A 57671-nucleotide genomic window follows, 5' to 3' on the forward strand; every position below is an offset into this window, starting at 1 on the left:
TAAATGCTATCAAAGGAGCGGCATCAAACCGCGACACGTCCAAACAGCACTAAGCAATCTGTTCACTGTGGTACTGTCTTTAGTAAGTAAAGAAATCGGAGGCGTAGTTCAATTGAGCAATCGCCACGCTCAATGAATGACCGGATCGACGAGCCGCAGTGCTGAATTGTCGATCAAGACCGTATGTCGGCTTTGGGCCGTTCGTGTCGGTGGAAATCAACTTCCGCTTGTTCCGCTTTCAAACTGGCCCCCTGATCTCCAACCAAGAATTTTGCTTGATAACTGCTTCCCGGTGGATATTTGGATAAGAACTCACAGCACCGAGAGGCACGCCATTACTACTATCCAAGCCAGAACAAGAGAGACCATCGCCTCGTTCGTATCCCGAACGGCAGCTTACTTTCACGTGAACGCTGCTGCATTCTCGATGGACAAAAACACGTCGTTTCAATCCCTGATTTCCGGGAAAGCGGAAGCGGTCGCCGCTCTTGAAGATTTCAAGGTCAGGATCTCTAATAACGTTACGGCATGGTCTCCGACTTCTACCGCGGCGGCAAAAGGCAGGCGACTTTTTCGCGGGCACACATTCCCGGCCAAAGTTCTGCAAGGGTCAACCATGCGCGGGTGCCCACACTGCCTGCGAGGTGACCTCAAGGGACAGGACAATCCTGCTGTCAGCATGGCGATGCGAGGCCATTGGCTGGTTCCCCATGTGACCCTTTGCCTGAAGCATCAACATCCTATGGTCACACTTTGGAAAGAGAGCCACCTGATAGAGAGGTTTGATTCAGCAGCTCATCTTGCCCTAATCGCGCCAAACATCATTGCTGGTCATTTTGATGAAGAAATTCGTGATGAAACCGACTTCGACATCTGGCTTGATAATCGCTTGGAGGGGCACGATGAGGGCAACTGGTTGGAACAATTTCCCCTGCACGCCGCCTGTAACTTCTGCCTGATGCTCGGGACGTCTCTATTGCGTCATGAGATGAGTGCGCCATCGTCAGTTCAGCCTGAGGATTACTGGGGCGTCTATCAGATGGGCTTTGAAGTCGCAAAGAACGGAGAGAAGGCCATCCAAGACGCCCTCATGGGTCTTCAAACGCTGCCAGGCGGACCACACGACGGACCAAAGAAAATCTTTCCAAAGATGTACGAGCGCCTTGCCTACGATTATGTTGATGACCCAGATTACAGTACGTTCAGAAACATCCTCAGGACCCACATGTGTGAAACGTGGCCGCTTGGAGTAGGTGACGAGCTGTTGGGTGAACCCGTAACAGAACGGAGACTACATTCCGTACGAACAGCAGCTCAAGCAACGGGTATTGATCAACGGCGTTTAAGAAAGATCCTTATTGCCAAGGGTGTCATCTCGGAAACAGGGCTTTCATACGCCTGGGAAATCTTCGATGCTCAAAAGGCGGAAGAGGCTTTGCGGTCCGCAACTACGCTTATCACAGCTAAAGCTTTCGCCGAGGGGATTGGCGCCACCCGTTCCCAGTTTGATCTACTTGTTTCAGGCGGGGTATTATCGCCCAAGCTCAGCTCCTTGGATGAGGTCGGTACAAAAGCCATCTGGGATCCAGCCGAGGGTGTGGACTTTCTTGAGAGCGTGTTTCTGGGAGCAGCTCCACTCAGGAGCGCACAGCATGGATGGGAACATATTGCGAAGTCTGCCATGCGCCTTAAAATCGGCCCTGAAGAAATCATTCGCGCCATTCAAAGCAAGCGGATTGTTCGGATTGGAAATCACGCGGACTACGATGGCTACTCCGCCCTTTATGTCTATCATGATGAAGTCTGCTCAATCTTGTCGCCAGAACCAACCATGGGCCAAAACATTGAGCTTTTCTCGAAAGCTGTCGGCATCGGTCAACCGCGCCGCATGCAACGCCTGATCTCGAATGGACACACCCCCGCGACAGAACTGGAGAACCCGAAACTCAAAACCCGACAACGATATGTCACGCGCGAAGATGCTGATGCGTTCCACAAGAAATTCTACACGCCACGCACAATGGCGCAAGCTTATGGACGGAGCTGGCAAGCCATGATGGCAACCCTACGGGCGGATGGAATTTCTCCATTTTCACCGGACGGCGAGGACTACGGGAGCCTCTTCGAACGAACGCTGATCGACGCAAAATTCAAATAACTTCCTGATTTTTAAAACTAAAAAATGAGGGCGGCGCTGAAGCGCCGCCCTTCTTTTTTTCCAAATTGGCACATTCAACATCGCTTCCGGAAATCAGATAAGGTGATTTCCGGAAACAGGATGGTGTAATTCACATAAGATTAATGGGTCCAGAGCCTAGCCGCATTTGGAATGGCCGCAGGAGGCGCAGGTCATGCAGCCTTCGATCATGCGCATGTCGAACTGCCCGCAGGACGGGCAGGCCTTGCCACGGGGGGCGTCGAGGCCGACGACGCGGGCCTGGGGATCGGTTTTCAGGCCCAGCCCCTCGCCCGCGATGAACCCTGTCGCGATCATGTGCTGTTCGATCACGCCGCCGATGGCCGCCAGGATCGAAGGGATGTACTTGCCCTTCATCCAGGCCCCGCCGCGCGGGTCAAAGACGGCCTTGAGCTCTTCCACCACAAAGGACACGTCGCCGCCGCGCCGGAACACCGCTGAAATCATCCGCGTCAGCGCCACGGTCCAGGCGAAATGTTCCATGTTCTTGGAGTTGATGAACACCTCGAAGGGGCGGCGATGGCCGTTCAGCACGATGTCATTGATGGTGATATAAAGCGCGTGCTCAGAGTCGGGCCACTTGACCTTGTAGGTGTTGCCCTCCAGCTCGCTCGGCCGGTCGAGCGGTTCGGACATATAGACAACCTCGCCGCCCTCCACGACCGGCAGGGGGCTGTCTTCGGACTTGGTGTCGCTGACTGACAGAACAGAGCCCGTCACATCATTGGGCCGGTATGTCGTGCACCCCTTGCAGCCCTGGTCCCAGGCGGCCATGTAGACATCCTTGAAGGCGTCAAAGCTGATGTCCTCGGGGCAGTTGATGGTCTTGGAGATCGAGCTGTCCACCCATTTCTGCGCCGCCGCCTGCATCTTGACGTGATCCAGCGGGGCCAGTGTCTGGGCGTTGACGAAATAATCGGGCAGGTCCGCGTCGCCCTTCAACTCGCGCCACATCTGCACGGCGTAATCGACAACCTCTTCCTCGGTCCGGCTGCCGTCCTTTTGCAGCACCTTGCGGGTGTAGGCATAGGCAAAGACCGGTTCGATCCCTGAACTGACGTTCCCGGCATACAGGCTGATCGTCCCGGTGGGCGCGACGGAGGTCAGCAGCGCGTTGCGGATGCCGTGGGTACGGATCGCCTCGCGCACGTCCTCGTCCATCATCTGCATGGTGCCCGAGGCGAGGTAGGCCTCGGCGTCGAACAGAGGAAACGGGCCTTTTTCCTTGGCCAGATCGACACTGGCGAGATAGGCGGCGCGGGCGATCTGCTTCATCCATTCTTCGGTCTGTGCCGCGGCCTCGTCAGAGCCATAGCGCAGGCCGGTCATCAGAAGGGCATCAGCCAGACCGGTGACGCCCAGGCCGATGCGCCGTTTGGCCTGCGCCTCGCGCGCCTGTGCCTCCAGCGGGAACTTGGAGGCATCGACAACGTTGTCCATCATCCGCACCGCTGTCGCCACCAGTTCACCCAGCGCATCCAGGTCCAGACCGGCGTCCGGCTCAAAAGGGTTGCTGACCAGCCGCGCCAGGTTGATCGACCCCAGCAGGCATGCGCCATAGGGCGGCAGGGGTTGTTCGCCGCAGGGATTCGTTGCCGCGATGGTCTCGCAATAGCTGAGGTTGTTGGCCTGGTTGATCCGGTCGATAAAGATCACCCCCGGCTCGGCGAAATCATAGGTCGCGCGCATGATGCGGTTCCACAGGTCGCGGGCCTGCAGGGTGCGATAGACCTTGTTGTCAAAGGTCAGCTCCCAGGGGCCGTCAGCCTTGACCGCATCCATGAAAGCATCGGTGATCAGCACTGACATGTTGAACATGCGCAGGCGCGCGGGGTCGGATTTGGCGGCGATGAAATCCTCAACATCCGGGTGGTCGCAGCGCATGGTGGCCATCATCGCACCGCGGCGCGAACCCGCCGACATGATGGTGCGGCACATCGCGTCCCAGACATCCATGAAAGACAGCGGCCCGGAGGCATCCGCAGACACGCCTTTGACATCCGCGCCCCTGGGCCGGATGGTCGAGAAGTCATAGCCGATGCCGCCGCCCTGCTGCATGGTCAGCGCGGCCTCTTTCAGCATGTCGAAAATGCCGCCCATGCTGTCGGGCACCGTGCCCATGACAAAGCAGTTGAACAGCGTCACCCGGCGCGCGGTGCCCGCCCCAGCGGTGATGCGGCCTGCGGGCAGGTATTTGAAATCCTCCAGCGCGGCGTAGAACGGCTTTTCCCATTCTTCGGGATTTTTCTCTACCTGCGCGAGGTTGCGGGCGATGCGCAGCCAGGTGTCCTCCACCGTCACATCGCGCGGCGTGCCATCGGCATCCTTGAAGCGGTACTTCATGTCCCAAATCTGTTCGGCGATGGGGGCGGCAAATCGGGACATGTCGAATCTTTCGGCTGGATCAGGAAGGTGATCAAGATAACCCATCCTGCGCCAAACCACCACACTTTGAATGCGCCGTCCGATGTACTACCTTATGTCGTGGCTCAGGGGTGAGTCTGGGGAAAAGCCTGTGGATAAATACGTGAACCTGATCAAGCTGAGTGTCGGGACCGAAAGCGTCGAGGGTCTGGAAGACTGGCAGCGCGAACGGTCCAGGCAGATCAAGGGCGGCAAATATTACCACATCACCCGGATGTGGCCCAAGCGCGAGGCCGAAATCCTGAACGGCGGGTCGATCTATTGGGTGATCAAGGGCGAAGTGCTGGCACGTCAGCGCATCCTGGGCTTCGATGAAAAGATCGGCAATGACGGCATTCGCCGCTGCGGCATCGTGCTGGACCCCGAAATCATCCGCGTCTCACCGGCGCTGCGCCGCCCGTTCCAGGGCTGGCGCTATCTGGACCCCGCCGATGCGCCGCCGGACCTGCGCAAGGGACAGGAAGGTGACACGGCCCTGCCCAGCGAGCTGAACCGCGCGCTGGCCGAAATCGGGGTGATCTGAAGGGCGTAACAGCCAGGTCCAGAGGCGTGATCCGGGTCGGGTGCCTTCGGTCGAGAACGCGCGCGCCGCAGCAGGTTCGCAGAGCTGACGCAGTTCCCGCCGCTCCCTTACCCCAGTCGCGCTTCCAGTTCTTTCAGCGTCTTGCGGACCCGATCATCCACCGGCGCGGTGCGGCTGCGCCAAAGCGTCGCCTGAGAGCGCAACACCATCGCATCGCCCAGGATCTTGAGGTGGTTGGCGCGCAGGGTTTCGCCGCTGGATGTGATATCGGCAATCGCCTCGGCGGTTTCATTGGCCACCGTGCCTTCGGTCGCGCCCTGGCTGTCGACCAGCGCATAATCGGCCACGCCGCTGTCGCGCAGGAAGTTGCGGACCAGCCGGTGATATTTCGTGGCGATCCGCAGCCGGAACCCATGCGCCGCGCGAAAGGCGGCGGCGGCGGCATCCAGATCGTCCAGCGTGTCCACGTCGATCCAGGCTTTCGGCACCGCGATGATCAGGTCGGCATGACCAAACCCCAATTCCTCCACCGGCTCGACCAATTGCTCCCAAAGCGCCAGCTTTTCCTGCACCAGATCGGTGCCGGTGACACCCATGTGGATGCGCCCGGCGGCCAGTTCGCGGGGGATTTCACCAGCAGACAGCAGGATCAGGCTGACCCCTTCGATCCCCGCGACCGCCCCGGCATATTCCCGGTCTGACCCGCTGCGTTGCAGGATGATCCCGCGCTGCGCGAACCAGTCAAAGGTCTTTTCCATCAGCCGCCCCTTGGACGGCACCCCAAGCTTGAGCGTCATGGCGCGCCCTCCAGTTCCAGCATCAGGCCGGGACGCATCACACCGCCCACCGCCGGAATTTCGCGCCCCTGCCCCAGCCGCCGGGTCAGCGCGTCATAGCGCCCGCCACTGGCAATCGTCGGCAGATCCGCGCGCGCCTCGGCCCGGAAGCCAAAGACGAAACCGTCGTAGTATTCCATCGACGACCGGCCATAGCTGGCCTCGAACATCAGGTTGTCGGTGTCCACGCCCCGCGCCCGCAGCGCCGCCTCGCGCGCGGTGACACGGGCCACTGCGGCGGCAATGTCGGGCATATCCACGGCCAGGTCGTGCAACTGGCTCAGCGCATGGGGCATGACCTCGCGCACGTCCAGCAGGGCCTCGATCTGCTCCACCTCGCGGCCCGACAAGGGCGGCGTTGCCGCATCCTCGTGCAGGGCGGCGATACGTTCTTCGATGTCCGCGCGGCTGCGCAAGCCGATCAGCGGCGCGTCCGTCGCGGCCTGCCCTGCCAGCAGCGCAGCCCGGCTGGGCGGCACCGGCGCGCGCCCGGAAAACCGGTCCAGCAGCGCCCTGAACCGGCGGGGCCGCCAGATGTGCCGCATCAAAGCCTGCCTGCGCCGCGCGCTGGTCTGCAAGCCCTGCACTGCCGCCATCAACACGCCAATGTCGCCGGTCACGGCGCGCAGGGGCAAGCCGCGCAATGCCTCGGCAATCAGCGCAAAGACCTCCGCGTCCGCCGCCGCCGGGTCGGCACGGTCAAACACCTCATAGCCGACCTGAATGTATTCATTGGCGCGGTCCGGGTCTTCTTCCTGGCGGCGAAACACCTCACCCGAATAGGTATAGCGCGCGGGTTCCGCCCCCTCGGCCATATGCATCTGCACGACCGGTACGGTGAAATCCGGGCGCAACATCTGCTCGCCCCTGAGCGCATCGGAGGTCACATAGGCGCGCGCGCGCATGTCCTCGCCGTAAAGCTCCAGCAAGGTTGTCGCCGGCTGCAGGATCGGCGGTTCGACCAACAGGGCACCCTGCGCCTCGAACATCGCGCGCAAGCCCGCCGCGCGGACCAGGGTTTCGGACCGTGTGGGCATCACTGGCCGTCCAGAATTTCGCGGACCTTCGCGACAAGCTGGTCGCGCGGCACCTCGTACTGGCTGGGCCGGTCCTTCCATTCCTCATGAGTGGCGCTTTCGGCGATCTTTGCGCCCAGGATCAGGTCTTTGATCTGCACCACGCCGCGCGCATGCTCATCCCCGCCTTCGATCACGGCGGCAGGGCTGCCCCGCTTGTCGGCATATTTGAGCTGATTACCGAAGTTCTTGGGGTTGCCCAGATAGACCTCGGCCCGGATGCCCGCCTGCCGCAACTCTGCCACCATCGCCTGATAATCGGCCATACGGTCACGGTCCATCACGGTGACAACGACGGGGCCGGGATCATTCGCCGCGCCTTCGTTTTTCATCGCCAGTGCGGCCAGCAGCCGGTCAACGCCGATGGAAACGCCGGTGGCGGGCACTTCCTGCCCGGTAAAGCGTTTCACCAGATCGTCATAGCGCCCGCCGCCCGCGACAGAGCCGAAATTGCGGGTGCGGCCCTTTTCATCCTGGATGGGGAAGGTGAGTTCGGCCTCGAAGACAGGGCCGGTGTAATAGCCAAGGCCGCGCACGACGGAGGGGTCGATGACGATGCGGTCTGAGTGGTAGCCCTGTGATTTCAGAAGCTCCGAAATTTCTCGCAGTTCCTCGACACCTTCAGCCCCGACTTTAGAACCATCGACTAACTCGTACAGAACTTCGAGAACATAAAAGTTCCAAAGCTTTGCCCACGGTTCATAGCGACCCAGCACGGAGACTAAATCAGCATCATGCAGTGTCGATGCACCAAAGAACATTGATTTCAATTCTTCAGGAAGATCGCCATTCTCGCTCACGCGCAATAGTCTCTCCTGCGCCTTGTTATTAGCAGCAACGAATCCCATGATTTGGCGAACCTGCAAGTCACTCAACCCAGCACCACCCGTAAAGTCCCCGCTCTCGTCCTTGCGCCCTTCACCGAGCAAGGCGCGCACGCCCTCCGGCCCCAGCCGGTCCAGCTTATCAATCGCGCGCAGCACAATCCCACGCTCGGCTTCCTTGTCATCCCCGGACAGGCCAGCCACTTCCAACACACCATTCAACACCTTGCGGTTGTTCACCCGCACGACGTAATCCCCGCGCGCAATCCCGACCTCTTCCAGACAATCGGCCAGCATCGCGCAGATCTCCGCATCCGCCGCCACAGACGGCGCACCAACAGTATCCGCATCACATTGATAAAACTGGCGAAACCGTCCCGGCCCCGGCTTTTCATTGCGCCAGACCGGGCCCATCGCATAGCGCCGGTAGGGGGTCGGCAAATCATTGCGGTGCTGGGCATAGACCCGCGCCAGCGGCGCTGTCAAATCATAGCGCAGCGCCAGCCAGTCGCCAGGCTTGTCGCCCTCGGCATCCTCCTGCCAGGCGAACACCCCCTCGTTGGGGCGGTCCACATCGGGCAGGAACTTGCCCAGCGCCTCCACCGTCTCGACCCCGGAGCTTTCCAGCGCGTCAAAGCCATAACGGTGATAGACGGCAGCGATCTTGCGCAGCATCTCGGCCCGATGGGTGACCTCGGCGCCAAAGTAGTCGCGGAACCCTTTCGGGGTCTCGGCCTTGGGGCGGGGGGTCTTCTTGGGCTTGGCCATGATACCTGTTCCTGTCAGCGCTGCTTATGCGCCCTGCCTCTACCCCAGCCCCCTTGCAAGGGCAAGCGACGCGGCGGCATCACACCTGCTGCTCTTTTTGGCGAAAAAATATCCCTGCACGACATCCATTCCAAGCGGGCCATCCGCATGTTACAGCGCTGCCATGGAAAAACTCGAAGAACAGATCGCCCACCTGACCCGTATCGTCGATGACCTGTCCGAGGTCATCGCGCGGCAAGAGGCGGAAATCACCACCCTGAACCGCCGGGTGCATATGCTGATGCAACGCGAGGGCGAACGGGAAGCCAGCCAGGGCGGTGGCGTGGTGCTGGGCGACGAACGCCCACCGCACTACTGAACACAACGCCTGCCTCAAGCGCCAAAATTCTTTAAAGAATTTTGCCCGGAATTTTTGAAAATTCCGGTCCCTCAGCCGCTGGTCTTGACCGCAGCGGCAATTACCGCGCCGTCATGCACCAGCAGTTCGGTCCAGCGGCTGGAGTTTCCGAAACTGTCATAGGCGCTGACAAAGAAGGTATTGCGGTCCATCCGGTCGATCTTTGACCCGCAGGGCTTGCCCTTGCGCGCGCCGCAGACATCGCGTTTCACCCCTTCATAGGCCTGGTCCGTGGCACCCACCGGCAGGTTCTCGCCCCCCGGTCCATAGTGCAACTGCTCATAAAGCGATGCAGCCCCCAGCAGGACATTGGCCGCCGTCAGCTGACGTGGGCAGCCATCCGCAAAACCGGTGATGTAGAAGGTCCGCGCAACCGCCGAACCGGATGCGGAATCATACAGCGCATAGCCCCGCGCCGGCGCGCTCTCGATCTTCTGGCCCATCGGTTTGCCCCTGGCCTCGCAGACCCGCGCAACGACGCCATAGGGCAGGACCGTGCCATAGGCCACATCGCGCGCATCGGGGCCGTCACGGGGCGTCTCGCGGTTTGACCCGCCGCCAAGCCCGAACAGCCCGCCGCGCCGCCCCCGAGTCTCTCGTTGCTGTGGCGCGGCCCCGGGGCTGAGTGCTGCGACCTGGACATCCGCATCCTGCCCCTCTTCTGCGGGCTCAGCGCCCTGCGCCGGCTGCGCCGACGCTCCGGCGCGCCGGAACAGGCCCAGGAACCCGCCGCGCGCAGCGGGTTCCTGCGCGGCCTGCGCCTCTTCTGCCGGGATCACAGCCGCATCACCACCCGAGGCGGCACTGCTGCCAAAGAACCCTTCGCGCGCGACTTCCGCCTCGCTCGGCAGGGCCTGTGCCGCCGGATCGTCATTCGCCAACTCCACGTCGGAGATGCGATCCACCCCGGCCAATGGGTCGCCGCAGGCCCCCAGCGCCAGCAAGACGCTGACAAGAATAGCTGATCGAAACATGACACATCTCCCCGATGTGGGGTCTTTTAGCCCAGCGGCGCAGCTTCGTCCACTCAGCCGGCGGGATGGCCGGGCGGCAGGCGTGAACCGGCTCAGATTTCCTGTACTTCCAACACGCCGCCCAGCGACCTGATCGCGCCCTTGATCTGGGGTGTCACCGGATATTCGAACCCCAGGTCCACCTCGACCTCACCAGGCAGGGAAGGGTCCATCAGACAGAGCTGGATCGGCCCCTTGCCCGCAGCCCGCGCGGCTGACCGCGCGCCCTCCAGCACCTGCGCCACTGCCGCCACCGCCTCTGCCGCATCGACAAAGACCCGCAGGCCGATGCTGCCGGCATCCGCCACGGCCATGTCCACCGGGGCCACGGACCGGCCCAGCAATTTCAACTGGTCGCTTTCCATCGTCGCCTCGACCGTGACCACAACTTTTGAGCCTGTCTCAAGATGATCGCGCGCCGCCTCCAGCGTGTCAGAGAAAAGCGTGACTTCGTAGCCGCCGGAGGGGTCAGACATCTGGGCAAAGGCAAAGCGGTTGCCGCGCGCCGATTTGCGTTCCTGCCGCCCGGCCACCACACCCGCCAGCCGCGCGTTCATCGCGCCCCGCTCGGTCACCTTTTCGGTCAGCTCATCCAGCGTCAGGAACGGCACGCCCCGGTCATTGCCCCACTTGCGTTTGAGCGGTGTCATGTAGTCATCCAGCGGATGCCCCGACAGGTAGAAACCAACCGCCTTGAATTCCTCTGTCAGCCGTTCGGCGGGCAGCCAGTCGTCGCAGGGCAGCATGCGCGGCTCGGGCAGGTCATCGCCCGCCTCGCCGAACAGCGACACCTGGCTCGACGCCTTTTGTTCATGGATCGCCGCCGAATAGCTGACCAGCGCATCCAGCGCCTGGAACACCCGCCGCCGGTTTGCATCCAACTGGTCGAAGGCCCCCGACCGCGCCAGCATTTCCAGGGGCCGCTTGCCCACACGTTTCAGATCCACCCGCCGCGCCAGATCGAAGAGGGTCGCAAAGGGCCGCTCCTGCCCCTCGACCCGCCGTCCTTCGGTGATCAGCTTCATCGCCTCCACACCGACATTCTTGAGCGCGCCCAGCGCATAGACCAGCGCGCCGTCCACCACCTTGAAGGTCGCATCCGAGCGGTTCACGCAGGGCGGCACCCAGGGCAGTTCCAGCCGCTTGCGCACTTCTTCGAAATAGACCGCCAGCTTGTCGGTCAGGTGGATATCGCAGTTCATGACACCGGCCATGAACTCGACCGGGTGGTTCGCCTTGAGCCATGCCGTCTGGTAGCTGACCACGGCATAGGCCGCCGCGTGGGATTTGTTGAAGCCGTAGTTGGCGAATTTCTCCAACAGGTCGAAAACCTCAGTGGCCTTTTTCTTGTCCACCCCGTTGTCCATCGCACCCTTTTCGAACTTGGGGCGTTCCTTGGCCATTTCTTCGGCGATCTTCTTGCCCATGGCCCGGCGCAGCAGGTCCGCACCGCCAAGCGAATACCCGGCCATGACCTGCGCGATCTGCATCACCTGTTCCTGATAGACGATGATCCCTTGGGTTTCCTCTAGGATGTAATCAATCGAAGGGTGGACGGATTCGCGTTCCTTCAGCCCGTTCTTGACCTCGCAATAGGTAGGGATGTTCTCCATCGGGCCGGGACGATAGAGCGCCACCAGCGCCACAATGTCCTCGATGCAGGTGGGCTTCATCCGTTTCAGCGCATCCATCATGCCGCTGGATTCCACCTGGAACACCGCCACCGTCTTGGCGCTTGCGTAGAGTTTGTAAGACGCCTCGTCATCCAGCGGGATTGTCGAGATGTCGTCAAGCACCCCCTCCGGCGGGGTGAACAGCTCCGTCCCGTCGGCAGCCAGATGCAGGTGCCTGCCCGATGCCTTGATCTGGTCCACCGCGTTCTGGATCACGGTCAGGGTCTTGAGGCCCAGAAAGTCGAACTTCACCAGCCCGGCCTGTTCCACCCATTTCATGTTGAACTGCGTCGCGGGCATGTCCGAACGCGGGTCCTGATACAGCGGCACCAGATGATCCAGCGGCCTGTCCCCGATCACCACACCGGCGGCATGGGTGGAGGCATTGCGCAGCAGCCCCTCGACCTGCTGGCCATAGTCCAGCAGCCGCGCGACGACTTCCTCGTTCTTGGCCTCCTCGCGCAGGCGCGGCTCATCCGCCAGCGCCTTTTCGATGCTGACGGGTTTGACCCCCTCGACCGGGATCATCTTGGACAGCCGGTCCACTTGCCCATAGGGCATCTGCAACACCCGCCCTATGTCGCGCACCGCCGCCTTGGACAAAAGCGCGCCGAAGGTGATGATCTGGCCCACCTTGTCGCGCCCGTATTTGCCCTGCACGTATTGGATCACCTCCTCGCGCCGGTCCATGCAAAAGTCGATGTCAAAGTCGGGCATGGACACCCGTTCGGGGTTCAGGAACCGCTCGAACAGCAGGGAATAGCGCAGCGGGTCCAGATCGGTAATCAGCAGAGCATATGCCACAAGCGAGCCCGCGCCAGAGCCGCGCCCCGGCCCCACCGGAATGTCGTGATCCTTGGCCCATTTGATGAAATCCGCCACGATCAGGAAGTAGCCGGGAAAGCCCATCCCCTCGATGATCCCAAGCTCGAATTCGAGCCGTTTTTCGTAATCCTCCACCGGCGCGGCATGGGGGATGATCGCCAGCCGTTCACGCAGCCCCTCCTGCGCCTGACGGCGCAGCTCGGCCACCTCGTCATCGGCGAACCTGGGCAGGATCGGATCGCGCCGATAGGCCATGAAGGCGCAACGACGGGCAATCTCAACCGTGTTCTGGGTCGCCTCCGGCAGGTCAGCGAACAAGGTCACCATCTCCGCTTCGGATTTGAAATAATGCTGAGCGGTCAGTCGCCGCCGGGCTTCCTGCTGATCCACGTAGGCCCCTTCGGCAATGCAGATCAGCGCGTCATGCGCCTCGTACATCTCCGTTTTGGGAAAATAGACGTCGTTGGTGGCGACCAGCGGCAGGTCCATGGCATAGGCCATTTCGATCAACCCGCGTTCTGTCAGCCGCTCGGCTTCGGGCTGGCCATCCTCGCCCGGATGGCGCTGCAACTCCACGTACAACCTGTCGCCAAAAGCCGCCGCAAGCCGCGCCATCAGCGCCTCTGCCGCCGGGCGCTGGCCGTTCTGCAGATGCATCCCCACCGGGCCACCCGGCCCGCCGGTCAGGCAGATGATGTCGCCGCTCAACGCCTCCAGCTCGTCCAGCGTCACCTCGGGCCGCGCACCGCCCTTGTCGATGTAAAGGCAGGAGTTCAGCTTCATCAGGTTTTCATAGCCCGCCTCGCTCTGCGCCAGCAGGACCACCGGGGCGGGGTCGCGCGGGCGTTCCCCCGGCTGGACCTCGACATAGGCCAGATCGACCTGGCAGCCGATGATCGGCTGCACCCCGGCCCCGGCCATCCCGACAGAAAATTCAAGCGCGGCGAACATGTTGTTGGTGTCGGTCAGCGCCAGCGCGGGCATCCCCGCATCGCGGCACATCTGCGGCAGCTTCTTCAGCCGCAGCGCGCCTTCCAGCAGCGAATATTCGGAATGGGTGCGCAGGTGGATGAATCGGGGGGCATGTTTCATGCACCAACCGTATCCAGCCCACCCGCCGGGGGCAATCGGCGGTGTGTCGCGCAAACCAAGTTAACACTTAGCATAATCACTAAGTATCTATTGACGCCCGCGCTGACATCCCGATATTTGGCGGCATGGCCAATGAACGACTTGATCTTGTCTTCTCGACCCTCTCGGACGCCACCCGCCGCGCGGTGGTGGAGCGGCTGGTGGGCGGCCCGGCATCCGTCACCGAACTGGCAGCGCCGCATGACATGGCACTGCCCACCTTCATGCGGCACCTCAAGGTACTGGAAACCGCAGGACTGGTGCGATCGGTCAAGAAAGGCCGTGTGCGCACCTGCCATATCGAGGCGGCCCCGCTGATGGAGGTGCAGGGCTGGCTCGCCTGGCAGCGCCAGGTCTGGGAACAACGGCTCGACAGGCTCGACGCATTGGCCCTCTCGTTGGAAAAGGACATGGAATGACCGAATACGATCCGAAACGCGACCTTGAACTGATCCGAAGCATCGCGGCGTCCCCGATGGCGGTCTGGCGCTGCTGGACAGAGCCGGACCTGATCAAGCAATGGTTCTGCCCGGCCCCCTACAGGGTTACCCATGCCGAGGTCGATCCAACCCCCGGCGGCATCTTCCTGACCGTCATGCAGGACCCCGAAGGCACGGATTTCGACGCCGAACCGGGCTGCGTGCTGGCCGCTGATCCCGGCAAGCTGTTTTCCTTCACCGACGCGCTTGGGCCGGGGTATCGCCCCCGCGGCAGCGGGTTCATGACCGCCATTGTCTCGCTGGAAGCCATCGACACCGGCACGCGCTATACCGCCCGCGTGCTGCATGCCTCCCCCGAGGACCGGCAGAAACACATCGACATGGGCTTTCACGAAGGCTGGGGCATCGCGGCGGATCAACTCGCAGCTGTCGCGGCGGGCCTCAAGGACTGATCCTTTGCCGCATTCCCGGGCATCCGCCGCCGCCCGCGTGGATTTTTCACGCGGCGGCGGCGTGCTTTTGCTTGCCAGAGCCCTGGAAAACTCCCTAGTCTGTTCGGAGTAAACGGGCCGCTCCCCTTCTACGTCGCATCGAGGGGGCGCGCATCTGGCCCCCACACACGTAACGCGACGGGTTTCAGGCATGGACATCACGTTTCTTCTGAACGGAGAACCTGTGTCACTAACCGACGTATCCCCCACCACCACGCTGCTTGACTGGCTGCGCGAGGCGCGCGGCCTGACCGGCACCAAGGAGGGCTGCAACGAGGGCGATTGCGGGGCATGTACCGTGATGATCACCGACGAGGCCGGATCACGCGCGCTGAACGGCTGCATCCTGTTCCTGCCGCAGGTACAGGGCTGCCATGTCACCACCGTGGAAGGCCTCCGCGCGCCCGACGGCAGCCTGCACCCGGTGCAGCGCGCCATGATCGACCACCATGGCAGCCAATGCGGTTTCTGCACGCCGGGCTTCGTGGTCTCCATGGTCTGCGCGCATCTCAACGGGGCCAGGGACCACGACACCCAACTGGCGGGCAACCTCTGCCGCTGCACCGGCTATGCGCCGATCATCCGCGCGGCAGAAGCGGCCAGCGCAGCACCGGTCCCCGTGCATCTTGAAAACCTGTCCTTTCATTGTTCCGAAAATACCACCGGGGGGTCCGGGGGGCTGGCCCCCCGGGTCCTGCATCCCACCCATTCCGATGATCTGGCGCGCTGGTACGCCGCCAACCCGCAGGCCACCCTGATTGCCGGGGCCACCGACGTGGGGCTGTGGGTCACCAAACAATTCCGCGATCTGGGTCAGGTCGCCTTTCTGAACCGCTGCGCCGACCTGCGCGGCATCACTGACGCAGGCGATCACTGGCGCGTCGGGGCGATGACCAGCCTGACCGCGCTTGAGGCCCATATCGCCCCGCACCATCCCAGCCTCGGCACCATGCTGCGACGCTATGGGTCGGTGCAGGTCCGCAATGCCGCCACCATCGGCGGCAACATCGCCAATGGTTCGCCCATCGGAGACGGCCCGCCCGCGCTGATTGCCCTTGGGGCCACCCTGCACCTGCGTCGCGGCGACACGCGCCGCAGCCTGCCGCTGGAGGATTTCTTTATCGCCTATGGCAAGCAGGACCGCACACCGGGCGAATTCGTCGAAGCCATCAGCATTCCCAAACTGCCCGACACCCTGCGCTGCTACAAACTCTCGAAACGCTTCGATCAGGACATTTCGGCCGTCTGTGGCTGTCTCAGCATCACCCGCCAGGGCCAGACCATCACCAGCGCCCGCATCGCCTTTGGTGGCATGGCAGGCACCCCGAAACGCGCAGATGCAGCCGAGGCCGCGCTGGAGGGCGCGCCTTTCACTGCTGACAGTTTCCATTCTGCAATGGCGGCTATGGCTGAAGATTTCGAACCGCTGTCCGACATGCGCGCATCAGCGGGCTACCGGATGCAGACGGCGCAGAACATGCTGTTGCGGTATTTCCATGACCTCTCCGGCCAGACCACGGATGTCAGCAAGGTGAGCGCATGAGCATCGCGCGCCCCCTGCCCCATGACGCCGCACATCTGCATGTGACCGGCGCCGCGCGCTATGTCGATGACATCCCGGTGCCGGGCAATACCCTGCACCTGGCCTTTGGGCTGAGCCAGACCGCAGCAGGGCGCATCACCACGATGGACCTTGACGCGGTCAGGCAGGCCCCCGGTGTGGTCGCGGTGCTGACCGCAGAGGATCTGCCCTTCGAGGCCGATTGCTCCCCCTCCAACCATGATGAGCCTTTGCTGGCGGCTGGCACCGTGCATTACGTCGGCCAACCGCTGTTTCTGGTCGTGGCCACATCGCATCTGGCCGCACGCCGCGCGGCGCGTCTGGGCAAGGTCGACATCGCGGCAGAAAAACCGGTCCTGAGCATCGCGGAAGCCCTTGCCGCCAACACCCGTTTCGAAGACGGGCCGCGGATTTATCGAAAGGGCGAACCGGAAGCGGTCCTGCCCAGTGCGGCACACCGTCTGTCGGGCAGCATCGACATCGGCGGGCAGGAGCATTTCTATCTGGAGGGGCAAGCCGCCCTTGCCCTGCCGCAGGACGACGGCGACATGCTGATCCACAGTTCGACCCAGCACCCGACCGAGATCCAGCACAAGGTGGCCCATGCCATCGGCAAGCCGATGCATGCCGTGCGCGTGGAAACCCGGCGCATGGGCGGCGGGTTCGGCGGCAAGGAAAGCCAGGGCAACGCACTGGCCATCGCCTGTGCGCTGGCAGCACGGCAGACTGGGCGGCCCTGCAAGATGCGCTATGACCGCGATGACGACATGATCGTGACCGGCAAGCGGCATGATTTCCGCATTGACTATGACGTGGGCTTTGACGACGCGGGCCGCATCGTGGCGCTGGACTTCACCCAATACGCGCGCTGCGGCTGGGCCATGGACCTGAGCCTGCCGGTGGCGGACCGCGCGATGCTGCATGCCGACAACGCCTATCACCTGGACCACATCCGCATCACCTCGCACCGGTTACGGACCAACACGCAGTCGGCCACGGCCTTTCGCGGCTTTGGCGGGCCGCAGGGGATGGTCGGGATCGAAAAGGTGATGGACCACATCGCACATGCGCGCGGGCTGGACCCGCTGGCGGTGCGGCGGGTCAATTACTATGCCGATCACGTTGCACCGCCCCCCGAGGTCGAGACAGGCAGCGCAGCCGTCACCGCCTCACCGGCAGAGGACAACACATCGCGCGGGGCGCAACCTGTGCCTGCCGCAACGCTCCCGGCCCCGCCCGAGGGTGTGCAGACGACCCCCTATCACCAGCCTGTCACCGACTGCGTCATCAACGCGCTGACCGACCGGCTGGCGGCAAGCTGTGATTATGACGCCCGGCGCGCCGCGATTGCCGCGTGGAACGCAGATCAGCCGATCCTGAAACGCGGCATCGCGCTGACGCCGGTGAAATTCGGCATTTCCTTCACGCTCACACACCTCAATCAGGCGGGGGCGCTGGTGCATGTCTATCAGGACGGCTCGATCCACCTGAACCATGGCGGCACCGAGATGGGTCAGGGCCTGTTCCAGAAGGTCGCGCAGGTGGCCGCCAGCCGCTTTGGCGTGCCGCTGGAGGCGGTCAAGATCACCGCGACGGACACCGGCAAGGTGCCGAACACCTCGGCCACGGCGGCCTCCTCCGGGTCGGACCTGAACGGCATGGCGGTGCAGAACGCCTGCGACGAGATCCGCGAGCGGATCAGGGCGCATCTGGCGGAACGCTACCAGATCACCGAGATCAGCTTTGCCGGGGGCAAGGTGCGCGCGGGCGGGGAGCAGATCAGCTTTGCCGAGGCTGCCGCCTCTGCCTATCAGGCGCGGGTCAGCCTGTCGGCCACCGGGTTCTACAAGACACCCGATATCGAATGGGACCGGATCAGGGGCCGGGGGCGGCCGTTCTATTATTTCGCCTATGGCGCGGCCTGCACCGAGGTGGTGATCGACAGGCTGACGGGTGAAAACCGGATTCTGCGCACCGACATCCTGCATGACGCGGGTGCCTCGCTGAACCCCGCCATCGACATCGGACAGATCGAGGGCGGTTACGTGCAGGGCGCGGGCTGGCTGACGACGGAGGAACTGGTCTGGGACGATCACGGCGCGCTGAAGACGCATGCGCCATCGACCTACAAGATACCCGCCTGCGGCGACCGTCCGGAGGTGTTCAACGTGGCCCTTTGGGATCAGCCCAATCCGGCGCGGACGGTCTACCGGTCCAAGGCGGTGGGCGAGCCGCCGCTGATGCTGGGCATATCCGCGCTGATGGCCCTGTCGGACGCGGTGGGGGCCTGCGGCCCGGCCTATGGCGATTTGCAGGCCCCGGCGACGGCGGAACAGGTGCTGGCAGCAGTGGAAAGGACGCGGGCATGAGCGGCGCGATCTATATCGAGATCACCGCCACGCGCGGTTCCGCCCCCCGCGACGCGGGCACCGCAATGAAAGTGACTGCCGAGGCTACGACGGGCACCATCGGCGGCGGCGCGCTGGAACATCAGGCCATCCGCATTGCCCGCCAGATGTTGACGAACGACGCGCCGGAGCTGACCCGCAGCTTCCCCCTTGGCCCCGGTCTGGGCCAATGCTGTGGTGGATCGGTGAAACTGCTCTTTACCCGTGACAAGCGCAGCACCGACATGGAACATTTCCACGTCCACCCGCTGAAAACACAGCCTGCGCACCCGGCTTTCCTCTGGCTCTGGGGCGCGGGCCATGTCGGGCGCGCGGTGATGCGCGCGGCCCACCCGCAGGCGTTCAAGATCACCTGGGTGGACGACGCCGCCGACCGGTTCCCATCCGGCCCCCTGGGCGCGGACGCCCGCGTGATCGCCGCCGACATGCCGCGCCTTGCCATGCGCGCGCCGGTTAACGCGCACCACCTGATCTTTACCTATTCCCATGACATCGACCTTGCACTGTGTGCCGCCCTGCTGGAACGCGGCTTTGCCTCCTGCGGGCTGATCGGATCAGAGACCAAATGGACGCGGTTCGACAAGAGACTGCGCGCACTGGGGCTTGATCCCGCGCCGATCACCTGTCCCATTGGGGACAAATCGCTTGGCAAGGCCCCGGATGCCATTGCCAGGGGCTGTGTAAACCGGCTTCTTGCCCTGATGCCCGAAGGGGAAACCGCATGAACGAAAAACCCCTGCTGGAGCTGTCCGGCCTGACCAAGGCCTATCCCGGCGTCGTGGCCAATGACGATGTGTCGTTGCGCATTGCTCCGGGCGAGGTCCATGCGCTGCTGGGCGAAAACGGCGCTGGCAAATCCACCCTGGTCAAGATGATCTATGGCCTGGTGAAGCCTGACGCGGGCAGGATGCAAATGCATGGCACGGGTTTTGCCCCGGCAGAGCCGCGCGCGGCGCGGGCGGCGGGCGTGGGCATGGTGTTCCAGCATTTTTCCCTGTTCGACGCGCTGACCGTGGCCGAGAATATCGCGCTGGGCATGGAGGACGCGCCGAAACTGCGCACGCTGAGCCAGCGCATCCGCGAGGTGTCGGATACCTACGGTCTGCCACTCTCGCCCGACCGCGTGGTGGGGGATCTGTCGGCAGGCGAACGCCAGCGGGTCGAAATCATCCGCTGTCTGTTGCAGGAGCCCAAGCTGCTGATCATGGATGAGCCTACTTCCGTGCTGACCCCGCAGGAGGTCGAGATCCTGTTCAAGACCCTGCGCAAGCTTTCTGCCGAGGGCACCGCGATCCTGTATATTTCGCACAAGCTGGAGGAGATCCGCGCGCTTTGTGACAGCGCCACGATCCTGCGGCTGGGCAAGGTGGTGGGCCATTGCACCCCCTCCGAGACATCGGCGCGGGACATGGCGGAAATGATGGTGGGCACGGTGCTGAAGACACCCACGCGCGCAGGCAAGACACCCGGCGACGTGGTGCTGTCGCTGACCGGATTGTCCGCGAAATCACCCAGCGCCTTTGGCATGCCCCTGCGCGAGATCAGCGTCGAGGTGCGTGCGGGCGAGGTGCTGGGCATCGGCGGGGTGGCGGGCAACGGGCAGGACGAACTGTTGGCAGCCCTGTCCGGCGAAACCCTGAGCGCGCCCGGCATGATCGCCTTTCGCGGCCGGGACGTGAGCGTGCTGGGCCCGACCCCGCGCCGCGCAATGGGCATTCTGACAGCGCCGGAGGAGCGGCTGGGCCATGCCGCCGCCCCCGACATGTCGCTGACGGAGAACGCCATGCTGACCGGGGCCGCGCGCGAGAATCTGGACCGGGGCGGCCTGCTGGACTGGAGCGCCGCGCGAAGCTTTGCCGAACGGATCATCAGCACATTCGACGTGCGCACACCGGGGCCGGGCAATGCGGCGCGGTCCCTGTCGGGGGGCAACCTTCAGAAATTCGTGATCGGGCGCGAGGTCCTGCAACGCCCCGACCTTCTTGTGGTGAACCAGCCGACCTGGGGTGTCGATGCCTCTGCCGCCGCCGCAATCCGCCAGGCGCTGCTGGATCTGGCAGAGAACGGCGCGGCCATTATCGCAATCAGCCAGGATCTGGACGAGTTGATGGAAATTTCGGACCGTTTCGCCGCATTGAACGAAGGCCGCCTGTCACCCCCCCGCCCCGCGCAGGGGCTGACGGTGGATGAGATCGGGATGATGATGGGCGGTGCCCATGGAATGGAGGTGGCGCATGTCTGAACCGGCTCATTTGTGTATTTTGGGAACAATGAAGCCAGGGGGCGGCGCATGATCCGGCTGGAGAAGCGACCGCAGCCAAGCCGGGCCTTTTCACTGGCCACGCCGCTGCTGGCGGTGCTGGCAACCATGGTGTTTGGCGGGTTGATGTTTGCCGTGCTGGGCAAGGACCCTGTCACCTCGATCATCACGATCTTCTGGCAGCCGCTGTTCGGCGAATTCGCCTTTTACTATCGTCCGCAACTGCTGATCAAAGGCGCGCCGCTGGTGTTGATCGCCATCGGGCTGAGCCTGGGCTTCAAGGCGGGTATCTGGAACATCGGGGCGGAAGGGCAATACATCATGGGCGCGCTGTTTGGTGCGGGCGTGGGGCTGGCGTTCTATCCGATGGAGAGTTTCATCGTCTTTCCGATGATGGTGCTGGCCGGGGCCTTTGGCGGCTGGTTATGGGCAATGATCCCGGCATTGTTGAAGGTCAAGTTCGGCACCAATGAAATTCTCGTTTCGCTGATGCTGGTCTATGTGGCAGAACAGTTCCTTGCCTCCATGTCACTGGGGCTGATGAAAAACCCCGAAGGTTTCGGCTTTCCGGGCAGCCGCAACCTGCAGCAATACAACAGCGCCTTCAACGCTGACCTGATCGAGGGATCGGGCATGCATTGGGGTGTGGTGGCGGCATTGATCGCGGTGATCTTTGCCTATGTGCTGCTGACCAAACACCGCCTTGGCTTTGCCATCCGGGTCACGGGTGAGGCACCGCGCGCCGCGCGTTTCTCTGGTGTGAACCCGACGCGGCTGGTGTTGTTCTGCCTTGGCGCATCGGGGCTGCTGGCCGGTCTGGCCGGGCTGTTCGAAGTTGCGGGGCCTGCGGGCCAGGTGACGATTGATTTCAACGTGGGGTATGGCTTTACCGCGATCATCGTCGCCTTTCTGGGGCGGTTGCACCCGATCGGCATCCTGCTGGCGGGCGGGCTGATGGCGCTGACCTATATCGGCGGCGACATCGCGCAATCGCAGCTGGGTCTGCCTGCCGCTGCCATCCAGGTGTTCCAGGGAATGTTGCTGTTCTTCCTGCTCGCCTTTGACCTGCTGACAAATTACCGGCTGCGCCCTGGCCGGACGGAGGTGGCATGATGGACCTTTCTGCAATCAACCCGATCCTCTTCGTCGCCGGTTTCCTGGTCGCGGCAACGCCCCTGATCTTTGCCGCCATCGGTGAGTTGGTGGTCGAGAAATCCGGCGTGCTGAACCTCGGGGTCGAGGGCATGATGATCACCGGGGCGATCTGCGGCTTTGCTGTTGCAGTGGAAACCGGATCACCCCTGCTGGGCTTTGCCGCCGCCGCGGCGGGCGGGGCGCTGCTGTCGCTGCTCTTTGCCTTCCTCACCCAGATCGCGCTGGCCAATCAGGTCGCTTCCGGCCTGGCGCTTACGCTTTTCGGGCTCGGGCTCTCGGCGCTTCTGGGCCAAAGCTATGTCGGGGTGAAACCGCCGCGCCTGGGCGATATCGACTTTGGCCCGCTGGCGGATATTCCGGTGATCGGCCCGATCCTGTTCACCCATGACATCATCCTCTACCTTGGCATCGCGCTTGTCGCGGCCACCTGGGCGGTGCTGAAGTTCACCCGCGCGGGGCTGGTGTTGCGCGCCGTGGGCGAAAGCCATGATGCCGCCCATGCGCTGGGCTATCACGTCAAGCGCATCCGGACCCTTGCCATCATGTTCGGCGGGGCCTGCGCGGGCGTTGGCGGGGCCTACATCAGCCTGATCCGGGTGCCGCAATGGACCGAAGGCATGACCGCCGGCATCGGCTGGATTGCGTTGGCGCTGGTGGTCTTTGCCAGCTGGAAACCATGGCGACTGTTGCTGGGTGCTTATCTTTTCGGCGGCATCACACAATTGCAGTTGAATCTGCAGGGCGCGGGCGTTGCCATTCCGGTGGAGTATCTGGCAATGTCGCCCTATCTCATCACGATCATCGTGCTGGTGATCCTGTCAGCGGACAAATCGGCGGCACCTGCCTCCCTTGGCCGCACTTTCCATGCCTCTCAATAGGGGCCAATTCAGCCCGACAAGGGCATCAAACGGGGAACTCACATGAAACTCACGAAACTCCTGACAACTGCGGCACTGGCCGCCGGTTTGGCAACCGGCGCGCTTGCGCAGGACAAGACCAAGGTCGGCTTCGTCTTTGTCGGCCCTGTCGGCGACGGCGGCTGGACCTACGAACACAACGAGGGTCGCCTGGCCCTCGAAGAGGAATTCGGCGATGCGGTCGAAACCGTCTTTGTCGAAAACGTCGCCGAAGGCCCGGACTCCGAGCGCGTGATGACACAGATGGCGCTGGACGGTGCCGACCTGATCTTCACCACATCCTTCGGCTATATGGATCCCACGATCAACGTCGCCAAGAAATTCCCGGATGTGAAGTTCGAACACGCCACCGGGTACAAACGGGCCGACAACGTCTCGACCTATTCCGCACGCTTCTACGAAGGCCGCGCCATCCAGGGCCACATCGCGGGCTCCATGACCAAAAGCAACATCATCGGCTATATCGGTTCCTACCCGATCCCCGAAGTGATCCGGGGCATCAATTCTGCCTATATCCATGCCAAGAAAGTGAACCCGGACGTCCAGTTCAAGATCGTCTGGGCCTACACATGGTTTGACCCCGCCAAGGAAGCGGACGCCGCCAAGGTGCTGATCGAACAGGGCGCGGACGTGGTGCTGCAACACACCGATTCCACCGCGCCCCAGGCCGCGGCCCAGGAAGCCGGCAACGTAATCACCTTCGGTCAGGCCTCCGACATGGCACAATACGCGCCCAAACCGCGGGTCTCGTCGATCATCGACAACTGGGCGCCCTATTATATCGCGCGCACCAAGGCGGTGATGGACGGCACCTGGGAATCGACCGACACCTGGGACGGTATCGGGCCCGGCATGGTCGGCATCGGCGAGATCACCGATGCGGTGCCCGCCGAAGTCAAGGAACAGGCGCTGGCACTGAAAGACAGCATCGCCTCGGGCGACTATCACCCCTTCACCGGGCCGATCAACAAACAGGACGGCAGCGCCTGGCTGGCCGAAGGCGATACAGCCGATGACGGCACGCTGGCCGGTATGAACTTCTATGTCGAAGGCATCGAAGGCGACATTCCGCAATAACGCGGCCAAATCCCGACGCAAGGAGGCAGGTCACCACACCTGCCTCCTTTTTCGTTTCATTGTTCCGGAAAATACACCTGCATGCCCACACGGCCGGATGTCCGGTCGATGCTTCGGGCTCAGCGCGCCGCACCCACTCGACATGACGTCGCGGCGTCAGCCGCGTCCGCCGGATCACAGCACCGCTTCGCGCTTTTCCTTTTGCGACCACCCGTTACACTGGCCCCGGAACCGTCGCGAAAGGCCAGATCATGATCCACGTCCACCACCTCAACCGCTCCCGCTCGCATCGCATTCTGTGGCTGCTTGAGGAAATCGGCCATCCCTATACCATCGCCCACTACAAGCGGGACGCCAAAACCAACCTGGCACCGCCGGAACTGCGCAGCATGCACCCCTTGGGCAAATCGCCGATGGTGGAACTCGACGGCAAGCTGATCACCGAAAGCGCCGCAATCACCGAAGTGCTCTGCGCCCGGTTCGCCCCCGAGATGATTCCCCCCCGGGACGATGACGCCTACCTGCGCCATCTCGAACTGATGCATTTCGCCGAAGGCTCTGCCATGACGCCGATTCTGCTGAACCTCTATGTCGGTCGCCTGGGCGAAGCGGGCGCGCCGCTGCATCCGCGCATCTCTGAGGAACTGACCAGCCATTTCGCCTATATGAACAGTCTCGTGCGCCCCTCGGGCCATTTCGTGCTGGACCGGCTGTCTGCCGCCGACATCATGCTCAGCTTCCCGGCAGAGATCGCCATGCGCATGGACCGCGGCGCGGAGTTCCCGGCGCTCAAGGGGTTCGTCGATATGATCCATGGCCGTCCGGCCTATCAGCGTGCAACGGAAAAAGGCGGCGAATGAGGGCGGGCTGAACGCCCTGCAAAGCGGCCATTGCGCCGGGCCTTTCTCCATGCCACCAAAGCAGTCATGAAACAAACTTTGACCAGCCTGAATGGCACCCCCGCCAGCCGCCTTGCCTTTGGCACCATGCAATTCGGCGGGCGGGCGGATGACGCCGCCTCCGCCGCAATGTTCGAGGCCTGTATCGAGACGGGCATCACCCATTTCGACACGGCACATGTCTATACCGACGGCGCGTCGGAGACCTTGCTCGGGCGGTTCCTGGGCAGCCGTCGCGACGACCTGATCATCGCGACAAAGGCAGCCTACTCCGGCGGTGCGAGCCGCGACAATATCCTGAATTCTGCCGAAACCTCGCGCAAGCGGATGGGGCTGGACACGCTCGACGTGCTCTATCTGCACCGTTTCGATCCAGACACCGACATGGCCGAAAGCTTCGAAACCTTCGCGCAACTCAGGGATAAGGGCCATATCCGCCACATCGGCCTTTCCAACTTTGCCGCCTGGCAAGTGGTGAAGGCAGCGGGTGTCGCTGCGGATTTTGACCTGACAGTCGCGGTGATCCAGCCGATGTATAACCTGGTCAAACGGCAGGCCGAAGTCGAGATCCTGCCGATGGCGGATGATCTGGGCATTCTCGTGGCCCCCTATTCGCCATTGGGCGGCGGGCTGCTGACCGGGAAATACGGTGCTGGCGGCACCGGCAGGCTCAGCGAGGATGACCGCTATGCCGCGCGTTATGGACAGGCGCAGATGCATGACGCTGCCCAGGGCCTGACCGAAATCGCGCAGGAGACGGGCGTGCATCCCGCCACGCTGGCAGTGGCCTGGGCCGCGCGGCATCCGACGGGACCAAGCCCGATCATCTCGGCCAGATCGGTCGAACAATTGCAGCCCTCGCTGGCGGCGATGCAGTTCGAAATGTCGGGTGAACTTTATGCCCGGCTGAGTGCCCTCAGCCCGACGCCGCCACCCGCCACGGATCGGCTGGAGGAACAGACATGAGGGATATCGTCATCATCGGGGGCGGCATCGCCGGCCTGTCCGCAGGCGCGCGTCTGTCTGCCGATGCACAGGTGACCGTGCTGGAGAGCGAATCGGCACTTGGGTTTCACGCATCGGGCCGCTCTGCCGCGCTGTTCGAGCAGAACTACGGCCTGCCCAGCACGGTCGCGCTGAACAAGGCCAGCGCCGACTATCACTGGCATGCGAACGGCGGCTATCTCAGCCCGCGCGGTTTCCTGCTGGCAGCCCGCGCCGATGAACACGCGGCATTTGAGAAAGACGCCGAAACGCTGGGCATCGCACCGATCAGTCTGGAACGGGCGCTGGAGCTGGTGCCGATCCTAGACCCGGAACAGCTGGCGTACGCGGGTTATCACGAAGAAGCCTATGACATCGACACCGACCGGATGATGCAGGATTTCGCCCGCGAGATTCGCCGCAATGGCGGTGCCGTCATCACCGATGCGCCTGTCTCGGCGATCAGTCGGCAGGGTGAAATCTGGCAGGTCAGCACACCCAAGGGCAACCATAGTGCCACCCGGCTGGTCAACGCGGCCGGGGCCTGGGCCGATCAGATCGCCGGGATGGCCGGGATCGCCCCCATCGGCATCGTCCCACATCGTCGTTCCATGGCGCGGCTGCCAGCACCCGGCGGTCATGACGTCAGCCGCTGGCCCATGTTCTTTGGCGTGGGCGAGACCTGGTACGCCAAGCCCGACGCGGGCGCGCTGCTGGTTTCCCCGGCAGAGGAAGATCCGGTGGACCCGCATGACGCCTGGGCCGATGACATGGTACTGGCTGAAGGGCTGGCGCGCTACGAGGCCATTGTGACAGAGCCGGTCACCCGGCTGCTCACGTCCTGGGCCGGACTGCGCAGCTTTTCCCCGGACCGCGCGCTGGTGCTGGGCCCAGAACCGGGTGACCCGACCTTTGTGTGGTGCGCGGCGCAGGGCGGCTACGGGTTTCAGACGGCACCGGCCGCCTCGCAACTGCTCGCCGATCTGGTGATGGGCCGCGCGCCTGCGATGCCCGGCGACGTGGTGGCCAGCCTCACACCGGACAGGTTCCGGGGATGATCCGCAAATTGCCGCCCACTGCCAGCGTCGCTGATCCGCAGGAGAGTGGCAAGCTGCATGCCCCCGCCGCCGCGCGCAATGCCGATGCGATCTGCGCTGTCTTGCTACAACATGCGCCCGCCACAGGCCGCGCGCTGGAGATTGCCAGCGGCACGGGACAGCATGTGGTGGTCTTTGCCCGCGCCCTACCGGGCCTGCATTGGCAACCAACCGAAATCGACCCGGCCCGCCGCATCAGCATCGACGCCCATGTGACAGAGGCGGGGCTGGCCAATGTCGCCCCTGTGCGGCACCTCGACGCCAGTGCGCCCGATTGGCACGCAGACAGCGGTCCATACGACCTGATCGTGTTGGTGAACCTGCTGCACCTGATTTCCGACGCCGAAGGCCGTCAGGTGCTGAACGGCGTGGCAGCAGCCCTTGCCCCCGGCGGGGTCTTTGTCCTTTACGGGCCGTTCAAGCGATCGGGTGAATTGATCAGTGAGGGCGACCGCCGGTTCGACGCAGAATTGCGCGGCGCCGATCCGCTGATTGGCTACAAGGACGATCTTGAAGTTGCGGGCTGGCTGGGCAACTCTGGTCTGGAACCGGCCCACTGTGTCGGGATGCCCGCCAACAACCTTGCCCTTGTCGCGAGAAAGCCAGCCTGATGATCCTGCTCCGCCGCCTTTCCCTGCTTTGCCTTCTGGCCCTCGCCGCCTGCGGGGCGCACGACACAGGCGTGCCGCCCGCCCCACCCGGCGTTCTGTTTGCGCCGGATTTCGGCGACAGCGATCCTGCCTCTTTCAACACACCACGCCCTGCCGCCTTTGCCGTGCACGGGATCGACGCCGCACGCTTCCAGAAAAGCATTGAGTGGGGCACCGCGCGGGCCAGCGGCGTAAACTTTGCCTTCATCAAGGCGACAGAGGGCGGCGACCTGCTGGATTCCGGGTTCGAGGAACACTGGCGTGCGGCGGGCAGTGCTGGCGTGGCGCGTGGTGCCTATCATTTCTACTACTTTTGCACCTCGCCAGAGGATCAGGCCCGCTGGTTCATCCGAAACGTCCCGCGCACCCCCGGCATGATGCCCCCGGTGCTGGACATGGAATGGAACCCCTTCTCACCGACCTGCGCCACGGTGCGCCCGCCGGGGGCTGAAGTGCGAGACCAGATGCGCCGCTGGCTGCGGATCGTCGAAGCGCAATATGGCCAGCGTCCGATCATCTATACGACACCGAAATTCTACAGCGAAAACAACCTGGACCAGTTCCGGGGTTACGAGTTCTGGCTGCGGTCCACCGCCAAAACCCCGGCGGAGGTTTACCCCGGCCAGCCCTGGCGCTTCTGGCAATACACCGCCACAGGCGTCGTGCCGGGCATTGCCGGCGACGTGGACCTGAACGCCTTCAACGGCAGCCGGTCGGACTGGCAGGCCTGGATTGCGCGCCGCGCGGTGCGGTAGCCGTTTTCTTCGAAGAAAACGGGCCGGAATTTTCGAAAATTCCGACCCCCGGCATCAGATGCCGCCGCCGAGGTGGACAGCGGCGGAAACGCTTCACCCGTCGACCCGAATGGTCGCGTTCTTGGGATCATAGGGGCTGTCCTCGACCACCACTGCATCCCAAAGCTGATCGAACATCTTGATCTTCAGCTTCGTGCCCACCTCGGCGTGTTCCGGCTTTACATAGCCCATGCCGATGCTCTTGCCGAAGGCCACCGAATAGCCACCCGAGGTCAGACGCCCGGTGCGCGTGTCACCGGCATAAAGCACTTCGCGGCCCCAGGGGTCTGCATCGTCCGGCCCGTCGATCAGCACCGTCACGCATTTCGCGCGGATGCCGTGATCGGCCATCGCCTGCTTGCCGTGAAATTCCTTGTTCAGATCGACAAAGCGCGGCAGATCGGCCTCCAGCGGGGTCGCGTCACGGCCCAACTCATTGCCAAAGGCGCGGTAGCTCTTTTCCTGCCGCAGCCAGTTCTGTGCCCGCGCGCCGACCAGCTTCATCCCATGCTTCTCGCCCGCTTTCTCAAGTTGGTCGAAGAGGTAGTTCTGCATCTCGATCGGGTGGTGCAGCTCCCAGCCCAGCTCGCCGGTATAGGCCACGCGGATCGCACGGACCGGGCACATGCCCAGCTCAATGTTGCGCATGGTCAGCCAGGGGAAGCGCTTGTTCGACAACACCGTGTCGGGGTCCGCATCCTTGACGATCTCTTTCAGGACATCACGCGACTTTGGCCCGGCAATGGCAAATACGCCCCATTGCGTGGTGACATCATGGCATTCGATATATCCGAACTCCGGCGCCTTGTCCTCGATCGCCTTGCGCAGGTAATCGCTGTCATAGGCTGTCCAGGCCCCGGCGCTCACAAGATAATATTCATCTTCGGCCAGCCGCACGATCGTGTATTCCGTGCGCGTGGTGCCCGCCCCGGTCAGCGCATAGGTCAGGTTGATACGGCCAACGCTGGGCAGCTTGTTGCAGGTGAACCAATCGAGAAACTGCGTCGCCCCCGGCCCTTTGACCAGATGCTTGGTAAAGGCTGTGGCGTCGATCAGGCCCACACCCTCGCGGATCGCCTTCGCCTCTTCCACGGCATATTGCCACCAGCCACCCCGGCGGAAACTGCGCGCGTCATGGTCGTTGAACCCTGAGGGCGCGAAATAATTCGGGCGTTCCCAGCCGTTGACCCAGCCGAACTGCGCGCCGCGCGCGGCCTGCCGGTCATAAGCAGGCGAGGTGCGCAGCGGACGGCAAGCGGGGCGTTCTTCGTCGGGGTGGTGCAGGATATAGACGTGTTCGTAGGCTTCCTCGTTCTTGCGCGCGGCGAACTCGGTGGTCATCCAGTCGCCATAGCGTTTGGGGTCGAGCGACGCCATGTCGATCTCGGCCTCGCCTTCGACCATCAGCTGCGCAAGGTAATAACCGGTGCCGCCCGCCGCCGTGATCCCGAAAGAGAAACCTTCAGCCAGCCACATGTTGCGCAGGCCCGGTGCAGGACCAACCAGCGGGTTGCCGTCAGGGGTGTAGCAGATCGGGCCGTTGAAATCGTCCTTCAGCCCGCAGTTTTCGGCGGACGGGATGCGGTGGTTCATCGCCATGTACTGATCCTCGATCCGGTCCAGATCCAACTGGAACAGATCGGCGCGGAAACTGTCGGGCACGCCGTATTCGAACCGCGCAGGTGCATTCGGCTCGTAGACGCCCAGAATCCAGCCGCCCCGCTCCTCGCGGACATAGCTTTGCGCATCGGCGTCACGGATAACCGGGTGCTCGACATTGCCCGGCTGCTTGCGGAACTCGACCAATTCGGGGTCCTGGTCCATGACGATGAATTGATGCTCGACCGAGATCGCAGGCATCTTTAGCCCCAACATCTTGGCCGTACGCTGCGCGTGGTTGCCGCTGGCGGTCACCACATGCTCCGCCGTGATGACGATCTGTTCGTCGGACGGCACAAGGTTGCCGCCCTTTTCGACCATCTTCGTCGCGGTGACTTCCCAGGCCTCGCCGTTCCAGTGGAAGGCATCCGCCTGCCACTTGCGTTCGATCATCACGCCGCGCTGACGCGCGCCCTTGGCCATCGCCATGGTCACATCGGCAGGGTTAATATAACCGTCGGTCTGGTGATAGATCGCACCCTTCAGGTCCTCGGTCCGGATCAGCGGCCACTTCGCCTTGATCTGATCCGGCGTCAGCCACTCGTAGGGCACGCCGCAGGTCTCCGCGGTCGAGGCATAGAGCATGTATTCATCCATCCGCGCATCGGTCTGCGCCATCCGCAGATTGCCCACCACGGCGAAACCGGCATTCAGGCCGGTCTCCTCTTCCAGTGTCTTGTAGAACTTGATCGAATAGTCATGGATATGCGTGGTCGCGAAGGACATGTTGAAATAGGGCAAAAGCCCAGCCGCGTGCCAGGTGGAGCCTGACGTCAACTCGTCGCGCTCCAGCAGCATCACATCTTCCCAGCCCGCGCGCGCCAGATGATAGGCGATGGATGTCCCCACGGCACCGCCGCCGACGACCAGTGCTTTGACGTTTGTTTTCATGTCCGGGGCTCCCCTGCTGGATCTGCCCCCCTTTTAGTCAGGGCACTGGAATTCCACCATTCCGCGCCGACGCAAGACAGCGCAAAACCGACCTGCGCCGCGCGAATTTTCGACTGCGCTTTCCGTCACCGCTCAAAAGCGGCGAATCCACCAAACCAATACGCCGGTTCAGGCCCACCCCTGCCTTTCATTGTTCTTCAAATATACACTTCCCCTCGTGCCACTGGCGCAAACGCCCAAGGGAAGGGCTCAGCCCGCCACAGACACCCATAATGTCATGCGGCGCAGCCGCGCCTTTGGATCACGCGGGCAGGATCTTGCCGGGGTTCATGATGTTGTCCGGGTCCAGCGCTACCTTGATCGCCCCCATGACGCTGAGCGCCTCCGGCCCCATTTCCTTGATCAGATAGGGTCGCTTGCCCTGCCCCACACCATGTTCCCCGGTGCAGGTGCCATCCATGGCAATCGCCATGTCATTCAGCCAACTGATAAAGCTTTCCGCCCGCGCCACCTCTTCGGCATCATCCATGTCGAGCAGCAGCGAGGCGTGGAAGTTCCCGTCGCCCGCATGGCCCACCACCGGTGCGATCAGCCCTAGTTCCCTCGCCTTGGCATCTGACGCCGCCACCGCCTCGGCCAGACGCGAGATCGGCACGCAGACATCCGTGGCCACAGCCTTGCAGCCGGGCCGCAGTGCCATCACCGCCCAATAGGCGTCATGCCGCGCCTGCCAAAGCTTGTTGCGCTCCTCCAGCGATGCAGTGGCCTGATAGCCCGTACCACCCTCTTCCTCCGCCAGGATGCCAAAGGTCTCCGCCTGTTCGGCAACACCCGCCTCCGAGCCGTGGAACTCCAGCAGCAACATCGGCGTTTCCGGCAGATCCAGCTTGGAATAGGCATTCACCGCCTTGACCACCAAGGCATCCAGCAGCTCGATCCGCGCCACCGGCAACCCGTATTGGATCGTCGCCATCACCGCGCGCGACGCCGCTTCCAGCGTTGGAAAGGAACAACGCGCGGCCGACATCGCCTCGGGAATGCCCTGCAACTTCAGGGTGATCTCGGTGATCAGCCCCAGTGTCCCCTCCGACCCCACCATCAGACGGGTCAGGTCATAGCCGGCAGAGGATTTCCGCGCCCGGCTGGCGGTGCGCATGATGCGCCCATCCGCCAGCACCACCTCCAGGCTCAGCACATTGTCCTTCATGGTGCCATAGCGCACCGCGTTGGTGCCCGAGGCCCGCGTCGCCGTCATCCCCCCCAGCGAGGCATTGGCCCCCGGATCAATCGGAAAGAACAGCCCCTGGTCGCGCAGGTAGGTGTTCAGCGCCTCGCGCGTCACCCCCGGCTGCACCCGGCAATCCAGATCGCCCGCGTTGACCTCAAGCACCTTGTCCATCTGCGACAGGTCGATGGAAATCCCGCCAGCGGGGGCGTTGATATGCCCTTCCAGTGACGTCCCGGTGCCATAGGCGATGACCGGCACCTTATGTTCCGCGCAGATCTTCACGATCTCGGACACTTCCTGCGTCGATTGGGCAAAGACCACGCCATCGGGCATCTGATTCTCGATCCAGGTGGTCGTATGGCCGTGCTGTTCACGGATCGACAGTCCGGTCTGGAACCGCTCGCCGAAGCGCTGCTTGAGCACGCCCAGAACCGATCCAATCCCGTCTTCATTGCGTGCCAATGTGGTTATCTGTGCCATATCGTCCCCTTTTCCGCCAAGCGCGGTCCTTTATTGTCCATATGCGATGCCCTCGCGCCGCGGGTCCGCGCCACCTTGCAGGTCATCACCAATCGCAATCAGATGCAGACCCGAGGTCAGTTCCCGGCTGCCCACCTCGTAGCCCATCTCGCCCAGCGCTCCGGTCAGGTCGACCGCCGCTGTGCCCTCTTCAAGATCATAGGCCCCGAACCGGTTGACGGCATGGGGGATACTGGCGGCCTGCTGCACGTCCAGTCCCCAGTCGATCACCCCCACAATGGCCTCGGCCACATAGCCGATGATCCGGCTGCCGCCGGGGCTGCCCACGGCCAGCACCGGCTTGCCGTCCTTCAGAACAATCGTCGGTGCCATGGAGGAGCGTGGCCGCTTGCCCGGCTCGACCCGGTTGGCAATCGGCACGCCCTCGCTGTGGGAGCTAAAGGAGAAATCCGTCAGTTCATTGTTCAGCAGATAGCCGTTCACCATGATCCGGCTGCCAAAACCGTTCTCGATGGTGGTGGTCATGCTGGCCACATTGCCCGCCCCATCGACAATGGAGATATGCGACGTCGACGGCAGTTCGAGCGAGATGTCATCCGCCCAGTGCAGCGCATGGTCGAATTCCGGTTCGCCCGGAATCACCTCGCTCAGCGCCACATCCCCCGACAACAGCGCGGCACGCTGCGCCAGATAGGCCTCATCCAACAGTCCTTTCACCGGGACCGGCACATAGTCGCTGTCCGCCAAATACCGTCCGCGATCCGCAAAGGCCAGCCGCGCGGCGTCACCCATCAGACGGCGCACCTGCGCATCCTGCGGTCCCGCGCTCAGGTCATACCCTTCCAGCAGGCCCAGAATCTGCCCCACAGCCACCGCCCCCGAGGACGGCGGCCCCATCCCGCAGACCTCATGACCACGATAGGGCGCACAGACCGCCGCGCGCTCCTTGACCTGATAAATGCTCAGGTCAACGGGAGAGAGCATCCCCGCCCCTTCCATCGCACCGTTGACCGCCTCAACAATCGCCTGCGCATTGTCACCGGTATAGAACGCCGCCGCGCCGCCGTTCAGCATCCGCAGCGTTTCGGCATAGGCCGGGTTCTTCAACAGGTCGCCTGCCGCCAGCGGTTCACCACCCGGCATGAAATAGGCTGCGGTATCGGCAAATCGCCCCAGCCGCTCCCGATCTCCCTCGATCAGCCCCGCCAGACGTGGGGAAACTGGAAACCCTTCCTCGGCCATGGCAATTGCTGGCGCGGTCAGATCAGCGAAAGGCAGCTTGCCCCAGCGCCCATGCACCGCCTCCATCAAGGCAGGTGTGCCCGGCACCCCGACAGAGCGGCCGCCGACCACCGCATCAAAGAACTTCAGCGGCGCGCCATCCGCATCCTGAAACCGGCGCGGGGTCGCGGCCAATGGCGCGGTCTCGCGCCCGTCCAGCGTCGTCACCTCGCCCGTCGCAGCATCATACCAGACCAGAAAGGCCCCGCCGCCCAGGCCAGAGCTTTGCGGCTCCACCAAACCCAGCATCACCTGTATCGCCACCAGCGCATCCGCAGCGGTCCCACCGGCAGCCAGCGCATCGGCCCCGGCCTTGACCGCATGGGGGTTTGCCGCTGCAACCATCCAGTTCCGCGCCACAACCGGCTTGCCCTGTACCTTTGCGGCCATCGCGCCTGCATATTCGGGGCCCATATCCTCGAAAACACCCGCACCCGCCGCCTCCGGTGCCACCGTATCCGCAACCTGCTGGGCCGCCACCGGCCCGGCAGCAAGAACGGTCAGAACTGAGATCACTTTCCACATGGCGCAACACCTCTCTCTTTTTGGTTCCAAATATCCCAGGGAGTTTGAGGAACAGCGTCCCTCATCCCCAAATAGATCGCGTGCGGCGCAGCCGCGCCTGCGGATCACGCCCGCCTCGGGTCACAACATCGAGGGCACCACCTGATCGGGCGGCCGGTGGCCGTCGTCGAAGGTCTTGATGTTGATGATGACCTTCTCGCCCATCTCTATCCGGCCCTCCAACGTGGCCGATCCCATATGCGGCAGCAGCACCACGTTATCCAACTCCCGCAGTCGCGGGTTGATGTCGGTCCCGTGTTCATAGACATCCAGCCCAGCGCCCTTGATCTCACCCGCGCGCAACATCCGCGTCAGCGCATTCTCGTCGATCACTTCCCCCCGTGAGGTGTTCACGATCACCGCATCGGGTTTCATCAGCTTCAGCCGCCGCGCGTTCATCAGGTGGAAGGTCGAGGGCGTATGCGGGCAATTGATCGAAATCACGTCCATCCGGGCCACCATCTGATCCAGGCTTTCCCAATAGGTCGCGTCAAAATTGCTCTCGGTCTGGGCATGCAGCCTGCGCCGGTTGTGATAATGGATCTGCATCCCGAAGGCGCGGGCCCGCGTGGCCACCGCCTGCCCGATGCGGCCCATGCCAAGAATGCCCAGCCGCCGCCCGCTGATCCGGCCACCCAGCAGCGCGGTGGGGGCCCAGCCGGCCCAGTCGCCCTTTTGCATCAGGGCCATGCCCTCGGGCATCCGGCGCGTCACCGACAGGATCAGCGCCATGGTCATGTCGGCGGTATCTTCGGTCAGCGCGCCGGGTGTGTTGGACACCAGAATGCCGCGTTGGCGGGCCGTTGCCACGTCGATATTGTCGACCCCCGCCCCATAGTTCGCAATCAGCTTGAGCTGCTCGCCCGCCTGACTGATCAAGGCCGCGTCGATGGTGTCGGTGATCGTCGGCACCAGCACATCCGCGCTTTTGACCGCTTCGGCCAGTTCGGACCGGGTCATCGGCGCATCGTCAGTGCGCAGCGTCACGTCAAACAACTCGGACAGCCTCGTCTCCACTGCATCGGGCAACCGTCGCGTGACTACAACACTCAACCGTTTCTTTGACATTTCGTCCTCCCCAGACTTGGCGACCTTCATATTCCCGCGCATGGTGTCCCAAGCAGCGACGAGGCACAAGAACCTCGCGGTGTAAAAGAGCAAACAAAACCAATCAGAAGACAGTGCAGGCAGCACCCATGATCCTTCGACTCAAAAGCGCCGCAATGGCGTTTGTGATACTGACGATTCTGACGGCGCCCGTGCTCTGCCCTCCGGCCCTGGCCGACGGGGTCGGGCCCGTCACCAACCTTCCCCTGCCCAGATTCGTCTCGATGAAGGCCACCGAAGGCAACGTGCGCCGGGGGCCTTCGTTGTCACATCGCATCGACTGGGTGTTCAAACGCCGCGACATGCCACTCAGGATCACCGCAGAGCACGGCCATTGGCGCCGGGTGGAGGACCGCGACGGCATGGGCGGCTGGGTCCATTATTCTCTGCTGTCGGGCACCCGCACGGTGCTGGTGGAACAGGATATGCTGGCGCTGCATGTGCGGCCCGACCCGAATGCGCCGGTCTCTGCCGCGCTTGAACTTGGCGTGGTGGCAAAGCTGGGCGAATGCATTCCCGAATGGTGCGAATTGCGCACGGGCGGTTTTTCGGGCTGGGCGCCCAAGGCCCGGATCTGGGGCGTTTCGCCCACCGAAATCCACGACTGATCACGACAGGCCCAAGCGTTTTCCCGCCCGCTGATTGCCCGTGTCCCGGTTTTGCATCACACTCCCTTTACCGCCCCAAAAGAGGACCAGACATGCAGGCCATCACCTACGACAGATTCGGCGCGGCACGTGATGTTCTGCGCCAGCGGGACATCGACAGCCCATCCCCCGGCCCCGGCGAGGTCCGGGTGAAGCTGGCCTTTTCCGGCGTGAACCCCTCTGACGTGAAGTCGCGCGCAGGATTGCGGCCCGATGTCACCAAACCCGATTATCCCCTGATCGTGCCACACAGTGACGGTGCCGGAGAAATCGAGGCCACAGGCCCCGGCGTGGACAAGGCCCGCATCGGCCAGCCTGTCTGGATCTGGAATGGTCAATGGCAGCGCAGCCACGGCACGGCGGCCAGCCACATCACCCTGCCCGCCCATCAGGCTGTGCCGCTGCCCAAAGGCATCGGCTTTGATGTGGGCGCGAACCTCGGCATTCCCGGACTGACCGCCTGCCATGCGGTATTCGGCGGCGGTGGCGTGGCCGGAGAAACGGTGCTGGTGCAAGGCGGCGCGGGAACGGTCGGCCTGCTGGCGGTGCAGCTTGCCAAATGGGGTGGGGCAAGGGTGATTGCCAGTTGCAGCGATGCTGACCGTGACGCCGTCGCCGCAGCCGGCGCTGACGTGGTGCTGGACTACCGCGCCGAAGATCTTGCCGGGCAGGTGCTGGCGGCCAACGGCGGCAACCCTGTAGAAACGATTGTGGAGGTCGAATTCGGGCTCAACATCGCGGCGGACTCCGCGTTGATCGCCCCCAACGGGCGGATCGCGGCCTATGGATCGTTCAAGCAGATGCAGCCGGTGCTGCCCTTCGGACCGCTGCTGTTCAAGGCGGTGACAATCGACATCATCCTGATCTACCTCTTGCCCGCCGCCGAGCGGGACGCCGCCATCAGCCGTCTGCATCACGCGCTGGAAGATGGCGCGCTGAGCTGCCCGACCGAGCGGATTTATCCGCTGGCCGACACTGCCGCCGCCCATGAAGCTGTCGAGAAGGGCGCACGCAATGGGGCCATTCTGATCGACTGCCAGAGCTGAACAGCCGGAATTATCCTGATCATCCAACGCAGTGTTTTGCATAATTCTGCGTCGCCTCCCCCTTTGCGCATGATTGCCAGGGCAGCGGCACCGGCATAGGGTGGTGCAATTGCACTTCCACGGATTTTAGATCATGCGCTTTTTTGCCCTTCTGTTCTGCCTTTTCCTGCCCTTTGCCACCCTCGCCCAGACCAGCGATCAACCGACCGGGACCATCGCGATCCAGGATGATGCCGCATCCGATGCAGCCATTGCCAACCGCATCCGCGACATCCTGCGCGAGTTGGACGGCTACGAGGACATTTCCGTGACCGTCTCCTCGGGGATCGTGACCCTGCGCGGCACGACGCTGGACATGACGTCTGCCACGCGGCTGTCAGAACTGGTCGGCCGGGTTGAAGGCGTGGTGGCCATCGAGAACGAGGTTTTCGAGACGACCGATGTGGCACGGCGGCTAAACCCTGCGGTGGAACGGTTCAAATCTCGCGGCTATCAGTTTGTCGCCTTCTTGCCGCTGGCGATGATTGCCCTGGCGGTGTTCTTTGCCGTCGTTCTGTTCGGCTTTTTCATCGCCCGGCGCAAACAGCCCTGGGACCGGATGTCGCCCAATGCGTTTATTGCCGACATCTACCGGCAGATCGTGCGGCTTTTCTTTATCATCAGCGGTCTGGTCATCGCGCTGGACATCGTCGGGGCGACAGCACTGCTCTCGGGCATTCTGGGGGCGGCGGGCATTGTCGGCCTCGCCATCGGTTTTGCCGTGCGTGACACGGTGGAAAATTTCATTGCGTCCATCATGTTGTCGATCCGCCAGCCGTTCCGGCCCAATGACACGGTGGAAATCGAAGGCGACACCGGCAAGGTCATCCGCCTGACCAGCCGCGCCACCATCCTGCTGAGCTTTGACGGCAACCACATCCGCATCCCCAATGCCACAGTGTTCAAGAGCCGGATCGTGAACTTCTCGCGCAATGCCGAGCGGCGGTTCACCTTTGCGCTGTCCGTCGCCTCGGACGCGGACCTGGATCAGGCACGCCACATGGCCGAGGACACGCTGAACGCCCTGCCCTTCGTGTTGGACAGCCCCGAGGTTTCGGTCTGGATTGAATCGGTGGATGATTTCTGGATTACCCTGAACATGGCCGCCTGGATCAACCAGAATGACACCTCCATTGTGCTGGCCCGGTCGGAGGCGATCCGCCTGACGCTGGCGGCATTTGACGCGGCGGGCATCTCTGCCCCCCTGCCCAGCTACCGGATCGAGAACCTGCCGGGCACCGCCACGCCGGCGCAGGACAGGCGGGCAGACGCCCCGCAGCAAGAGACAGCCGCCCCCGCCCCGGTACAGGATGTCGAGGCAACAGCGGAAAAGGAACTGGAAAAGATCGTGGATCAGGAACGCGCGGAACTGTCGCGGCGCGATCTGTTGAATGTGAACGCAACAGAGGAATAGGATTTTTGCCAAAACGGGTCTTGCGTTGACCGTCCAAGGCCCTTAATTAGCGGCTCACGTTGGGATGTAGCCAAGTGGTAAGGCAACTGTTTTTGGTACAGTGTACCGTAGGTTCGAATCCTACCATCCCAGCCACTTCTCCGAATTTGTCGAAGTAGATCAGACAGCCCGCCCTATGGGCCGCGTCGGCCTTTGGAATCGGACCAGCGCTGCACGACAAAGCCGCCGTTCGTACAGTTCCCAGTGAATGACAGCTTCGAATCTGGTGTGACGTAAGGAGCAAGCCAGGCGGGGGCGCGTGACGCGGACCCTTGATCGGATTTGGAAAATCCGTTGCACCGGGCCAAACCTGCGCAACGTTCGACAGTTGCCGCTGCGCACCCGGAGTGACGTCCTGTGGCCGCGGATCAGCTTGGGGACATGCCCCGCAACCGCTCAGACCGGCGGCGCAGCAATTCCAGCGTCGTCAGCAAGAGGACAGAGATCACAACCAGCAGGGTGGCGACCGCCAGAATGGTCGGGCTGATTTGTTCGCGCAACCCAATGAACATCTGCCAGGGCAAGGTCTTCTGCCCCGCTGAGCCCACAAAGAGCACCACCACCACCTCGTCGAAGGACGTGATGAAGGCAAACAGCCCGCCCGAGATTACCCCCGGCAGGATCAGCGGCATTTGCACCTTGAAGAAGGTCCGGATCGGCGAGGCCCCCATATTGGCCGCCGCCCGCGTCAGCGAGCGGTCAAAGCCCACCAGCGTCGCCGTCACGGTGATGATCACGAAGGGAATGCCAAGCGCCGCATGCGCGAGCACCACGCCGATATAGGTGCCCTGCAACCCGATGCGGCTGTAGAAAAAGTACATGCCCGCCGCCGAGATGATCAGCGGCACGATCATCGGAGAGATCAGGATTGCCATGATCGCCCGCCGGAAGGGGACATGCGGCTGGCTCAGCCCGATGGCCGCCAGCGTACCGAAGCCCACCGACAACAGCGTCGCGACCGGTGCGATCATGACCGAGTTGCGCAGCGCGTTCTGCCAGTCTGAACTGTTGAAGAAGTCGCGGTAGTGCTTCAGCGAATAGCCCGCCGGATCGAATCGCAGCATTTCCGGCGTGAAGGTAAAGAAGTTCTCGGCGTTGAAGCTCAATGGCATGACGACAAGAATCGGCGTGATCAGGAACACCAGGATCGCCCCGCAGATCACCCGGAAGGCAAAGTGCCACAGCACCTGCCCCGGTGTCAGATAGGGCGGCAATTTGCGCCTGTAGCGGCCTTCGTAGAGCCAGAAACTGAACCAGGAAAAGAACCAGCCGAACAGCGCGCCGATCACCAGCGCCGGGATACCACCCAGCAGGAAACCGATGATCGCCAGCAGCACGACAGAGCCCCACATGCCAGCCTTTTCGGCCTTGATGACCTGCGTCAGCACAAATGCCAGCGCGCCCATCGCGATGGCCCCGACGATGATGCCCAGCAACCCGCTGCCCTGTGCGGTCCCGACAAAGAGGCCCGCAAGTGCCCCTGCGGCGGCCACGACAGAAACATAGAACGACACCGGCGTGCGGCTGATCGGCGTGAGTGCAGTCATGGTCCTAGCCCCCCAGTTTCACGTTATCAATGCCGACGATCTTGTCGTAGGCCCAGTAGAGCGCCAGAACGACCGCCAGCAGAATCGCCCCAAGCGCGGCCGCAAGGCCCCAGTTGAGCGAGCTGGAAATATGATAGGCGATCCGGTTCGAGATGAACGTGCCTGTTGTACCGCCCACGATCTCGGGCGTGATGTAGTAACCGATGGACAGGATGAAGACGAGGATCGACCCCGCACCGATGCCCGGCACCGACTGCGGGAAGTAGACCCGCCAGAAGGCCGTCCAGTTCGTTGCGCCCAGACTTTTGGCCGCGCGCAGAAAGGCTGGCGGAATCGTCGCCATCACCGAATAGAGTGGCAGGATCATGAAGGGCAGCAGGATGTGCGTCATCGCGATGATCGTGCCGGTCTGGTTGTTGATCAGCGCCAGACGGTTCACGTCAGAGACAATGCCGAGCCAGACCAGCGTGTCGTTGATGACACCCTGCTGTTGCAACATCACCTTCCAGGCCGAGGTCCGAACCAGCAGCGAGGTCCAGAAGGGCAACAGCACCAGGATCATCAGCAGGTTCGCGGTGCGCGCGGGCAGGTTCGCCAGCAGCCAGGCCACCGGATAGCCCAGCAGGATGCAACTGCCGGTGATCATCAGCGACATGAACAGCGTCCGCAGGAACAGCGTGCCATAGATCCGCTGGTTCTCCGGGCGCAACTCGGCCCCGTCGGGACTTTTCTGCATATCGACCGCATTCAGGAAATAACCGTTGGTGAAAGGGCCCGAATAGGTCTGGATCGTCTCCCAGATCGGGATCTCTCCCCAGTCGTTGTCGACCTCGTTGAAAGCAGCGGCGTAATCCACGGTTTCGAAGCCTGCGGCGGCAGTGGCGGCGGCCTTGATCTGTGCGGCGGCGGGGCCGCTATATGCCGTGATCTGCTGCGCGGTCGGGCCGGTCAGGTCGTCGTAGAACGAGGAATAGATCAGCGCCCAGGGGTCTTCCGTATAGAGGTTGTCCTCGTCCTCGTACTGGACGAAGTCGGCAAAGATCTCGTATTTGGCGGCGGTCTGCGGGAACAGATCTTCGATGCCCTCGCGCATTTCAAAGGCAGGTTGATTATCGCCCGAGGCCTTGTCCCATGCCAGTATCTCGGCCAGCCATTCGTCGGAGCCAAGGAAGGCGTTCCAGTTCTCGCCCTGCTTCCAGAAATCATCGAAGTCCTCGAACTGGTCCTGATAGACCTCGCCCATGTCGCCAACACCGCGCCCGGATTTGCGGAACAATGAGGATGCGCCGGTCAATTCGTAGTTGAGCCGGGAACCAAGGCGGGTATGCAGCTTGCGCTCCTGCGCGATGAATATGTCTTCGTAAAGTGCCTTGTAGACCGGCGCGCCGGGGGTCTGCCCGGACCCGGCTTCCCAGTCTGCCAGCGCTTCGGTGGTGCGCGGCAGGGTCTGGGCCACGATCTGGTTTTCGACCGAGCGGAACAGCATGTCCGCAATCGGGGCGATGAAGGTGACAAGAACAAAGATGAGAAGCGGGGCGATCAGGATCAGCGCGCGCAGCTTCTGACGCCGCAGGGCGCGATTCAGGCTGCGTTTCAACGAAGTACCGTCGGCGGCGCGGATCTTTCCGTCGGATTTACCCGCCCCCTGATCGGGAGAATCCTGGGGGATCGGCGCGGTCTTTTCGGTCACATCGCTCATCGGGGTGTCCTTCGCGGGGAATTTGGGCAGGCCGGACCAAGGGTCCAGCCTGCGAAGGGCGGGCCGAGAATGGCCCGCCCTGGTTCAGCTTATTGCGCGAGCCATGCCTGGAACTTCGCGTCGATGTCGTCGCGATAGTCGGCCCAGAACTCGTAGTTGTAGAGGAACGTGTTGCCAGCGTTTGCCGGATCGGTCGGCATGTGCTGCTTCATGTCCTCGGGCACCAGCGGCGCGGACGACTGGCGTGCCGGACCGTAGGAAATGTATTTGGCCTGATCGGCCAGACGCTGGGTGTCGGTCGCGAACTTGATGAAGTCCTTCACACGGTTCAGGCGCGCCTCGTCCAGACCTTCGGGAATGATCCAGCCGTCAAGGTCAAAGACCTGCGCGTCCCACATCATGCCGACGGGCTGATCCTGCTCTTCGATGACCGAGAACAGGCGACCGTTGTAGGTCGACCCCATGAAGACTTCGCCATCCGCCAGAAGCTGGGGCGTATCCGCACCGGCCGACCACCAGATCACGTCATCCTTGATGGTGCCGAGCTTGGCCAGCGCCTGCTCCTGACCTTCTGGCGTCGCCAGCACGTCATAGACTTCGTCCTTTGCAACGCCGTCACAGAGCAGCGCCCATTCCATGTTGTTGATCGGACGCTTTTCCAGCGCGCGCTTGCCCGGATATGTCTCCAGATCGAACACGGAGCAGATTTCGGTGGGTGCCTCAGCGCCTTCCGGCACCATATCCGTGCGGTAGCCGAATGTGGTCGAATAGACGATCTGCGGGATATAGCAGTCCGACACGATCAGGTCACCGAAATCATCTTCTGCCGATGTGCCGTCGTCGCCTTCGGCAAGCAGCTCGTTGGGCTCATATTCCATCGCCAGGCCTTCGTCGCACAGGCGAATGGCGTCAGACGCCACAACGTCAACGAGATCCCAGGTGATGTTGCCCGCTTCGTTCATCGCGCGCAGCTTGGCCACGGCTTCGTTGGAGCTTTCATCCCAGACGACGTTCACTTCGGGGTGCATTTCCTGATAGGGTTCGACATAGGCTTTCAACTGGCTGTTCTGGTAGGCACCGCCCCAGGATACGATGGTCATGTCGTTGGACATTTCCTGTGCCAGGGCAACGCTTCCGACAGCACTGAGCGCGGTCGAAGCAAGTAGCATTTTGGTGAATTTCATTTGGTATTCTCCCAAGTTTTTTCCCGTTCATTCAAATGAGGCCAATAACAACGGGTTTAGTTACGGGCCTCGTGTTCATCGCGGGCTTGCGCCTGCGACATGACACGCGCGCCTATGCGTCCAGCGCGCGGCAATCTTCTGCCTGCCAGCCAATCTCGACGGTCTGTCCCGGCTCCAGGCGGACCTGGTCAGGCGCGTTGCGTGTCTTGACGATGAAGCTGTCGTTCCCCGCGACCCGAAGCCGCGTGCGGAAGATGTCCCCCATGTAGATGAATTCGAGCACCTCGGCCTGCAACGTATGTGCGCCAGGGTTGAGACGCTCCATGTTGAACTCAACCCGTTCCGGGCGGATCGACAATTGCGTGCGCTCGCCTGCCTTGTCCACGTTGACCGGCATCGCGTCGATCAGGCTGCCATCGTCCAGCTTGACGACGGCCAGCCCGTTCGTGATTTCCTTGACCTCGCCCTGCAGCGTGTTGTTCTCGCCGATGAACTGCGCCACGAAACTGTTGCAGGGTTTCTCATAGAGCTCGTCCGGCGGAGCAAGCTGTTGGATGCGGCCATCCTCAAAGACCGCAACGCGGTCCGACATCGTCAGCGCTTCGGTCTGGTCGTGGGTCACATAGACCACGGTGATCCCGAGGTCGTCTGCGATGTGCTTGATTTCGAACTGCATGTGTTCGCGCAACTGCTTGTCGAGCGCGCCCAGCGGTTCGTCCATCAACACCAGATCGGGTTCGAACACCAGCGCACGGGCCAGCGCCACGCGCTGTTGCTGACCACCGGAAAGCTGTGCGGGGCGACGGCCACCAAAGGAGCCCATCTGCACCATGTCGAGCGCCCGCTTGACCTTGGCCTCGCGGTCTGACTTGCCCATCTTGCGCACTTCCAGCGGAAAGCTGAGGTTTTCCGCAATCGTCATATGCGGGAACAGGGCGTAGTTCTGGAACACCATCCCGATGCCGCGCTTGTGGGGCGAGATGTTGTTGATCGGACTGCCGTCCAGCAGGATATCGCCGTGGGTCGCCGTCTCGAATCCCGCCAGCATCATCAGGCAGGTGGTCTTGCCGGACCCCGATGGCCCGAGCATTGTCAGGAATTCGCCCTTGCCTATCGAAAGGTTCAGGTCTTTGACCACAAGCGTTTCGCCATCGTAACTTTTCTGTACGTGATCGAACACGACGAAATCGCCGCCAGTGGCTTTCTCAGACAAATCGCACCTCCCCAGGTGTTATGTTTGTTCCGCAATTTAAGCGGTGGTGTCTGCCATTTTGACAGGTTGGCTTATAAACAACCACATGCCCCACAGCTTTGCAACCGGGCAGGTGCAACAAGGCCCTGCTTCGAAAGCTACTGATGATTCTTTATGCGGGACCAAGAACCTCCACGACGGTTTCGGTCGTTTTTGCGACAATCTCGTCTGCCTCCGCTTCGGTCAGGCAGAAGGGTGGCGCAAAGCCGATGATATCACTTTGAGGCATCGCGCGCCCGATGACACCCTTTGAAAGCAGTGCGGCGGCCACCTGGGGGCCTATTTTCTTCGCGGGATCATAGAATGCCCGGTCGCCCCGATTCTCGACCAGTTCAACCGCACAGAGCATCCCTGCCCCGCGAATGTCGCCCACATGGCGATGGTCGCCAAGCGCCGCCTGCATCTTGCCGTGCAGATAGGCACCCACGGTTCCGGCATTCTCGACCAGCTTCTGGTCCTCGATCACCTGCAGGTTCGCGACCCCCGCCGCCGCCCCGATGGGATGTGCGGAATAGGTCCAGCCGTGGCCGAGCGGGCCGTTTTCATCCGTCCCCTGCTCAAGCACCTTCCAGACCTTGTCGGACACGATGGAACCCGACAACGGCGCATAGGCCGAGGTCAGGCCCTTTGCGATGGTGATGAAATCCGGCTTCAGCCCGTAGTGATCGGACCCGAACATGCTGCCCAGACGCCCGAAGCCTGTCACGACCTCGTCTGCGATCAGCGCGATGTCATGCTTTTGCAGCACCGCCTGAATCGCATCCCAGTAGCCTGCGGGCGGCGGCACGATGCCCCCGGTGCCCAGAACCGGCTCCCCGATGAAGCCCGCGACGGTGTCGGCCCCTTCCCGGTCGATGATCGCTTCGAGGTCTGCCACGCAATGCGCCACAAACTCCGCCTCGGTCTGGTCAAGATTCTCGCGGCGGAAATAATCCGGCGCGACCGTATGCAGCACCCCCGCCATCGGCAGGTCGAACTTGGCATGGAACAGCCCCAGCCCGGTCAGCGAGCCGGTCATCAGCCCCGAGCCGTGATAGCCGCGCCAGCGGCTGATGATCTTCTTTTTCTGCGGTCGGCCCAGGATGTTGTTATAGTACCAGAGCAGCTTGATGATGGTCTCGTTCGCATCCGATCCGCCAAGCCCGAAATAGACCTTCGACATATGCGCGGGCGCGCGCTCCATCACCATCCGGGCCAGCGTGATCGCAGCTTCGGTGCCGTGCCCGGCATAGGAATGGTAGTAGCTCAACTCATGCGCCTGCTTGGCAATGGCATCGGTGATCGCGCGCTGGCCGTAGCCCGCGTTCACGCAATAGAGCCCGGCAAAACCATCCAGGAGGCGGTTGCCGTCACGGTCGATGATGTGACTGCCCTCGGCCCCCTTGATGATCCGCGCCGGGCTTTCGCCGCGCGCATGCTGCGCCAGATGTGTGGACGGGTGAAAGAAATTCTCGCGGTCCCATTTGTCCAATACGTCGTTCGTCAGCATGTTGCGCGTCCTTCTTATGCGTCGATGATGTTCGCTTCCGGGCCGTAGGCGAATTTGGTGATGTTTTCGGTGCGGTTACCGCCGACCACGAGGATGTCATGTTCGCGGTAGCCCCCTGCCCCGGCTGTGCCCTGCGGCACCCAGATCATCGGCTCCATTGACACCACCATGCCCGGCTCCAGAACGGTATCAACATCCTCACGCAGTTCCAACCCCGCCTCCCGGCCATAGTAATGCGACAGGATGCCGAAGGAATGGCCGTACCCAAAGGAACGATATTGCAACAGACCCTGATCCGCGAAGAAGCGGTTGATCTCGTCGCAGATGCCCGAACAGGTGGCGCCGGGCCGGATCAGCGACAGGCCCAGCTCGTGCGCTGCCACGTTGGCCTCCCACATCCTCCGGCTGGTCTTGTCCGGCTCGCCCAGAAACAACGTGCGCTCCAGCGCGGTGTAATAGCCCGAGATCATCGGAAAGGTATTGAGGCTGAGGATATCGCCCTTTTGCAGCCTGCGTGTCGTGACCGGGTTATGTGCCCCATCGGTATTCAACCCCGACTGGAACCAGACCCAACTGTCACGCAATTCGCTATCCGGACGCGCGCGGGCAATCTCCAGCTCCATCGCGTCGCGGCCCGCCATGGCCACGTCGATCTCCCGCGTGCCCGCCTTGATCGCAGCGCGGATCGCTTCGCCGCCGTGGTCGGCAATGCGCGCACCCTCGCGGATCAGGGCGATTTCCTCGTCCGATTTCACCATCCGCGCGGCCATCGTATCCCCGGCAATATCCACCAGTTCCGGCGCGCCCAGCATGTCGGCAAGCGTGTCCCGCGCGGTCAGTGTCAGGTGATCTGCCTCGATCCCCAGCCGCCCTGCGCCGCCCGTCAGCCCCGCTACCGCGCGCCAGAAGTTGTTCCGCGCCCAGTCGGTATAGATCACATTATCCCCGTGCGACCGCCGCCAGGGCTGGCCTGCGTCGATATTGGCGCTGACGGTCGTGCAGGCGTCTTGTGTCACGACGCAGCCATAGGGCCGCCCGAAACTGCAATAGAGAAAGCCCGAATAATAGGCGATGTTGTGCATCGAGGTCAGCAGCACGGCGGGAATGTCCCGCACCGCCATGATGTCGCGCAGCCCGGCCAGCCGCCGGTCGTATTCGGCAGCCGAAAAGGGCAGCGGTGCCTTGTCGCCGTTGTGGCTGGTGAAGCTCTGCGGGCGGTTGGAAAGATCGGTCATCGAAACATCCTCAATGGGACCCGGCGCGCTGTCCGCGTGCAGGTCAAAGAAAATATCCGGGCGTACAGGATGGGAAAATGGCCGGGAATTGCGACGCCATCGCGGGCCATATGCAAAACTGGCTAATCTATTGTATGCGGTCCTGTCAACGCGTAGCCTCCGCTGACAACTGCAGGAGGCACCCCCCTTGACCCTCACCGATCCAACGCCGTTTTCGCCACAGGAATACGAGCGCCGCCTGTCCCTGACCCGTGCCGCCATGGGTCGCGTCGGCATTGACGTGCTGATTGCCACGGACCCGTCGAACCAGGCCTGGTTGACGGGTTATGACGGCTGGTCGTTCTATGTCCATCAGGCCGTAATCGTACCGCTCGACGGAACCCCCTTCTGGTGGGGCCGCATGCAGGACAGCAACGGTGCGCTGCGCACTGTGAACCGCGCCGTGACAGACGTGGAGTTCTACACCGATGGATTCGTGCAATCGACAGAGCGCCACCCGATGCAGGACCTCTCTGCCAAGCTTGCCGCGCGCGGATTGGCGCGGGGGCGGATCGGCGTCGAGATGGACAATTACTACTTCTCCGCCAAGGCCTATACGACGCTCCTCGACTCGCTCCCCGACGCAACGGTTGTGGACGCCACGGCCCTCGTCAACTGGCAACGCGCCATCAAGTCGGAGGAAGAACTGACCTTCATGCGCAAGGCCGCAACGATTACCGAGAAGATCACCCAGCTTGCCATCGACCGCGCGGCACCCGGCGTGCGCAAGAACGAACTGGCGGCAGAGATCACTGCGGCGGGGCTTACCGGCGTAGGCGAGACCTGGGGCGACTACCCCGCCATCGTACCGCTCATGCCCTCCGGCACCGACGCGGCCGCCCCGCATCTTACCTGGAACGGCGACAAGATGAAGACCGGCGAGGTGACGTTCTTTGAGCTTGCCGGTTGTTACCGCCGTTATCACGTGCCGCTGTCCCGCTCTGTCATGCTGGGCACCCCGCCCGACCACATCAAACGCGGCGAAGAGGCGCTGATCGAAGGGTTGGAGGCGGGTTTGGACAAGGCCCGCGCAGGCAACAGGACCCAGGACATCGCCAACGCGCTTGGGGCCGCGATGGACAAGGCAGGCATCGAACGCGGCGCGCGCTGCGGCTATTCCATCGGCCTCAGCTACCCGCCCGACTGGGGCGAACGCACCATGTCGCTGCGCCCAGAGGACGAAACCGTGCTGCACCCCGGCATGACCTTCCACTTCATGCCCGGCCTCTGGATGGAGGACTGGGGACTGGAGATCACCGAAAGCATCCTGATCACCGAAGAAGGCCCGGCACAGCCATTCTGCACCATCGAACGCAAGCTCTTTGTCAAGGATTGACCATGAGCCATCTCGACACAGCGACCGCAATCCTGTCCGACCTCATCGGCTATCCCACCGTGTCGTCGGACAGCAACCTTGCGATAATTGATGACCTCGCCGGTCGGCTGTCGGACGCAGGCGCGCGGGTGGATGTGTTTCACGACGACAGCGGGACCAAGGCCAACCTTTATGCCACAATGGGTCCCGACGCGCCGGGGGGCATCCTGCTGGCCGGGCATACGGATGTGGTGCCGATCACCGATCAGATCTGGGCCAGCAACCCCTTTGCAATGACCGAACGGGACGGACGCCTTTATGGGCGCGGGACCTGTGACATGAAGGGCTTTATCGCTACCGCAGTCGCGCTGGCCCCCCTGTTCGCGTCGAAAGCCACCCGCCGCCCCATCCACTTTGCTTTCACCTATGACGAGGAGACCGGCTGCCTGGGCGCCAAGGCGCTGGCCGAGCAACTGGCAGCGCGCAGCGACCGTCCTGCCCTGGCCATCATCGGTGAACCCACCGAAATGCGGGTGATCGAGGGACACAAGGGTTGCTGCGAATACTCCACCCATTTCACCGGGCGCGAGGGCCACGGTTCTCTGCCGTACCTCGGGGTGAACGCGGTCGAATACGCCGTGCGCTATATCACGCGCCTGATGGAACTGAACGATGAACTGAAGGCCCGCGCCCCCGGCGGCAGCGCCTTCGACCCGCCGCACAGCACCATAAACGTCGGCTCACTTCACGGCGGTGTGGCGCATAACGTGATACCGGGGTTTGCGACAGTGGAGTGGGACATGCGCCCTGTCCAATCCGCCGATTTCCACCACATCAATGCAACGATGCAGGACTACGCCGCCAATATCCTGCTGCCCCGGATGCGCGCTGTCTGGCCTGACGCAGATATCGTCACGGAGGTCATCGGCGAAACCATCGGGCTGGAGGTCATGGCCGAAAACGCCGCCCGCGACCTTGTGCTGGAACTGACCGGCACGAACGGGACCGATGTGGTGTCCTTCGGAACGGAGGCGGGTATTTTTCAGCAACTCGGCATGGCCGCCATTGTCTGCGGACCTGGGTCCATCGAACAGGCACATAAACCTGACGAATACGTCGAGACAAGCCAGCTTGCGGCCTGTATCACCATGCTGGAAGAGCTGGCAGACCGCCTGGGCTAGGGCCTGCTTTCCACCGGTTTGGGGATCACCCGGCATCCGGCCCGGTGACATGTTCAGCCGGGCCAGCTGGCACGCGCATAGCACCCTTGCGCTTGTATTCCCGCCCCGGCAGGTTGTAAGTGGCCCGCAACTGCCTATTTCCCTGAGGGCCGCCAAAACGCTGCCCCAGCCGCCACGGCACAAAACAAACCCTATCATGTGTCAGGTGTTGCCTTGATCCATCTTCATATTTACAACTCGTCCCGCCCGCACGCGGAACACGCAGGAACAAGCCGGTGACACGGGTTCTTGTCACCGGCACCGCCGGTTTCATCGGCTTTCACCTGGCCCGCCGCCTGCTGGCCGAAGGCTTCGAAGTGCAAGGCTATGACGGGCTGACCGACTACTATGACGTCACGCTGAAGCAAAAGCGCCACGAGATGCTGCTGGAGAACCCCGCGTTCTCGGCCACCGTGGGCAAGCTGGAAGACGAGGACCTGCTGTGGTCCGTGGCAGAGGCGTTCCAACCCGAGATCATCGTGCATCTCGCCGGACAGGCAGGCGTGCGCTATTCGCTGGAAAACCCGCGCGCCTATCTCGACAGCAACGTGATCGGCACGTTCAACGTCATGGAAGCCGCGCGGAAACTGAAGGTCAAACATCTGCTGATGGCCTCGACCTCTTCGGTTTACGGCGCGAACGAAGAAATGCCTTTCGCTGAAAAGGACCGCACCGAAACCCAGCTGACCATCTACGCCGCCACCAAGAAGGCGAATGAGAACATGGGCCATGCCTATGCCCATCTGCATGATCTGCCGACGACGATGTTCCGGTTTTTCACGGTTTACGGCACCTGGGGGCGGCCGGACCTTGCCCTGTTCAAGTTCGTGGATGCCATTCTGGATGGGCGGCCCATCGACATCTATAACCATGGCGACATGTTCCGTGACTTCACCTTTGTCGACGATCTGGTGCGCGGCATCATGCTGCTGATGCAGGCGGTGCCGCAGCGCCCGGCCAGCAAGGCGGAGATCCCGGAATGGGACAGCCTGTCGCCGGTGGCCCCCTTCCGGGTGGTGAACATCGGCAATTCGCAGAAGGTGCGGCTGCTGGATTTCATCGACGCGATCGAGGCCGAACTGGGCATCACGGCAAAGCGCAACTATATGCCGATGCAGACGGGCGACGTGCCCGCGACCTGGGCCAATGCGGACCTGCTGCGCAACCTGACCGGATACCAGCCCCGCACGGATGTCCGCGATGGCATCGCACAGTTCGTGGCCTGGTTCCGCGACTACTACAACAGGTAAGGTGGCTGCGATGGAAGCCGGGGCAGAAAAGATCGCGATCATCGGGCTGGGCTATGTCGGCTTGCCGCTGGCGGTCGCCTTTGGCCGGCAGCGGCCGGTGGTCGGTTTTGACATCAGCGCGGGCCGCATCGACGACCTGCGGGCGGGCCATGACCGCACCCGCGAGACCACGGCGCAGGAACTGCAACAAGCGCGGCACCTCAGTTTCGCCACCGACCCGGCAGAGATCGCCGATTGCCGCATCTACATCGTCACCGTGCCAACGCCCATCGACGCGCACAAGCGGCCCGACCTTGGCCCCCTGCGCGGTGCCGCAGAAACGGTCAGCCGGGTGCTGAAACCCGGCGACCTCGTGATCTTTGAAAGCACGGTATATCCCGGTGCGACCGAAGAAGACTGCGTGCCGATCCTCGAACGCGGCTCCGGCCTTCGGTTCAATACGGATTTCTTTTGCGGCTACAGCCCCGAACGGATCAACCCCGGTGACAAGCTGCACCGCCTGCCGGACATCCGCAAGGTCACCGCCGGATCAACGCCCGCGGCGGCGGACCGTGTCGACGCGCTCTATGCCCAGATCATCACCGCAGGCACCTACAAGGCCGAAAGCATCCGCGTGGCGGAGGCGGCCAAGGTGATCGAGAACACCCAGCGGGACCTGAACATCGCGCTGATGAACGAGCTGGCGATCATCTTTGGCCGGATGGGCATCGACACCGATGCGGTGTTGCGCGCCGCCGGGACCAAGTGGAATTTCCTGCCGTTCAAGCCCGGCCTGGTGGGCGGCCATTGCATCGGGGTCGACCCCTATTACCTGACCCACAAGGCCGAACAACTGGGCTATGATCCGCAGATCATCCTGGCAGGGCGGCGACTGAACGACGGGATGGGCGCCTATATGGCGGGCCAGTTGGTCAAGGCGATGATCAAGCGTGACATCGCCATCGGCGGCGCGCGGGTGCTGGTGCTGGGCCTGACTTTCAAGGAAAACTGCCCCGACCTGCGCAATACCCGCGTGATCGACCTGATCCGCGAATTGCGCGACTATGGCGCGGAGGTCGATGTGCATGACCCCTGGGTCGATCCCGCAGAAGCCAGGCGCGAGTTCGGCATCGACATGGTGCAAACCCCTGCCGAAGGGACCTATGACGCGGTTGTGCTGGCGGTCGCCCATGCGGAGTTCAGCGAGGCCGGTGCCGCCGCCCTGCGCGCCCATGGCAAACCCGCACAGGTTTTCTACGACATCAAAAGCGTTTTCCGCCCCGAGGACAGCGACCTGCGGGTCTGAGCCACCCGCGCCCGGCGGGACGCCCCGATATTTCAGGTTTGGCAATTGACAGATTTCAATTTTCTTAATCGGAAAACTGGACTCATAAGATTATCCGCAAAAACGCCACGGCTGCATTGACGCGACGCCCCCTTCAGTTGCACAGATAAACAGAGACTTCCGGCAGGCATCGCCGGGGCGCACTCTGGCAGGTCGCCGGATCACAGCCGCTCCGGATATGCTGTTTTCTGAAAACTGCGAGCAGGAATCCCCATGGCCCGTGAATACCTGAAGAAAGCCACATTGACCGCAAAATCGGATGCCAGCGAGGTGCATGAGACGGTCAAGACGATCCTTGCCGATATCGAGACGGGTGGTGATGCCAAGGCGATGGAATACGCGGCCAGGTACGATCGCTATGAGGGCAATGTCTTGATGACCGCCGAAGAGATCGAGGCGGCCTGCGCGCTGGTGCCGGAGAAGCTGAAGGCCGACATAAGGTTTGCCCATGACAACGTGAAACGCTTTGCCGAAAAGCAGAAAAGCACGGTGTCGGACATGGAGATCGAGATCGTGCCCGGCCTGATGGCGGGCCAAAAGGCCATTCCGGTGGATACCGCCGGCTGTTACGTGCCGGGCGGGCGTTACAGCCATATTGCCAGTGCGATCATGACCGTGACCACCGCCAGGGTCGCGGGTTGCCGCCATATCACCGCCTGTTCGCCGCCGCGTCCCGGTGTCGGCGTGGCCCCCGCCATCGTCTATGCCGCCCGCATCAGCGGCGCGGACAGGATTCTGGCAATGGGCGGGGTGCAGGGCGTGGCCGCGATGACCTTTGGTCTGTTCGGCCTGCCGCGCGCCAATATCCTTGTCGGTCCCGGCAACCAGTTCGTGGCAGAGGCCAAGCGCATCCTGTATGGTCGCGTCGGCATCGACATGATTGCGGGGCCCACCGACAGCCTGATCCTGGCCGATGCGCAGGCCGATCCAATGGTTGTGGCGACCGATCTGGTCAGCCAGGCAGAGCATGGCCATAACTCGCCGGTCTGGCTGGTCACGGACGACCGCGCGCTGGCGGAAAAGGTAATAGACCTGGTGCCGGGGCTGATCGACAATCTGCCTGATGTGAACCGCGAAAACGCCTTTGCGGCATGGCGCGACTATGCAGAGGTGATCCTGTGCGCGGACCGTGCGGAAATGGCCGCCTGTTCCGATGATTACGCACCTGAACACCTGACCGTGCAGGCCGGTGATCTGGATTGGTGGCTGGATCGGCTGACCTGCTATGGCTCGCTGTTTCTGGGCGAAGAAACCACCGTGTCCTATGGCGACAAGGCAACGGGGACAAACCACGTCCTGCCTACCTCCGGGGCGGCCAGCTATACCGGCGGCCTGTCGGTCCACAAGTACATGAAGATCGTGACATGGCAGCGCGCCACCCGTGAAGGCTCCAGACCCGTGGCCATTGCCACCGCACGCATTTCGCGGATGGAGGGGATGGAGGGGCACGCCCGCGCGGCGGATGTGCGACTGGCGAAGTATTTTCCCGCAGAGACCTTTGATCTGGCTGCCGATGGCTGACCCCCGCACCCGCCGCATGTTACATTGCGTGCCAAACCTCTCATCCCAAATCGCGCGCCGCGGCGCGCCCCTCGAAAGGCAAGACAACCGATGAACATCGACAAGAAGATTGCAGATGATCTTGTCGCCAACGACATTTCCTTTGTCACCACCGTGCCCTGCAAGCAACTGGCCGGCGTGATCGAGGAGATCGAGGCCCGCGACGACATTTTCCACATCCCCGCCAACAAGGAAGACGAGGGCATGGGGCTGTGCGCCGGGGCCTTCATGGGGGGCAAGCGGCCTGCCATCATCATGCAGAACACCGCCATCGGGGTGACGATCAACACGCTGGCGACGCTGATCCAATACTACCGGATGCCCCTGCCGATGATCATCTCCTACCGGGGCGAACTGCGCGAACCCGTGGCCTGCCAGGTGGAAATGGCGGTACATACCAAGGCGCTGCTGGCGCAGCTCAACATCCCCACCTACCACTTCCATTGGCAAAAGGATGTCGCGGAGTTGGATAACATCCTGAAATACACTTTCATGTGCAACAAACCCGTGGCGATCCTGACCGACGCCAACTTCTGGGGAGGCTATGGCGACCAATGATCCGTTCCGAAATCCTGAAAGACATCGCGCCGATCCTGCGGGATCAGCTTGTGGTCTGCAACATCGGCATCCCCAGCCAGGAACTGCACGCCATCGACGATCAGCCCACCAATTTCTACATGCTGGGCACGATGGGGCTGGCATCCTCCATCGGTCTGGGGCTGGCGCTGTCGCAGCCCAAGCCGGTGATCGCCATCGACGGGGACGGATCGGTGCTGACCAATCTCGGCACCCTGCCCACCATCGCCAACAACGTCGCCGACAACTTCATCCTGCTGATCATCGACAACGGGTCGTATGGTTCCACCGGGGATCAGCCGACCTATGCGGGCAAGAAGACCAGGCTTGAGAAAGTGGCCGAAGCCTGCGGCTGCGAGAACGTCGTGACCTGCCAGGGCGAGGATACAGGCAAAGTGCTGCAAGCGGCGCTGGCGTCACGGAAGATGACCGTGATTGTCGTGAAATGCGACAGCGGCAATGCCAGACATCCGGTGATCACGATGGACCCGGTGGTGATCCGTGACCGTTTCATGAAGGCCGTGCAGGCATAGGTCGCGGCCCGGAGGGACGTGTCAGGCGCATACCACCTTGGCCGCAAGCGCCACGAACGTGGCGCGCTCCTCGGGGGTAAGCGGGGCAAGGATGTCGTCTTGCAAGCCGCGCACGATGGGGCGCATTTCAGCCAGCCGTGAGCGGCCCGCCTCGGTCAGTTGCACCAACCTCGCGCGCCTGTCGTGCGGGCTGGGATGGCGGGTCACCAGCCGTTTGACTTCCAGCCGGTCGATGACACCCCCGATGGTTGCCTTGTCGTAACCGATCTGCGCCGCGATGCTGGCCTGATCGGTTTCGGGGTGCGCCGCGATTGCATCGAGCGCAGCGAACTGCACCGGCGTCAGGTCGTGGCCCGCGTCTTGCATTTGCCGTGCGAAGGTTTGCGTGGAAATCTGGTGCAGCCGCCTGATCAAATGGCCCGCCATGTTCTTTACGTCTGTCATGAAGCCTTTCCTTTGCGCCTTCAGTAGTATGCATACAAACTAATATTGACAACACATGGTAAGTATAGATACCACCTTTGCAATAAGGAGGACTTCGATGCAATTCCATCTCAACGGTTTTCGCCCCGGTGATCCGGCCATCTCTGACCGCACAGGCAGGCCAGCGCAAACCGATACCGTGGACGTGCTGATCGTGGGCTGCGGCCCTGCGGGGCTGACGCTGGCCGCACAACTGGCCGCCTTCCCCGAGATCACCACCCGCATCCTTGAGCGCAAACCCGGCCCGCTGGAGGTTGGACAGGCCGATGGCATCGCCTGCCGTTCAATGGAAATGTTCGAGGCTTTCGGATTTGCAGAGAAGGTCGCGAAGGAGGCCTATTGGGTCAACGAGGTCGCCTTTTGGCGGCCCGGTGCCGAGGGACGCAAAATCACCCGCGCCGACCGTATTCTGGACACGGAAGAGGGGCTGTCCGAGTTTCCCCATACCATCCTTAATCAGGCACGGGTGCATAACTTTTACCTTGAGAAAATGCGCAACAGCCCCACCCGGCTGACGCCGGATTACAACCGTGCGCTGGTGTCACTGGCCCGGACGGATGACCCCGATTACCCGGTTCGGGCCGTGTTCGATTGCCTTGATGCCCCCGGCACGCAGGAAACCCTGCGCGCCCGCTACGTCGTGGGCTGCGACGGGGCGCGCAGCGCGGTGCGGTCCGAGATGGGCCTGGACCTGAAAGGCGAGGCCACCCGCCAGTTGTGGGGGGTGATGGACATACTGGCGGTCACGGATTTCCCCGACATCCGATTGAAATGCGCCATTCAATCTGCGGATCAGGGCAGCATCCTGATCATCCCGCGCGAGGGTGGCCATATGGTGCGGCTGTACATCGAGATGGACGCGCTGCATGGCAATGAGCGCGCCGCCGACAAGAACCTGACGGCCGAGGCCCTGATCGCCAAGGCGCAGGCCATCATGGCCCCCTATGCGCTTGACGTGAAAGAAGTCGCCTGGTGGTCGGCATATGAGATCGGACAACGCCTATGCGACCGTTTCGATGACGCGTCTCAGGGCGGGCATGGGGGCAAATCCGCGCGCATCTTCATCGCGGGGGATGCCTGCCACACCCATAGCCCCAAGGCGGGACAGGGCATGAATGTTTCCATGGCCGACGCCTTCAACCTGGGATGGAAACTGGCCGCCGTGTTGCGCGGGCAGGCTACCCCCGCCCTGCTGGACACCTATTCGGAGGAACGCCGCGCCAAGGCGAAGGAGTTGATCGACTTTGACCGCGACATGGCCCGGTTGTTCAGCGCCAAACCGGCCTCCACTGAGGAGGCCGCTCAGTTTCAGCGCTATTTCCGTCAGCATGGCCGGTATACCGCAGGTGTCGAGACGCGTTATGATCCGTCGGTCCTGACTGCGGACGGGACCCGTCAGGCGCTGGCAACTGGTCTGCCGATCGGGATGCGGTTCCATTCCGCCCCGGTGATCCGGGTGGCCGATGCAAAGCCCATGCAGCTTGGCCATACGATCAAGGCCGATGGGCGCTGGCGGCTCATCGCCTTTGCGGGCCGGGACGACACCGGTGCACCCGGCGGGCCGATGGCACAGCTAGGCGAGGGGCTGGCGCAGCGGGTGCCAGACGGTGACCCGGATGCGGTTCTGGATGTCAGGGCCGTTTTCCAGCAGCCCCACCGCAACCTGCACATCGACCGGATGCCCGCCCTGCTGCTGCCCCGCAAGGGGCGGTATGGGCTGATCGACTATGAAAAGATCTTTGCCGCCGATCCGGCTGAAGGTCGGGATATTTTCGATCTGCGCAGCATCGACCGAAACGGGGGGGCGATGGTGCTGGTGCGGCCCGACCAATATGTCGCCGCGATCCTCCCGCTGGGCGATCTGGCGGGCTTTGATGCTTTCCTTGCAAAGTCGCCCCTGCGGTGGGGCGGGCAGACGGGCTGACCCTATAATTCGCGCGCCCAAGGCGGGTTCGCACCCGCGCGTGAGACGGTCACCGCAGCCACGCGCGCGCCAAATGTCAGCGCGTCGGTCACGGCCTGCGCCGACAGCCCGCGCACCGCGTCTTTCGTCAGTAGCCCCTGTTCGGACAGGCTGGCCAGGACGCCCGCGTTGAAGGTATCGCCAGCGCCAACGGTATCCACCACCTTGGCGCGCAGCGCGGGCACGG

General features: G+C 62.8%; 46 protein-coding genes and 1 tRNA gene (1 of these 47 running past the window's edge). 29 read left to right on the forward strand and 18 right to left on the reverse strand.

Features of this window, described 5'->3' with window-relative positions; genetic code table 11:
* Positions 1–166 precede the first annotated feature (166 nt).
* Positions 167–2158, forward strand: coding sequence for a TniQ family protein (locus A8B82_RS07955; protein WP_235604641.1), 1992 nt, complete (start codon positions 167–169; stop codon positions 2156–2158).
* 156 nt (positions 2159–2314) lie between these two features.
* On the opposite strand, the gene A8B82_RS07960 is transcribed toward A8B82_RS07955, so the two are convergent.
* Positions 2315–4582 (reverse strand): adenosylcobalamin-dependent ribonucleoside-diphosphate reductase, encoded by a 2268-nt coding sequence (locus tag A8B82_RS07960; protein ID WP_067290547.1) that lies wholly within the window; start codon positions 4580–4582, stop codon positions 2315–2317.
* A gap of 130 nt (positions 4583–4712) precedes the next feature.
* Between A8B82_RS07960 and A8B82_RS07965 the strand changes: the two genes are divergently transcribed.
* Positions 4713–5144 carry a DUF1489 family protein gene (locus A8B82_RS07965; protein WP_067290549.1) on the forward strand — a complete coding sequence of 144 codons (432 nt, stop codon included), beginning with the start codon at positions 4713–4715 and terminating at the stop codon, positions 5142–5144.
* A 107-nt stretch (positions 5145–5251) separates the two neighbouring features.
* Here A8B82_RS07965 and hisG read toward each other — a convergent pair whose 3' ends face one another.
* The 3 genes from hisG to hisS are packed head-to-tail and all read right to left on the reverse strand — an operon-like array spanning position 5252 to position 8648.
* Positions 5252–5941, reverse strand: a complete 690-nt coding sequence (gene hisG, locus A8B82_RS07970; RefSeq protein ID WP_067290552.1) for an ATP phosphoribosyltransferase — start codon at positions 5939–5941, stop codon at positions 5252–5254.
* Complete coding sequence (locus A8B82_RS07975; protein WP_067290554.1) at positions 5938–7017, reverse strand: ATP phosphoribosyltransferase regulatory subunit; 1080 nt, start codon at positions 7015–7017, stop codon at positions 5938–5940. Before A8B82_RS07975 ends, hisG begins: the two co-directional genes overlap by 4 nt.
* On the reverse strand, positions 7017–8648 hold the full coding sequence (gene hisS, locus A8B82_RS07980) for a histidine--tRNA ligase (protein ID WP_067290557.1): 1632 nt from the start codon (positions 8646–8648) through the stop codon (positions 7017–7019). The genes A8B82_RS07975 and hisS overlap by 1 nt, the downstream gene beginning before the upstream one ends.
* 163 nt (positions 8649–8811) lie before the next feature.
* Here hisS and A8B82_RS07985 point away from each other — a divergent pair, with 163 nt between their 5' ends.
* The gene (locus A8B82_RS07985) at positions 8812–9006 is read left to right on the forward strand and encodes a SlyX family protein (RefSeq protein WP_067290558.1); all 195 of its coding nucleotides are present in this window, start codon (positions 8812–8814) and stop codon (positions 9004–9006) included.
* A gap of 71 nt (positions 9007–9077) precedes the next feature.
* On the opposite strand, the gene A8B82_RS07990 is transcribed toward A8B82_RS07985, so the two are convergent.
* A complete protein-coding gene (locus A8B82_RS07990; protein ID WP_067290567.1) occupies positions 9078–10019 on the reverse strand; it encodes a hypothetical protein in 942 nt (313 codons plus the stop codon).
* 92 nt (positions 10020–10111) lie between these two features.
* Positions 10112–13648, reverse strand: a complete 3537-nt coding sequence (dnaE, locus tag A8B82_RS07995; RefSeq protein ID WP_067290570.1) for a DNA polymerase III subunit alpha — start codon at positions 13646–13648, stop codon at positions 10112–10114.
* Positions 13649–13773: 125 nt separating this feature from the next.
* On the opposite strand from dnaE, the gene A8B82_RS08000 reads away from it, so the two are divergent.
* The 14 genes from A8B82_RS08000 to A8B82_RS08065 all read left to right on the forward strand — a co-directional run bounded on the left by A8B82_RS08000 (position 13774) and on the right by A8B82_RS08065 (position 28381).
* Positions 13774–14106 (forward strand): ArsR/SmtB family transcription factor, encoded by a 333-nt coding sequence (locus A8B82_RS08000; RefSeq protein ID WP_067290574.1) that lies wholly within the window; start codon positions 13774–13776, stop codon positions 14104–14106.
* Positions 14103–14579, forward strand: a complete 477-nt coding sequence (locus A8B82_RS08005; RefSeq protein ID WP_067290576.1) for an SRPBCC family protein — start codon at positions 14103–14105, stop codon at positions 14577–14579. The genes A8B82_RS08000 and A8B82_RS08005 overlap by 4 nt, the downstream gene beginning before the upstream one ends.
* 190 nt (positions 14580–14769) lie before the next feature.
* Complete coding sequence (gene xdhA, locus A8B82_RS08010) at positions 14770–16161, forward strand: xanthine dehydrogenase small subunit (protein WP_067290579.1); 1392 nt, start codon at positions 14770–14772, stop codon at positions 16159–16161.
* The gene (gene xdhB / locus A8B82_RS08015) at positions 16158–18548 is read left to right on the forward strand and encodes a xanthine dehydrogenase molybdopterin binding subunit (protein ID WP_067290582.1); all 2391 of its coding nucleotides are present in this window, start codon (positions 16158–16160) and stop codon (positions 18546–18548) included. The genes xdhA and xdhB overlap by 4 nt, the downstream gene beginning before the upstream one ends.
* Positions 18545–19312 carry a xanthine dehydrogenase accessory protein XdhC gene (gene xdhC / locus A8B82_RS08020; protein WP_067290585.1) on the forward strand — a complete coding sequence of 256 codons (768 nt, stop codon included), beginning with the start codon at positions 18545–18547 and terminating at the stop codon, positions 19310–19312. Before xdhB ends, xdhC begins: the two co-directional genes overlap by 4 nt.
* Positions 19309–20829 carry an ABC transporter ATP-binding protein gene (locus A8B82_RS08025; RefSeq protein WP_067290587.1) on the forward strand — a complete coding sequence of 507 codons (1521 nt, stop codon included), beginning with the start codon at positions 19309–19311 and terminating at the stop codon, positions 20827–20829. The genes xdhC and A8B82_RS08025 overlap by 4 nt, the downstream gene beginning before the upstream one ends.
* A gap of 48 nt (positions 20830–20877) precedes the next feature.
* The gene (locus tag A8B82_RS08030; RefSeq protein ID WP_067290590.1) at positions 20878–21960 is read left to right on the forward strand and encodes an ABC transporter permease; all 1083 of its coding nucleotides are present in this window, start codon (positions 20878–20880) and stop codon (positions 21958–21960) included.
* Complete coding sequence (locus tag A8B82_RS08035; protein ID WP_067290591.1) at positions 21960–22880, forward strand: ABC transporter permease; 921 nt, start codon at positions 21960–21962, stop codon at positions 22878–22880. Before A8B82_RS08030 ends, A8B82_RS08035 begins: the two co-directional genes overlap by 1 nt.
* A gap of 42 nt (positions 22881–22922) precedes the next feature.
* On the forward strand, positions 22923–23996 hold the full coding sequence (locus A8B82_RS08040) for a BMP family ABC transporter substrate-binding protein (RefSeq protein ID WP_067290593.1): 1074 nt from the start codon (positions 22923–22925) through the stop codon (positions 23994–23996).
* A 251-nt stretch (positions 23997–24247) separates the two neighbouring features.
* Positions 24248–24856 carry a glutathione S-transferase family protein gene (locus tag A8B82_RS08045; RefSeq protein WP_067290594.1) on the forward strand — a complete coding sequence of 203 codons (609 nt, stop codon included), beginning with the start codon at positions 24248–24250 and terminating at the stop codon, positions 24854–24856.
* A 66-nt stretch (positions 24857–24922) separates the two neighbouring features.
* Positions 24923–25861: an aldo/keto reductase gene (locus A8B82_RS08050; RefSeq protein WP_067290718.1), complete on the forward strand. Its 939-nt coding sequence runs from the start codon at positions 24923–24925 to the stop codon at positions 25859–25861.
* Complete coding sequence (locus tag A8B82_RS08055; RefSeq protein WP_067290597.1) at positions 25858–26937, forward strand: NAD(P)/FAD-dependent oxidoreductase; 1080 nt, start codon at positions 25858–25860, stop codon at positions 26935–26937. Before A8B82_RS08050 ends, A8B82_RS08055 begins: the two co-directional genes overlap by 4 nt.
* Positions 26934–27587, forward strand: coding sequence for a DUF938 domain-containing protein (locus tag A8B82_RS08060; protein ID WP_067290598.1), 654 nt, complete (start codon positions 26934–26936; stop codon positions 27585–27587). The genes A8B82_RS08055 and A8B82_RS08060 overlap by 4 nt, the downstream gene beginning before the upstream one ends.
* Positions 27587–28381 carry a glycoside hydrolase family 25 protein gene (locus A8B82_RS08065; RefSeq protein WP_067290600.1) on the forward strand — a complete coding sequence of 265 codons (795 nt, stop codon included), beginning with the start codon at positions 27587–27589 and terminating at the stop codon, positions 28379–28381. Before A8B82_RS08060 ends, A8B82_RS08065 begins: the two co-directional genes overlap by 1 nt.
* Before the next feature lie 93 nt (positions 28382–28474).
* Here the strand turns inward: A8B82_RS08065 and A8B82_RS08070 are convergent, their stop codons facing one another.
* The 4 genes from A8B82_RS08070 to A8B82_RS08085 form a co-directional block, all read right to left on the reverse strand.
* Positions 28475–30970: a GcvT family protein gene (locus tag A8B82_RS08070; RefSeq protein WP_067290602.1), complete on the reverse strand. Its 2496-nt coding sequence runs from the start codon at positions 30968–30970 to the stop codon at positions 28475–28477.
* Between the two features lie 301 nt (positions 30971–31271).
* Complete coding sequence (locus tag A8B82_RS08075; protein ID WP_067290609.1) at positions 31272–32678, reverse strand: FAD-binding oxidoreductase; 1407 nt, start codon at positions 32676–32678, stop codon at positions 31272–31274.
* 30 nt (positions 32679–32708) lie between these two features.
* A complete protein-coding gene (gene ggt / locus A8B82_RS08080) occupies positions 32709–34484 on the reverse strand; it encodes a gamma-glutamyltransferase (RefSeq protein WP_067290612.1) in 1776 nt (591 codons plus the stop codon).
* 120 nt (positions 34485–34604) lie between these two features.
* Entirely contained in the window at positions 34605–35591 is a 987-nt protein-coding gene (locus A8B82_RS08085; protein WP_067290720.1) for a 2-hydroxyacid dehydrogenase, read from the reverse strand.
* Between the two features lie 155 nt (positions 35592–35746).
* On the opposite strand from A8B82_RS08085, the gene A8B82_RS08090 reads away from it, so the two are divergent.
* From A8B82_RS08090 to A8B82_RS08105, 4 genes are all read left to right on the forward strand, one after another.
* Positions 35747–36238, forward strand: coding sequence for an SH3 domain-containing protein (locus A8B82_RS08090; protein WP_138069708.1), 492 nt, complete (start codon positions 35747–35749; stop codon positions 36236–36238).
* Between the two features lie 92 nt (positions 36239–36330).
* Positions 36331–37323: an NADPH:quinone reductase gene (locus A8B82_RS08095; RefSeq protein WP_067290618.1), complete on the forward strand. Its 993-nt coding sequence runs from the start codon at positions 36331–36333 to the stop codon at positions 37321–37323.
* A gap of 133 nt (positions 37324–37456) precedes the next feature.
* Complete coding sequence (locus tag A8B82_RS08100) at positions 37457–38776, forward strand: mechanosensitive ion channel family protein (RefSeq protein ID WP_067290620.1); 1320 nt, start codon at positions 37457–37459, stop codon at positions 38774–38776.
* A gap of 60 nt (positions 38777–38836) precedes the next feature.
* Positions 38837–38911 (forward strand) — tRNA-Gln (locus tag A8B82_RS08105).
* A 272-nt stretch (positions 38912–39183) separates the two neighbouring features.
* On the opposite strand, the gene A8B82_RS08110 is transcribed toward A8B82_RS08105, so the two are convergent.
* The 6 genes from A8B82_RS08110 to A8B82_RS08135 all read right to left on the reverse strand — a co-directional run bounded on the left by A8B82_RS08110 (position 39184) and on the right by A8B82_RS08135 (position 47221).
* Positions 39184–40362: an ABC transporter permease gene (locus A8B82_RS08110; RefSeq protein WP_067290623.1), complete on the reverse strand. Its 1179-nt coding sequence runs from the start codon at positions 40360–40362 to the stop codon at positions 39184–39186.
* Between the two features lie 4 nt (positions 40363–40366).
* On the reverse strand, positions 40367–42061 hold the full coding sequence (locus A8B82_RS08115; RefSeq protein ID WP_067290625.1) for an ABC transporter permease: 1695 nt from the start codon (positions 42059–42061) through the stop codon (positions 40367–40369).
* An 89-nt stretch (positions 42062–42150) separates the two neighbouring features.
* The gene (locus A8B82_RS08120; RefSeq protein ID WP_067290629.1) at positions 42151–43245 is read right to left on the reverse strand and encodes an extracellular solute-binding protein; all 1095 of its coding nucleotides are present in this window, start codon (positions 43243–43245) and stop codon (positions 42151–42153) included.
* Between the two features lie 112 nt (positions 43246–43357).
* Positions 43358–44458 carry an ABC transporter ATP-binding protein gene (locus tag A8B82_RS08125; RefSeq protein ID WP_067290632.1) on the reverse strand — a complete coding sequence of 367 codons (1101 nt, stop codon included), beginning with the start codon at positions 44456–44458 and terminating at the stop codon, positions 43358–43360.
* A gap of 151 nt (positions 44459–44609) precedes the next feature.
* A complete protein-coding gene (locus tag A8B82_RS08130; protein ID WP_067290634.1) occupies positions 44610–45986 on the reverse strand; it encodes an aminotransferase class III-fold pyridoxal phosphate-dependent enzyme in 1377 nt (458 codons plus the stop codon).
* A gap of 14 nt (positions 45987–46000) precedes the next feature.
* Positions 46001–47221 (reverse strand): aminopeptidase P family protein, encoded by a 1221-nt coding sequence (locus A8B82_RS08135; RefSeq protein WP_067290636.1) that lies wholly within the window; start codon positions 47219–47221, stop codon positions 46001–46003.
* Positions 47222–47408: 187 nt separating this feature from the next.
* Between A8B82_RS08135 and A8B82_RS08140 the strand changes: the two genes are divergently transcribed.
* From A8B82_RS08140 to comE, 7 genes are all read left to right on the forward strand, one after another.
* The gene (locus A8B82_RS08140; protein ID WP_067290639.1) at positions 47409–48596 is read left to right on the forward strand and encodes a M24 family metallopeptidase; all 1188 of its coding nucleotides are present in this window, start codon (positions 47409–47411) and stop codon (positions 48594–48596) included.
* 2 nt (positions 48597–48598) lie between these two features.
* Complete coding sequence (gene argE / locus A8B82_RS08145) at positions 48599–49756, forward strand: acetylornithine deacetylase (RefSeq protein ID WP_067290642.1); 1158 nt, start codon at positions 48599–48601, stop codon at positions 49754–49756.
* A gap of 275 nt (positions 49757–50031) precedes the next feature.
* Positions 50032–51045, forward strand: coding sequence for an NAD-dependent epimerase/dehydratase family protein (locus A8B82_RS08150; protein ID WP_067290647.1), 1014 nt, complete (start codon positions 50032–50034; stop codon positions 51043–51045).
* Between the two features lie 10 nt (positions 51046–51055).
* Positions 51056–52330: a Vi polysaccharide biosynthesis UDP-N-acetylglucosamine C-6 dehydrogenase TviB gene (gene tviB, locus A8B82_RS08155; RefSeq protein ID WP_067290649.1), complete on the forward strand. Its 1275-nt coding sequence runs from the start codon at positions 51056–51058 to the stop codon at positions 52328–52330.
* 252 nt (positions 52331–52582) lie between these two features.
* Positions 52583–53890, forward strand: coding sequence for a histidinol dehydrogenase (gene hisD, locus A8B82_RS08160; protein WP_067290650.1), 1308 nt, complete (start codon positions 52583–52585; stop codon positions 53888–53890).
* Between the two features lie 90 nt (positions 53891–53980).
* On the forward strand, positions 53981–54487 hold the full coding sequence (gene comD, locus A8B82_RS08165) for a sulfopyruvate decarboxylase subunit alpha (RefSeq protein ID WP_067290652.1): 507 nt from the start codon (positions 53981–53983) through the stop codon (positions 54485–54487).
* Positions 54484–55038, forward strand: coding sequence for a sulfopyruvate decarboxylase subunit beta (gene comE, locus A8B82_RS08170; RefSeq protein WP_067290656.1), 555 nt, complete (start codon positions 54484–54486; stop codon positions 55036–55038). Before comD ends, comE begins: the two co-directional genes overlap by 4 nt.
* Before the next feature lie 21 nt (positions 55039–55059).
* On the opposite strand, the gene A8B82_RS08175 is transcribed toward comE, so the two are convergent.
* Complete coding sequence (locus tag A8B82_RS08175) at positions 55060–55482, reverse strand: MarR family winged helix-turn-helix transcriptional regulator (RefSeq protein ID WP_067290657.1); 423 nt, start codon at positions 55480–55482, stop codon at positions 55060–55062.
* 97 nt (positions 55483–55579) lie between these two features.
* Between A8B82_RS08175 and A8B82_RS08180 the strand changes: the two genes are divergently transcribed.
* Entirely contained in the window at positions 55580–57445 is a 1866-nt protein-coding gene (locus A8B82_RS08180) for an FAD-dependent monooxygenase (protein ID WP_067290661.1), read from the forward strand.
* Between the two features lie 2 nt (positions 57446–57447).
* Here A8B82_RS08180 and A8B82_RS08185 read toward each other — a convergent pair whose 3' ends face one another.
* A protein-coding gene (locus tag A8B82_RS08185) for a carbohydrate kinase family protein (protein WP_067290664.1) crosses the window boundary here: on the reverse strand, positions 57448–57671 show its 3' portion. 703 nt of this gene lie beyond the right edge of the window; the window shows 224 of its 927 coding nt (coding positions 704–927); its start codon lies off the right edge, out of view; the stop codon is at positions 57448–57450.

The sequence above is a fragment of the Sulfitobacter sp. EhC04 genome, assembly GCF_001650875.1.
Classification (GTDB): domain Bacteria; phylum Pseudomonadota; class Alphaproteobacteria; order Rhodobacterales; family Rhodobacteraceae; genus Sulfitobacter.

Coding starts and splice junctions, on each gene's coding strand:
- A8B82_RS08050 (WP_067290718.1), top strand. CDS start 24,923: ATGAAACAAACTTTGACCAGCCTGAATGGCACCCCCGCCAGCCGCCTT.
- A8B82_RS08095 (WP_067290618.1), top strand. CDS start 36,331: ATGCAGGCCATCACCTACGACAGATTCGGCGCGGCACGTGATGTTCTG.
- A8B82_RS08045 (WP_067290594.1), top strand. CDS start 24,248: ATGATCCACGTCCACCACCTCAACCGCTCCCGCTCGCATCGCATTCTG.
- A8B82_RS08180 (WP_067290661.1), top strand. CDS start 55,580: ATGCAATTCCATCTCAACGGTTTTCGCCCCGGTGATCCGGCCATCTCT.
- A8B82_RS08040 (WP_067290593.1), top strand. CDS start 22,923: ATGAAACTCACGAAACTCCTGACAACTGCGGCACTGGCCGCCGGTTTG.
- hisG (WP_067290552.1), bottom strand. CDS start 5,941: ATGACGCTCAAGCTTGGGGTGCCGTCCAAGGGGCGGCTGATGGAAAAG.
- A8B82_RS08035 (WP_067290591.1), top strand. CDS start 21,960: ATGGACCTTTCTGCAATCAACCCGATCCTCTTCGTCGCCGGTTTCCTG.
- hisS (WP_067290557.1), bottom strand. CDS start 8,648: ATGGCCAAGCCCAAGAAGACCCCCCGCCCCAAGGCCGAGACCCCGAAA.
- A8B82_RS08065 (WP_067290600.1), top strand. CDS start 27,587: ATGATCCTGCTCCGCCGCCTTTCCCTGCTTTGCCTTCTGGCCCTCGCC.
- argE (WP_067290642.1), top strand. CDS start 48,599: ATGAGCCATCTCGACACAGCGACCGCAATCCTGTCCGACCTCATCGGC.
- A8B82_RS07985 (WP_067290558.1), top strand. CDS start 8,812: ATGGAAAAACTCGAAGAACAGATCGCCCACCTGACCCGTATCGTCGAT.
- A8B82_RS08055 (WP_067290597.1), top strand. CDS start 25,858: ATGAGGGATATCGTCATCATCGGGGGCGGCATCGCCGGCCTGTCCGCA.
- A8B82_RS08130 (WP_067290634.1), bottom strand. CDS start 45,986: ATGCTGACGAACGACGTATTGGACAAATGGGACCGCGAGAATTTCTTT.
- A8B82_RS07975 (WP_067290554.1), bottom strand. CDS start 7,017: ATGCCCACACGGTCCGAAACCCTGGTCCGCGCGGCGGGCTTGCGCGCG.
- A8B82_RS07960 (WP_067290547.1), bottom strand. CDS start 4,582: ATGTCCCGATTTGCCGCCCCCATCGCCGAACAGATTTGGGACATGAAG.
- A8B82_RS08085 (WP_067290720.1), bottom strand. CDS start 35,591: ATGTCAAAGAAACGGTTGAGTGTTGTAGTCACGCGACGGTTGCCCGAT.
- A8B82_RS08025 (WP_067290587.1), top strand. CDS start 19,309: ATGAACGAAAAACCCCTGCTGGAGCTGTCCGGCCTGACCAAGGCCTAT.
- comE (WP_067290656.1), top strand. CDS start 54,484: ATGATCCGTTCCGAAATCCTGAAAGACATCGCGCCGATCCTGCGGGAT.
- dnaE (WP_067290570.1), bottom strand. CDS start 13,648: ATGAAACATGCCCCCCGATTCATCCACCTGCGCACCCATTCCGAATAT.
- A8B82_RS08175 (WP_067290657.1), bottom strand. CDS start 55,482: ATGACAGACGTAAAGAACATGGCGGGCCATTTGATCAGGCGGCTGCAC.
- A8B82_RS08030 (WP_067290590.1), top strand. CDS start 20,878: ATGATCCGGCTGGAGAAGCGACCGCAGCCAAGCCGGGCCTTTTCACTG.
- A8B82_RS08060 (WP_067290598.1), top strand. CDS start 26,934: ATGATCCGCAAATTGCCGCCCACTGCCAGCGTCGCTGATCCGCAGGAG.
- comD (WP_067290652.1), top strand. CDS start 53,981: ATGAACATCGACAAGAAGATTGCAGATGATCTTGTCGCCAACGACATT.
- A8B82_RS08120 (WP_067290629.1), bottom strand. CDS start 43,245: ATGAAATTCACCAAAATGCTACTTGCTTCGACCGCGCTCAGTGCTGTC.
- A8B82_RS08075 (WP_067290609.1), bottom strand. CDS start 32,678: ATGGCACAGATAACCACATTGGCACGCAATGAAGACGGGATTGGATCG.
- xdhC (WP_067290585.1), top strand. CDS start 18,545: ATGAGCGGCGCGATCTATATCGAGATCACCGCCACGCGCGGTTCCGCC.
- A8B82_RS07990 (WP_067290567.1), bottom strand. CDS start 10,019: ATGTTTCGATCAGCTATTCTTGTCAGCGTCTTGCTGGCGCTGGGGGCC.
- A8B82_RS08100 (WP_067290620.1), top strand. CDS start 37,457: ATGCGCTTTTTTGCCCTTCTGTTCTGCCTTTTCCTGCCCTTTGCCACC.
- A8B82_RS08000 (WP_067290574.1), top strand. CDS start 13,774: ATGGCCAATGAACGACTTGATCTTGTCTTCTCGACCCTCTCGGACGCC.
- xdhA (WP_067290579.1), top strand. CDS start 14,770: ATGGACATCACGTTTCTTCTGAACGGAGAACCTGTGTCACTAACCGAC.
- hisD (WP_067290650.1), top strand. CDS start 52,583: ATGGCCCGTGAATACCTGAAGAAAGCCACATTGACCGCAAAATCGGAT.
- tviB (WP_067290649.1), top strand. CDS start 51,056: ATGGAAGCCGGGGCAGAAAAGATCGCGATCATCGGGCTGGGCTATGTC.
- A8B82_RS08070 (WP_067290602.1), bottom strand. CDS start 30,970: ATGAAAACAAACGTCAAAGCACTGGTCGTCGGCGGCGGTGCCGTGGGG.
- A8B82_RS08005 (WP_067290576.1), top strand. CDS start 14,103: ATGACCGAATACGATCCGAAACGCGACCTTGAACTGATCCGAAGCATC.
- A8B82_RS08115 (WP_067290625.1), bottom strand. CDS start 42,061: ATGAGCGATGTGACCGAAAAGACCGCGCCGATCCCCCAGGATTCTCCC.
- A8B82_RS08090 (WP_138069708.1), top strand. CDS start 35,747: ATGGCGTTTGTGATACTGACGATTCTGACGGCGCCCGTGCTCTGCCCT.
- A8B82_RS08135 (WP_067290636.1), bottom strand. CDS start 47,221: ATGACCGATCTTTCCAACCGCCCGCAGAGCTTCACCAGCCACAACGGC.
- A8B82_RS08110 (WP_067290623.1), bottom strand. CDS start 40,362: ATGACTGCACTCACGCCGATCAGCCGCACGCCGGTGTCGTTCTATGTT.
- ggt (WP_067290612.1), bottom strand. CDS start 34,484: ATGTGGAAAGTGATCTCAGTTCTGACCGTTCTTGCTGCCGGGCCGGTG.
- xdhB (WP_067290582.1), top strand. CDS start 16,158: ATGAGCATCGCGCGCCCCCTGCCCCATGACGCCGCACATCTGCATGTG.